This is a genomic window from Gordonia sp. (in: high G+C Gram-positive bacteria), from assembly GCF_047606305.1.
GTDB lineage: Bacteria > Actinomycetota > Actinomycetes > Mycobacteriales > Mycobacteriaceae > Gordonia.
Window position 1 is genome coordinate 1 of record NZ_JASGER010000057.1, and the last position, 42,080, is coordinate 42,080.

The 42,080-nt window shown below is 69.7% G+C and carries 34 protein-coding genes and 1 pseudogene; 17 read left to right on the plus strand and 18 right to left on the minus strand.

The genetic code is table 11. From position 1 onward, the window contains the following. From QM634_RS08875 to QM634_RS08895, 5 genes are all read right to left on the minus strand, one after another. Nucleotides 1-2,368, minus strand: a 2,368-nt coding sequence (locus tag QM634_RS08875) for an AAA family ATPase (RefSeq protein ID WP_415042417.1), incomplete at its 3' end; no start/stop codon positions are given. A gap of 90 nt (nucleotides 2,369-2,458) precedes the next feature. Continuing rightward, complete coding sequence (locus QM634_RS08880; RefSeq protein WP_415042418.1) at nucleotides 2,459-4,111, minus strand: ABC transporter family substrate-binding protein; 1,653 nt, start codon at nucleotides 4,109-4,111, stop codon at nucleotides 2,459-2,461. Continuing rightward, complete coding sequence (locus tag QM634_RS08885) at nucleotides 4,108-5,766, minus strand: ABC transporter ATP-binding protein (RefSeq protein ID WP_415042419.1); 1,659 nt, start codon at nucleotides 5,764-5,766, stop codon at nucleotides 4,108-4,110. Before QM634_RS08885 ends, QM634_RS08880 begins: the two co-directional genes overlap by 4 nt. Continuing rightward, complete coding sequence (locus tag QM634_RS08890) at nucleotides 5,763-6,638, minus strand: ABC transporter permease (RefSeq protein WP_415042420.1); 876 nt, start codon at nucleotides 6,636-6,638, stop codon at nucleotides 5,763-5,765. Before QM634_RS08890 ends, QM634_RS08885 begins: the two co-directional genes overlap by 4 nt. Then, the gene (locus QM634_RS08895; protein ID WP_415042421.1) at nucleotides 6,635-7,621 is read right to left on the minus strand and encodes an ABC transporter permease; all 987 of its coding nucleotides are present in this window, start codon (nucleotides 7,619-7,621) and stop codon (nucleotides 6,635-6,637) included. The genes QM634_RS08890 and QM634_RS08895 overlap by 4 nt, the downstream gene beginning before the upstream one ends. Before the next feature lie 142 nt (nucleotides 7,622-7,763). Here QM634_RS08895 and QM634_RS08900 point away from each other — a divergent pair, with 142 nt between their 5' ends. Then, complete coding sequence (locus tag QM634_RS08900; protein ID WP_415042422.1) at nucleotides 7,764-8,474, plus strand: Clp protease N-terminal domain-containing protein; 711 nt, start codon at nucleotides 7,764-7,766, stop codon at nucleotides 8,472-8,474. 14 nt (nucleotides 8,475-8,488) lie between these two features. On the opposite strand, the gene QM634_RS08905 is transcribed toward QM634_RS08900, so the two are convergent. Then, entirely contained in the window at nucleotides 8,489-9,388 is a 900-nt protein-coding gene (locus QM634_RS08905) for a cation diffusion facilitator family transporter (RefSeq protein ID WP_415042423.1), read from the minus strand. A gap of 65 nt (nucleotides 9,389-9,453) precedes the next feature. Between QM634_RS08905 and QM634_RS08910 the strand changes: the two genes are divergently transcribed. Next, on the plus strand, nucleotides 9,454-9,993 hold the full coding sequence (locus QM634_RS08910) for a hypothetical protein (RefSeq protein WP_415042424.1): 540 nt from the start codon (nucleotides 9,454-9,456) through the stop codon (nucleotides 9,991-9,993). Nucleotides 9,994-10,022: 29 nt separating this feature from the next. Here QM634_RS08910 and QM634_RS08915 read toward each other — a convergent pair whose 3' ends face one another. Then, the gene (locus QM634_RS08915) at nucleotides 10,023-10,598 is read right to left on the minus strand and encodes an HdeD family acid-resistance protein (RefSeq protein WP_415042425.1); all 576 of its coding nucleotides are present in this window, start codon (nucleotides 10,596-10,598) and stop codon (nucleotides 10,023-10,025) included. Between the two features lie 132 nt (nucleotides 10,599-10,730). Between QM634_RS08915 and QM634_RS08920 the strand changes: the two genes are divergently transcribed. From QM634_RS08920 to QM634_RS08930, 3 genes are all read left to right on the plus strand, one after another. After that, nucleotides 10,731-11,594, plus strand: a complete 864-nt coding sequence (locus tag QM634_RS08920) for a PaaI family thioesterase (protein WP_415042426.1) — start codon at nucleotides 10,731-10,733, stop codon at nucleotides 11,592-11,594. Nucleotides 11,595-11,658: 64 nt separating this feature from the next. Continuing rightward, on the plus strand, nucleotides 11,659-12,723 hold the full coding sequence (locus QM634_RS08925; protein ID WP_415042427.1) for a DUF4185 domain-containing protein: 1,065 nt from the start codon (nucleotides 11,659-11,661) through the stop codon (nucleotides 12,721-12,723). Nucleotides 12,724-12,833: 110 nt separating this feature from the next. After that, nucleotides 12,834-13,064 carry a hypothetical protein gene (locus QM634_RS08930; protein WP_415042428.1) on the plus strand — a complete coding sequence of 77 codons (231 nt, stop codon included), beginning with the start codon at nucleotides 12,834-12,836 and terminating at the stop codon, nucleotides 13,062-13,064. Here QM634_RS08930 and QM634_RS08935 read toward each other — a convergent pair whose 3' ends face one another. Continuing rightward, complete coding sequence (locus tag QM634_RS08935; protein WP_415042429.1) at nucleotides 13,065-13,391, minus strand: YnfA family protein; 327 nt, start codon at nucleotides 13,389-13,391, stop codon at nucleotides 13,065-13,067. Nucleotides 13,392-13,409: 18 nt separating this feature from the next. On the opposite strand from QM634_RS08935, the gene QM634_RS08940 reads away from it, so the two are divergent. The 4 genes from QM634_RS08940 to QM634_RS08955 all read left to right on the plus strand — a co-directional run bounded on the left by QM634_RS08940 (nucleotide 13,410) and on the right by QM634_RS08955 (nucleotide 19,313). Further along, nucleotides 13,410-14,180, plus strand: a complete 771-nt coding sequence (locus tag QM634_RS08940) for a deoxyribonuclease IV (RefSeq protein WP_415042430.1) — start codon at nucleotides 13,410-13,412, stop codon at nucleotides 14,178-14,180. A 190-nt stretch (nucleotides 14,181-14,370) separates the two neighbouring features. After that, entirely contained in the window at nucleotides 14,371-16,206 is a 1,836-nt protein-coding gene (locus QM634_RS08945; RefSeq protein WP_415042431.1) for an acyl-CoA dehydrogenase, read from the plus strand. A 95-nt stretch (nucleotides 16,207-16,301) separates the two neighbouring features. Further along, nucleotides 16,302-17,519 (plus strand): MFS transporter, encoded by a 1,218-nt coding sequence (locus QM634_RS08950; RefSeq protein ID WP_415042432.1) that lies wholly within the window; start codon nucleotides 16,302-16,304, stop codon nucleotides 17,517-17,519. Between the two features lie 66 nt (nucleotides 17,520-17,585). Then, on the plus strand, nucleotides 17,586-19,313 hold the full coding sequence (locus tag QM634_RS08955; protein ID WP_415042434.1) for a hypothetical protein: 1,728 nt from the start codon (nucleotides 17,586-17,588) through the stop codon (nucleotides 19,311-19,313). Nucleotides 19,314-19,406: 93 nt separating this feature from the next. Here the strand turns inward: QM634_RS08955 and QM634_RS08960 are convergent, their stop codons facing one another. The 3 genes from QM634_RS08960 to QM634_RS08970 all read right to left on the minus strand — a co-directional run bounded on the left by QM634_RS08960 (nucleotide 19,407) and on the right by QM634_RS08970 (nucleotide 23,491). Then, on the minus strand, nucleotides 19,407-20,183 hold the full coding sequence (locus tag QM634_RS08960; protein ID WP_415042435.1) for an SDR family NAD(P)-dependent oxidoreductase: 777 nt from the start codon (nucleotides 20,181-20,183) through the stop codon (nucleotides 19,407-19,409). 54 nt (nucleotides 20,184-20,237) lie between these two features. Continuing rightward, nucleotides 20,238-21,929, minus strand: coding sequence for a VanW family protein (locus tag QM634_RS08965; protein ID WP_415042436.1), 1,692 nt, complete (start codon nucleotides 21,927-21,929; stop codon nucleotides 20,238-20,240). Between the two features lie 173 nt (nucleotides 21,930-22,102). After that, nucleotides 22,103-23,491: an acetyl-CoA C-acetyltransferase gene (locus tag QM634_RS08970; protein ID WP_415042437.1), complete on the minus strand. Its 1,389-nt coding sequence runs from the start codon at nucleotides 23,489-23,491 to the stop codon at nucleotides 22,103-22,105. A 135-nt stretch (nucleotides 23,492-23,626) separates the two neighbouring features. Between QM634_RS08970 and QM634_RS08975 the strand changes: the two genes are divergently transcribed. Continuing rightward, nucleotides 23,627-24,994 (plus strand): 3-oxoacyl-ACP reductase, encoded by a 1,368-nt coding sequence (locus QM634_RS08975; protein WP_415042438.1) that lies wholly within the window; start codon nucleotides 23,627-23,629, stop codon nucleotides 24,992-24,994. Further along, complete coding sequence (locus QM634_RS08980; RefSeq protein WP_415042439.1) at nucleotides 24,994-25,884, plus strand: MaoC/PaaZ C-terminal domain-containing protein; 891 nt, start codon at nucleotides 24,994-24,996, stop codon at nucleotides 25,882-25,884. The genes QM634_RS08975 and QM634_RS08980 overlap by 1 nt, the downstream gene beginning before the upstream one ends. Nucleotides 25,885-26,076: 192 nt before the next feature. Here QM634_RS08980 and QM634_RS08985 read toward each other — a convergent pair whose 3' ends face one another. Both QM634_RS08985 and QM634_RS08990 read right to left on the minus strand, forming a co-directional pair. Then, a complete protein-coding gene (locus QM634_RS08985; RefSeq protein WP_415042440.1) occupies nucleotides 26,077-26,697 on the minus strand; it encodes a TetR/AcrR family transcriptional regulator in 621 nt (206 codons plus the stop codon). A 139-nt stretch (nucleotides 26,698-26,836) separates the two neighbouring features. Continuing rightward, complete coding sequence (locus QM634_RS08990; RefSeq protein WP_415042451.1) at nucleotides 26,837-28,006, minus strand: glycoside hydrolase family 3 N-terminal domain-containing protein; 1,170 nt, start codon at nucleotides 28,004-28,006, stop codon at nucleotides 26,837-26,839. A 45-nt stretch (nucleotides 28,007-28,051) separates the two neighbouring features. Here QM634_RS08990 and QM634_RS08995 point away from each other — a divergent pair, with 45 nt between their 5' ends. Together QM634_RS08995 and QM634_RS09000 are read left to right on the plus strand one after the other, a co-directional pair. Beyond that, nucleotides 28,052-28,252, plus strand: coding sequence for a DUF2613 family protein (locus QM634_RS08995; RefSeq protein ID WP_415042441.1), 201 nt, complete (start codon nucleotides 28,052-28,054; stop codon nucleotides 28,250-28,252). A gap of 113 nt (nucleotides 28,253-28,365) precedes the next feature. After that, the gene (locus QM634_RS09000; protein WP_415042442.1) at nucleotides 28,366-32,487 is read left to right on the plus strand and encodes an alpha-(1->3)-arabinofuranosyltransferase family protein; all 4,122 of its coding nucleotides are present in this window, start codon (nucleotides 28,366-28,368) and stop codon (nucleotides 32,485-32,487) included. On the opposite strand, the gene QM634_RS09005 is transcribed toward QM634_RS09000, so the two are convergent. Further along, the gene (locus tag QM634_RS09005) at nucleotides 32,417-33,574 is read right to left on the minus strand and encodes an acyltransferase family protein (RefSeq protein ID WP_415042443.1); all 1,158 of its coding nucleotides are present in this window, start codon (nucleotides 33,572-33,574) and stop codon (nucleotides 32,417-32,419) included. The genes QM634_RS09000 and QM634_RS09005 overlap by 71 nt on opposite strands. A 38-nt stretch (nucleotides 33,575-33,612) precedes the next feature. Between QM634_RS09005 and QM634_RS09010 the strand changes: the two genes are divergently transcribed. Continuing rightward, nucleotides 33,613-34,638 (plus strand): DUF3068 domain-containing protein, encoded by a 1,026-nt coding sequence (locus tag QM634_RS09010; protein WP_415042444.1) that lies wholly within the window; start codon nucleotides 33,613-33,615, stop codon nucleotides 34,636-34,638. On the opposite strand, the gene QM634_RS09015 is transcribed toward QM634_RS09010, so the two are convergent. Continuing rightward, nucleotides 34,635-36,635 carry a TPM domain-containing protein gene (locus tag QM634_RS09015; protein ID WP_415042445.1) on the minus strand — a complete coding sequence of 667 codons (2,001 nt, stop codon included), beginning with the start codon at nucleotides 36,633-36,635 and terminating at the stop codon, nucleotides 34,635-34,637. The two genes, QM634_RS09010 and QM634_RS09015, sit on opposite strands and share 4 nt — an antisense overlap. A 38-nt stretch (nucleotides 36,636-36,673) precedes the next feature. On the opposite strand from QM634_RS09015, the gene QM634_RS09020 reads away from it, so the two are divergent. After that, on the plus strand, nucleotides 36,674-38,119 hold the full coding sequence (locus QM634_RS09020; RefSeq protein ID WP_415042446.1) for a phytoene desaturase family protein: 1,446 nt from the start codon (nucleotides 36,674-36,676) through the stop codon (nucleotides 38,117-38,119). A gap of 28 nt (nucleotides 38,120-38,147) precedes the next feature. Here QM634_RS09020 and QM634_RS09025 read toward each other — a convergent pair whose 3' ends face one another. Together QM634_RS09025 and QM634_RS09030 are read right to left on the minus strand one after the other, a co-directional pair. Next, nucleotides 38,148-39,272: a DUF475 domain-containing protein gene (locus tag QM634_RS09025; RefSeq protein WP_415042447.1), complete on the minus strand. Its 1,125-nt coding sequence runs from the start codon at nucleotides 39,270-39,272 to the stop codon at nucleotides 38,148-38,150. A 111-nt stretch (nucleotides 39,273-39,383) separates the two neighbouring features. Continuing rightward, on the minus strand, nucleotides 39,384-39,923 hold the full coding sequence (locus QM634_RS09030; protein WP_415042448.1) for a T3SS (YopN, CesT) and YbjN peptide-binding chaperone 1: 540 nt from the start codon (nucleotides 39,921-39,923) through the stop codon (nucleotides 39,384-39,386). A 174-nt stretch (nucleotides 39,924-40,097) separates the two neighbouring features. Between QM634_RS09030 and QM634_RS09035 the strand changes: the two genes are divergently transcribed. Both QM634_RS09035 and QM634_RS09040 read left to right on the plus strand, forming a co-directional pair. Further along, complete coding sequence (locus QM634_RS09035) at nucleotides 40,098-40,499, plus strand: hypothetical protein (RefSeq protein ID WP_415042449.1); 402 nt, start codon at nucleotides 40,098-40,100, stop codon at nucleotides 40,497-40,499. A 115-nt stretch (nucleotides 40,500-40,614) separates the two neighbouring features. Continuing rightward, nucleotides 40,615-41,439, plus strand: a complete 825-nt coding sequence (locus tag QM634_RS09040) for a hypothetical protein (RefSeq protein ID WP_415042450.1) — start codon at nucleotides 40,615-40,617, stop codon at nucleotides 41,437-41,439. A 130-nt stretch (nucleotides 41,440-41,569) separates the two neighbouring features. Here the strand turns inward: QM634_RS09040 and QM634_RS09045 are convergent. Next, nucleotides 41,570-42,080 (minus strand): annotated as a pseudogene (locus QM634_RS09045) (inositol-3-phosphate synthase); the annotation flags it as partial.

Sequence of the window (42,080 nt, forward strand, 5' to 3'; positions counted from 1 at the left end):
ATTCGGCGGCCAACCGACTCGCCGCCGAGGACGACGCGACCGACGCCGTGCGCGCGCCGGCCGCCGCATGGGCGACGCTCGCCTGCGCGGCCGCGTCGGCGGCGGCCAGCTTGAAACCGAGCTCACCGAGAGCAGAGGCGGCCTCATCCAAGGCGGCGCCGTCGCCGTCGGACACCGCGGCGGCATAGCGCGCGTAGACACCGATCAACGGGCCGTCGAGCCGTGCGGCCAGCTCGGCCAGACGCGCGGCACCGCTCGGATCGCCGAACCGTGCGGCCAGCTGCCAGGCCTCTGCCTCGATGGCGATCTGCCCGCAGGCCGCGGCGTTCTCGGCCGCCTCGACGGCGAGCTGCGCCGCGCGTCCGTACCTCCCCTCCCCGGCGGCCTGCCAGGCGACGGCGAGGTCGAGGCTGGGTCCGAAGACCGCGACGTGGCGATGGAAGGCGCGCTGCGCGCGGGCGAGGGTGTCGGCAGCGGCCGCCCCCTGGCCCAAACCGGAGAGAGCCATGACCTGGAGGATGAAGGCCGGGTAGGCCCACGAGGCGGCCGAACCTTCCTCGCCGAGGGCCGCCAGTGTCTGCTCCATCCGCGTCACCGCGGCCGGCAGGTCGCCCCGCATGACCGCGACCTCACTCACCTGGATCCCCGACAGCGCCCAGCCGAGATAGTGGCCGGCAGAGGAGAAGTCGAGGTAGCGCCGCGCCGCCTGATCGGCCTCGTCGAGCCGACCGGGCAAGGTCAGCGCGAGGATCTCGCCGAATCCGGCGGGGAAGCGCAGCAGTCCGTCGGTGACCTTCTCCGCCTCACGGGCCTTCTCCGCCAGCGCGGCCACCTCGTCGCCCCGACCGGTCAGCGCGCGGGACAGGCTGCCGCCGAAAACCGCCCACTCCACCGCCCAGGGTGTCGCCAGCGGATCGGCGAGGACCTCGTCGGCGAGGGTGATCGCCTCGTCGAGCCGGTTGGTGAACAGGGCGATCGCCGAGGAGACGCCCTTGACGATCAGGGCCAGCGCCGGCTGGGTGACGCGCGCGGCGACGAGGTCGAGGACCTGCTGCGCGCGCGGGGCGTCGCCGACCGCCCAGAACAGGTTGCCGATCCGCAGCAGCCCCCACCGGATGAGTTCGGTCTGGTTGAACCGGTCGGGGTCGAAGACGGCCAGCGCGGCCTCTGCCTCGTCGGCGCGGCCCTGCCACATCAGTGCGCGCGCCAGCGGCTCGGACGCCTCCAGCCCGCCACCCGCGTCGACGGCCGCCTTCGCGAAGCGCTGCGCCATCGGGATGTTGGCGACCGTCAGGGCCTGGTTGGCCGCCGCGGCCAAGTCGTCGCTGGAGATCACGACGTCGCTGTCGAGGCCGAGGTCGGCGATGAGGATCCGGTCGGACACGACGTCCGACCGCTGCGCCTGCAGGACCGACACCAGTCGGCCGCGCAGGCGCCGCGCCGTCAACGACCCCATTCTGCTGCGGATCACCTCGCCGAAGAGCGGATGGGTGTACTGCACCCGCAGTCTGCCGCCCTGCTGGGCGATCCGGATGAGGTCGAGGGCCTCGGCGCGCTCGACCGCCGCGTCACCGGCCAGTTCGCTCAGCACGTCCAGGGTCGCCGGCTCGCACAGGCTCAGGTACTGCAGGACCGTCAGCACCTCGTCGTCGAGGCGGTCGATGCGACCCTCCAAGAGGGAGGCCAGTTCGGAGGTGATCGCGGTGCGCCCGCGCAGCTGCCAGACCCCGTTCGACTCCCGCAGGGTGCCCGCCTCGATCGCGCCGTCGACGAGGTGTCGCAGGAACAGGGCGTTGCCGCCGGACGCGTCCCACATGAGGTCCGCCGACAGTCCCTCCAGCCGCCCGCCCACAACCGACTCGACGAGGTCGACGCTCTGCGACTTGGTGAACGGCTGCAGCGTCATCCGCAGCAGGTGCCGGTCCTTCCACAGCGACGTCACCGCGTCGGGCACCGATTCGCCGCTGCGCACCGTGGCGATGATCTGCACGGCGCGGTCGATGGCGAGTTGGTGCAGCAGCGTCGCGGACAGCTCGTCGAGCAGGTGGGCGTCGTCGACGCCGATGATCGTCTTGCCCTCGGCCAGCAGGGAGGTGCGCGCGGCGGCCAGGTAGGCGACGGGGTCGCTGGTGGCCGACGGTCCGACGAGATGGGCGAAGACGCCGAGCGGGATCGAGCGCGCCGACTCGGTGCCGGCGATCCACCGCGCGCCCCCGAGCCTGCCGGTCACCAGGCGCGCCAACGTCGTCTTGCCGACGCCGGACTCCCCGGTCAGCACGACCCCACACTTGTCCGAGCCGCCCTCGAGAGCCTGCCGAATCTGGTCGAATTCGTTGGCGCGCTCGAGGATTGGCCATTCGGCGCGCATGGGGAGATGATAGGTCCCGCCGGCCGCGCGGGCGGGACAAAGCGCAGAATTCTGGACACTTGTCCCACTGCGTTCACCAGCGGATACCCGCTACTTCGCCCAGCCGATGTCCTCCACCGGTCCGATGTAGAACATCCCGGCGCCGTAGTTGGCCAACCCCTTCTTCACGGCGACCATCGTCGGCCCGTTGAACAGCGGCAGATTCGAGTACTGCCGGAAGGCCCGCGCCTCGACCTCGTTGCCGGCCTTGATCTGCGCGGTGGGATCGGGGATCTGTTGGACCCGCCTGATCTCCGCGTCGAGCTCGGGCGATCCCGCGCCCGATCGGTTCAGCTGGGAGTTCGAGCACCAGATCTGGCACAGGTAGGCCAGTCCGAACGGGTCCGACGAGCTGAACCCCATCTGGAAGACGTCGAACTCCTTGCCGACGATCACCTTGGAGAAGTCGGAGGTGGGCCGCACCGCGATGGCGAGGTCGATCCCCACCTGGCGCAGCATCGCCTGCATGGCCCGCGCGAGGTTGGCGGTCGTCGCGTCGTCGCCGAGGATGGGCATGGACAGCGTCAGCCGCTGTCCGCCCTTGTGCCGGATACCGGAGCCGTCGGTGGTCCAACCGGCCTCGTCGAGCAGGCGACGAGAGCGGTCCTGGTCATAGGTGACCGTCGACCCGACGTTGTCGCGGTAGCCGGGTTGGAAGGGATAGAGCAGGAAGGAGCCGGGCAGGTCCTCGGTGTAGCCGAGACCGGTGAACCGGATCCGGGCGAGGGTCTGGCGGTCGATGCCGCGCAGCAGCGCCTCGCGCACCCGGATGTCGCGCAGCACCGGGGTGTCGAGGTTGACCACGAGCAGTGCGTTGGCGGGCGTCGCCGACGCGCGGACGTCGATGCCGGTCATCGTGACCACCTGGGCGCGGTTGTCCTTGCTGCTCACGCCGGTGGCGTCCAGCTCGCCGTTGCGGAAGGCGTTGATCGCCGCCTGCGGCTCCATCTGCCGGAAGACGCGGCGCTCGAGCTTGCCCGGCTTGCCCCACCACTTGGGGTTGCGGCGGAACACGACGGTGCCGGCGTTCCGGTCGTAGGACTCGATCGTGTACGGCCCGGCACCGAGGTCGGCGCGCGGGTTCTGCACATAGGAGCGGTTGAAGTCGTCGGCGGTGACGATCTTCGGGTGCTGCAGCAGGTTGAACAGCCCGTCCGGCCACGCCCACACGCCCCGGAAGGTGACCACGGCCTGCTTGTCGTCGACGCCGCGGGTTACCGATTCGATCTGGTCGTAGCCGTCGGTGCTGCTGGCGGCATAGGCGGAATCGGCACCGCTGTTGACCCGCCACGTGTTCTCGAAGGACCGCCAGTCGATCGGCGTCCCGTCGTTGTAGGTGGCACGCGGGTTGATCGTGTAGGTGACGACCGTCTTCCCGTCGATGACGGCCTTGCGGACGTCGGTGAGGTAGTCGCGGTTGAAGGAGTACTCGCCGTCGGCCGAGAAGTAGGCGAGCACCGGGTTGTACCAGTGCCACAGGGACGACGTGTACGCCGTGCCGTCGGCCTGGAAGGTGTTCCACTGCGGCGTGACCTCGGTGAGCGCCGTCGTCAACGACCCCCCGTCGCGGATCTCCTCGCGCGGCTTGGCGTTGAGCTGCGCCTGCCCGGGTTCGAAGGTGCTGCTCGACGATAGGTCGACGCCGCATCCGCTGACGACGGCGAGCGCGACGGTCGCCGCGACGATGAACCTGGTCGCCCTCATGTCGCCGCCTCGATCCGGGCTCGTCGGGGATCCAGCGGCGGGACGGCCGCGATCAGCTCGCGCGTGTACGGGTGCTGCGGCCGCTCGAAGACGTCGGCGACCTCGCCCTGCTCGACGAATTCGCCGGCCTTCATCACAGCGACGCGGTGTGCGATCCGGCGCACCACCGCGAGGTCGTGCGCGACGATCACGTAGGCGACACCGGTCTGTTCCTGCACACGGACCAGCAGGTCGAGGATGTCGGCCTGGATGGACACGTCCAGCGCGGACAGCGGCTCGTCGAGGGCGATCACCGCCGGCTCGGTGGCCAGCGCCCGGGCGATCGCGAGCCGCTGGCGCTGACCGCCGGAGAACGCGCGGGGGAACCGGTCGCCCTGGTCGGGGTCCAGGCCCACCTGGCACAGCAGCTCGTCGACCCGCGCATGGGCCTCCTCGCGTGAACGGCCGGCGACCCGCAGCGGCTCGGCGACGACGTCGCGCGCGGTCATCCGCGGGTTCAGCGCGCCCGCCGGATCCTGGAACACCATCGAGATGTGTCGGCGCAGCGCGCGTTGGTCCCGTCCGCCGAGCGTCGCCGGGTCCTGCCCCGCGATGCGGACCACCCCGGCGGGCTGGGCGAAGCCCATGATCTCGTGCAGCGTCGTCGACTTGCCGCTGCCCGACTCCCCGACGATGGCGAGGGTCTGCCCGGGCACCAGGTCGAAGGAGACGCCCCTGACCGCCTGGACCTCACCCGTGCGCCGGCGCAGGAACCGCGAGGTGACGGCGAAGGTCTTGGTGAGGTCGTGCACGGACAGGACGCTGTGGTCGTCGGGCGGCTGCGGCGAAGGAGCGGGTGTATCGAGCCCCCCATCCGTCCGCATGGGCCCGTCGATCCGCGGCACGGCGTCGAGCAGCCGGACGGTGTACGGGTCCTTCGGGTCGTCGAAGAGGTCCAGGACCGGCGCCCGCTCGACGGCCTGCCCGCCGTGCATGACGATGACGTCGTCGGCGACACGGGCGACGACGCCGAAGTCGTGGGTGATCAGGACGAGCCCGGCGTCGGTCTCGCGCTGCAGGGTCGTGAGCAGTCGCAGGATCTGCGCGGCGACGGTGACGTCGAGGGCGGTCGTCGGCTCGTCGGCGATGATGAGGTCGGGTTCGTTGGCGATCGCCATGGCGATCATGACGCGCTGGCGCTGACCGCCCGACAGCTGGTGCGGGTAGGAGTGGAAGCGGGCGCGCGGATCCGGGATGCCGACCGCGTCGAGCAGTTCGACGGCCCGGTCGCGCGCGGCGGTCGAGCTCATCGAGCGGTGCACCTGGAGCGCTTCGACGATCTGGGCGCCGATCGTGAACACCGGCGTCAGCGAGGACAGCGGGTCCTGGAAGATCATCGCAACCTCGTTGCCGCGGATCCCCGACAGCTCGCCGTCGCCCAGGCCGATCAGCTCACGGCCGTTCAGCTTCGCCGAACCGGTGACGAGCGCGGAGTCCGGCAGCAGTCCCATGACGGCCAGCGCGGACGCGGACTTCCCCGACCCGGACTCCCCGACGATCGCCAGGGTCTTCCCGCGCTCGACCGTGTAACCCAGGCCCTGCACGGCGTCGACGCGACCGGCCTCGGAACCGAATGCGACTCGCAGGTCGTCGACCTGCAACAGCGGCCCGCTCACGACGCTCCCCCGGCGGTCTCGACCGGCTCGGCGACGGTCGGGTTGGCGGCATTGGGGTCCAGCGCGTCGCGCAGGCCGTCGGCCATCAGCGTCATCGACACCGTGAGGAGCGTCAGCACGCCGGCCGGGAAGTAGAACAGCCACGGCGACGCGACGATCGTGCCGACGCCCGACTGCAGCAACGAGCCGAGCGAGACGTCGGGGATCTTGACGCCCAGCCCCAGGAAGGACAGACCCGTCTCGGTGAGGACCGTGCCCACGACCGCGAGGGCGAAGTTGATGACGAGCAGCGAGGACAGGTTCGGGATGATGTGGCGCGCGATGATGCGCCACGGTCGCTCCCCCATGTAGCGGGCCGCGACCACGAACTCGCGCTCGCGCAGCGACACCGCCATCGAGTGCACGACGCGGGCGAGCATCATCCAGCCGAACACGATCAGGGCGGCGATGATCCACCGCCAGTCGCCGCCGGTCGCGTTGGCGGTCATCGCGAGGATGAGGAAGCTCGGCACCACCAGCAGCAGGTAGACGAAGCCGAGCACCGCCTTCTCCACCCAGCCGCCGAAGAACGCGGCCAGCGAACCGGTGACCGCGGCGATCAGCGTCGTGCCGACGGCGACGGCGAGCGCGATGATCAGCGAGCGTTGCAGACCGTGGACGACCTGCGCGTAGAGGTCGTTGCCGGCATCGTTCGTGCCGAACCAGTGGCCGCGACCCGGCGGGAAGCCGATGGCGAGGAAGTCGGTGTCGGTGTAGCCGTACCGGGTGAAGAGGCCGCCGACGATCGCGAAGACGACGAGCAGGACGAACAGGGCCAATCCCACGACGGCGGACCGTCGTCGGGAGAAGCGCTGCCACATCAGGGATGTCATCGGCTGCTCCGCACTCGCGGGTCGAGGAGGACGACGGCGACGTCGGCGAGGATCGCGCCGATGGCCGTTGCCAGGGCACCGAAGGCCGCGACGGCGACCGCCCCGTGGATGTCGTTGGTGTTGATCGACGTGACGAAGTAGCGGCCCATGCCCTCCCAGCCGAAGATCGTCTCGGTGATGACGGCGCCGGTGAAGATGCCCGGGATCGCGAAGGCGACGCCGACCGCCACCGGGATGATCGCGGTGCGCAGCGCGTGCTTGCGCACCGCGCGCCCCTTGGTCAGCCCCTTGGCGCGGGCGGTCCGCACATAGTCGGCGTCGATGGTGTCGAGCAGCAGCGAGCGCTGCAGGAAGTGCAGCCCGGCGTACTCGGCGAGGACGATGGTGATCGTCGGGAGGACCAGGTGCTTGAGCCGGTCGAGGATCGTCGGCCAGAAGCCGTGCACGTCGATGCTCTCCGCGCCGGACACCAGCACCACCGAGTGGCCGGTGGTCTGGTTGATCGAGATGCCGATGAGGACCACCGCGAGGCCGATGACGGCGACCGGCAGGTTGATGAAGAAGATCGAGACGGCCTGCAGCAGACGGTCGGGGACGCGGTATTGGCGCATGGCGGTGTACACGCCGAGGCCGACGCCGAGGAGGGTCGCGAGGACGGTCGCGCCGAAGACCAGCTGGGCGGACACGACTGCGCGGTAGGCGATCTGGCCGTTGACGCTGACGCCGGTCGGGCTCGAGCCCCAGTCCCAGTGCAGCAGGATGTTCGAGAGCCAGTGCCACCAGCGCTCGAGGATCGGCGTCTTGTCGTTGAGGTTGTAGCTGCTCAGCTGGGCGTCGACGACGGCCGGCGGCAGGGGAGGTTTGCGCGCGGCGTAGTTCGAGCGCGGGTCCAGGAACGCCGACGCGATGAAGTACGTCAGGTTGACGGCGACGAAGACGAGCACCGACCACGTGGCGATGCGCCGCGCGACGTACCCGATCAACTCCCGCCCCTTCCGACGATCCCCGCAACTCTAGCGTCGAGTGGACCCCGTTTCTCGCCGAGTGGGCGGTCAATCTCGCCGAGTGGACCCGGGGCGTCAACCCGTGGTTGACGAATTGCCGGCGTCAACCTAGGGTGGACGCATGACCGACGACGCAGCCTCCCTGTCCAATGTCCGCCTCGACGACTTGATCGACGCCGTCCGCAAATCGGCCGACGACCCACTGCGGCAACTCTCCACTGCGATGGTCGTCTCCGGGCACCTCGGGGACGTCGGCGATTCCCTGATCGGCCATTTCGTCGACCAGGCGCGTCGAGCGGGGCAGCCGTGGAGCGCCATCGGCGCCAGCATGGGGGTCACCAAGCAGGCCGCACAGAAGCGCTTCACCGCAAAGGCCGACGGCGACGCCTTCCAACGCTTCACGCCGCGCGCGCGAGCCGTACTCGTCAAGGCCCACGACGACGCCGTTCGTTCCCAAGCCGAGAGCATCGAGCCGGCGCTCTTGGCGCGACACCTTCTCCCCGACGATCAGACGCTGGCGGTCGCCGCCCTCAGGAAGACCGGTGCCGACGTCGACGGTCTGCGCTCTGCGTTCGGCGATCCGGCTCCGGTCGAGGCCACGCTCGCGCCCGGCGCACGCACGATGATCCCCTACTCCGATGCGTCCAGGAAGGTTCTCGACGAGACGCTGGCGGTCGCCCTCGGCAAAGGACACAACTACATCGGCACCGAGCATCTACTACTGGCCCTGTTCGATGACGACGAGGTTGCCGAGACGCTGGCCGCGCACGGCGCCGATCGCGACGCGCTCGACTCGGCGATCGGCGAACTGCTGTCCGCGGTCAAACCGTAGGAGTCCACTCGGCGTCAGGGGAGGCGGTCGGACTCGTAGGAGCGCGGGTCCTCGATGGGCTCGAGATGGACCGTGACGACCAGGTCCTCGACCTCCTCGTGGAGTCGCTGCTCGACCTCCTCCACGAGGTCGTGGCCGCGCTGCACCGACCATTCGCCGGGCACCAGCATGTGCAGCTGCAGGAAGCGCAGGTGCCCGCTCGTCCGGGTGCGCACGTCGTGGAACGCGACCTCCGGCGACCGGAACTCGTCCAACACGGAGAAGAACCGCGCGACGTCCTCGTCGGGCAGCGCGACATCCATCAGGCCCGACGTGGACTCGACGATCAGTCGGTAGCCGACGAACAGGATGTTCACCGCGACCGCGATCGCGATGATCGGATCCAGCCGCTCCCACCCGGTGAGCGCGACCAGAACGATGCCCGCGATCACGCCGATGGTCGTCATCAGGTCGGTCATCAGGTGCCGACCGTCGGCGGTCAGCGTGATCGACCGGTACCGGCGCCCCGCTCGTATCAGCACCACGGCGACGGCGCCGTTCAACGCCGCCGCCACGACCGAGACCGCGACACCGATCCCCAGGGACTCGAGCGGCTGCGGGTGCAGCAGCCGCTCAACGGCGGCATAGACGATGACGACCGCGGCGACGAAGATCATCGCGCCCTCGACGCCCGCGGAGAAGTACTCGGCCTTGGCGTGCCCGAAGTTGTGGTTGTCGTCGGCCGGTCGTGCCGCGACCCCCAGCGCGATCAGCGCGACGATCGCCGCCACGAGGTTCACCACCGACTCGGCGGCGTCGGACAGCAGGCCCACCGAACCGGTCATCAACCAGGCGCCCATTTTGAGGGCGATGGTGGCCACGGCGGTCGCGATCGACAGCCACGCGTATCGCTGCAGCCGGGCGCGTCTGGTCACCCCGACATTGTCCCGCATGGCCCCGATATGACGCAGATCACACCCCGATGCGGCACAATCGATCCATGCTCGAGGAAATGGAAGCCGAGGCGAGCGCCCTCTACGCCCACGGTGAATACATGTCGGCACTGGCGGAGTTCTCCGTGCTGGCCGAGATCCGCTCGCGGCGCGAAGGACCCTACTCGCCGCAATACCTCCACAATCTCCACGACTGCATCCGGTGCGCCTATGAGCTGAACCGGTGGCCCGATTGCGTCGGCTTCTGCACCGAATTGCACGGCAAGTACGTGCGCACCCACGGGCGCGCGGAGGACGACACCGTCGACGTCGCAAAGAAATGGGCGTGGGCGCTGCTCAACATGCGCGACTACCCGCGGGCCGTCGAACTGTATCTGCAGACGGCAGACGCGCTGTGGGAGTCGGATCCGACGTCGGCCCGACGCCTCCTGGGCGCACCGGCGACCTTCCGCACAGAGGTCGACCCCGCCGACTTCGCCGGAGCCCTGCGCCACCGCGTCAGCCTGCTCTCGACCATCTCGGAACTGAGCACAAAAGAAACCGACGCCAACCCGCTCACAGTGGACGGATTGGCGTCGGCTTCGTAAGTGACGCGCGTCGTGTCGACGCAGTCGTATTAAACCTTCTTGGGGAGGGTGAACAGCGAGGCGACGCTGACGATGATCAGCAGGATGCCTGCGATCCACACGAAGGTCAGCAGCGACGGGGCCGGCCACACCAGCATGATCACGCCGGCCGCGATGGCGACCAGACCCGACAGCACCAGCAGGACTCGCGAGGAGTGACCCGAGTTGGTGGTGGCGGCGAACAGCTCGGCGAGACCCTGGAAGATCCAGCCCACACCGATGAACACGGCGAGGAACCAGATGCGGTCGGCCTCGGCCCAGCCGTCGTTCGACGGGTGCCACAGCACCACGATGCCGGCCCAGAGGATCATCAGACCGATCAGGCCGTAGGCGAAGCGCAGACCGCCCGAGAGCAGGGTCGCGGAGAACGCCTGGTAGAGGCGGAAGAGGCCGGTCGCGATCAGCGAGATGCCCAGCAGGATCGCCAGGACGTTCAGGGTCTTGCCCGGCCAGACGAGCGCGGCAACGCCGATGACGATGCCAAGCAGAGCCGTGAAAAGGATGGTGCCCCGGACGGCGCCAACGGCCTTCTCCGGGATTTGACGTTCGATATCAGCAATTGTCATGCGATGAGATTAACCCACATCGGGCCTGTTGTCCGTACCAACTCCAATTTAATTCGCGATGCGCCCGACTTCGTCTTCCGCAGCGCCGGGGCCCGAGCCGAACGCGCCCACTGCCCCGTGTAATAAGGAGCAATGGGACAACCCAGTTTTTTCACCGAATCCAACGGTCGATTCGACCCGACGCGGTTCTCGCTGAGCCTCTGGGGACCGCGCACGCTCAACGGCCCGGCCGTGTGCGCCATCGCCGCGCGCACGGCGGAGATCACCGGCAGCGCCGACGGCTTCCGACCGGTCCGGTTCACCATCGACCTGTTCCGCGCCGCGCGCGAGGAGCCCACTGCCACCACCGCGACCGTCCTGCGCGACGGGGGCCGGGTCCGCGTCGTGGAGGTCGACGTCCTTCAGCACCTCGACGACGAGGAGCCGGTGCGCGTCGCCCGCTCGACGACCGTCTTCCTCAGGGAGTCGGTGAACCCCGACGGTGAGCGGTGGTCGCGGGAGTCCACCGACTTCGATCCGCCCAGCGTCCCCGAGGACGACTACTACCCGCGCTTCGCCGCCGACGCGACCACGGCCGCCGACGGCACGCCGGTCGACGCGATCGCGTGGACCAGCGACCTCGCCGCGCTGCAGGGCCCCGGCCGCAAGCGCCATTGGACACACCCGCTGCCCGTTGTCGCCGGCGAGCCCCCGTCGCCGTTCCTGCGCGCGGTCATCGCCGCCGAGTCCACCAGCCTGATGGGGAACTGGGGCACCACCGGCATCGCACTGATCAACTGCGACCTGACCGTCGCATTGTCGCGACTGCCGCGCGGCGTGCGCGTCGGCGTCGAGTCCGATTTCCACGTCGAGGACGACGGGATCTCGGTGAGCGAGTGCATCCTTTACGACGTCGACGGACCGGTCGGCACCGGCCTCGTGACCGCCGTCAACAACGCCAAGGCGGAGATCGATTTCACGAGCGTCAAGCCTGAAGACCGGATGAAACAAACGTGACCTGGGTCACCCGACCCCCTTCTCGAATCTCAACTTGGTAACGATGGCTGGTAGCCTGCCACTCATGCTTTCGCCATCGATTCGCGTGAAGACCGTCGCGCTGGCCGCCGCCGCGGCCGCCGCCGCCGGCCTCGCGACAGCCGTGAACACCGCCGACGCCGACGCCTTCGTCGCCGACCGTGCCCAGATGGTCGCCCGCATCACCGGCCCCGGCTCGATCAACGACACCGTCGGTCGGTACAATGTCGTCGGCACCGACCTGGGCATCCTGTGGGACAACGGCCACAACGAGGTCCTCGCCGCCTTCGGCGACACCCAGTCGTTCAACGGTTGGTCGCTGCTGCGCGGCAACCTCTTCGCCCTGCGCTCGAACATGCTGCTGCGCAGCAAGGACCGCAACCTGGCCGACGGCCTGCACTTCACCGGCCACTCCGGTCCCCCCGGATACGCCAAGCGCGTCGTGAAGGCCTCGCGCCGCGACGTCACCATCGTCCCGACCGGCGGCGTCTCGGTGAACGGCAAGCAGTACATGGGCATGCAGGCGGTCAACCTCTGGGGCGACCCGGGCCGCTGGCAGACCCGTTACGGCGCCATCGCGGTGTCCGGCAACAACGGTCGCACCTTCAAGCGGATCGTCGCGCGCCGCCCCAACTACAAGGGCAACCGCAAGTTCCAGCAGGTCGCGTTCATGAAGGACGGCGGCTTCGTCTACGTCTACGGCACCCCGAGCGGCCGCTTCGGCGCCGTTTACCTCGCGCGCGTGCCCGAGGGGAAGATCGAGAACCTCGGCGCCTACGAGTACTTCGCCGGCGGCCACTGGGTCAAGGGCCCGTCGCTCGCGACGCCGATCATGAGCGCCCCCACCGGCGAGATCTCGGTCGCGTACAACAAGTACATCGGCCGCTACGTGTCCCTCGCGACCCGCGACGGTGCCACCATGCGCACCGCGCCGCGCCCCGAGGGCCCGTGGACCCGCGGCCACAACATCGTGCCGGCCACGGACCCGATCGGCGGCTACGCCCCGTTCATCCACCCGTGGTCGCTGACCGGCCCGACGATGTACTTCACGTACTCGATCTGGCACGGCTACCAGGTCTACTTCATGAAGGTGAACCTGCGCCGCCCCTGATACAGCCACGACGACGGGCCCTGCACCGATTGGTGCGGGGCCCGTCGTCGTTTCGGCCCCGGTGCCGTACGATGGTGAGCCAGATCACATTTCGTGCTCGGAGGTGGGCGATGCCGAATCGGTTCCTGCACTACGGCGGCAGCAAGTACATCCTCAACCGCGAGGGCGAGGCCCGACTGCAACGCGTTCTGGAGACCGTGTACGGCAGCGACGTCAACCATCAGTGGTTCACGCTCTACCCCGACAGTCCGACGCCCTGCAGCCTGCTCATCGCCCCGGGCGTGCCGATCTCCGTCGAGACCGAGTACGAGATCGGCGACGACATCACCGCGCAGCGCTGATCAGCGCGCGTACATGATGACCGCGACGCCGACGAGGCAGATCAGCGCACCGATCACGTCGTAGCGGTCGGGCCGGAACCCGTCGGCGACCATCGCCCACAGCAGCGAACCGACGATGAACACCCCGCCGTAGGCGGCCAGCACGCGCCCGAAGTTGGCGTCGGGCTGCCCCGCGGCGACGACGCCGTACAGCCCCAGCGCGACGGCGCCGATCCCCACCCAGAGCCACCCGCGGTGCTCGCGCAGCCCCTGCCAGATCAGCCAGGCGCCGCCGATCTCGAGGACGGCCGCAGCGACGAACAGGAGCAGTGATCGCAACAGCGTCATGGCGCTTATCGTAGAGCCATGCGAATCGGAGCCCACCTGCGCGAAGACGAGAACCCCCTGGAGACCGCCGAGGGCCTCGGCATCGACGTCTTCCAGATGTTCGTGACCGATCCCCAGGGGTGGAAGAAGCCGGAGAAGCGCGACGACGCGGAGGCGATCGCCACCTCCCCCATCGACGTGGTCGTCCACTCGAGCTACCAGATCAACGTCGCGAGCCTGAACAACCGGCTGCGCATGCCGTCGCGCAAGGCGGTCGAGCAGCAGGCGACCGCGGCCGCCGATCTCGGCGCCATCGGCCTCGTCGTGCACGGCGGGCACCTGCGCGACGGGGAGGATGCCGCGCTGGGGTTCGAGAACTGGCGCAAGCTGTTCGAGCGGCAGGCCGACAAGGGTGGCTTCGGGGTGCCGATCCTCATCGAGAACACCGCCGGCGGCGATCACGCGATGGCCCGCACCCTCGAATCCATCGAGCGGCTGTGGGAGGCGGTCGGCGATTTCGAGCAGGCCGGGTTCTGCCTGGACACCTGCCACGCGTGGGCCGGCGGCGAGGACCTCGTCGGGTTGGTCGAGCGGATCCGGGCGATCACCGGGCGCATCGACCTGGTCCACCTGAACAACTCGCGCGACGAGTTCGACTCCGGGCGCGACCGGCACGCGAACCTCGCCGACGGCCACATCGATCCGGACGTCCTCGTCGGCGTCATCGCGGCCGCGGACGCCCCCGTCGTCTTGGAGACGCCGGCCCCCGGAATCCCCGATGACCTGGCCTATCTCCGGGCTAACCTGTAGTCGGCGGCCGGTTACGGAGGTCACAAACCCTCCAGTTGTCCCACCTGGTCCCACGGAGTATTCTGGCCTGGTTACCGACGAGTAACATAGCTCGTCGGGCCGCCGATTGCGACGGCGAAACAACCCCAACAGTGAACACCCATCGGGCCGCGTCAGACCCGACAGCCTAAGACAAAAGGAATGCATCACCATGGGCCACTACAAGTCCAACCTGCGTGACATCCAGTTCAACCTGTTCGAGGTCCTCGACCTGGAGAAGGTGCTCGGCCAGGGCGAGTACGCCGACCTCGACCGCGAGACGGCCGAGGACATGCTCCGCGAGGTCGCCGCGCTCGCCGAGGGGCCGCTCGCCGAGCCCTTCGCCGACACCGACCGCAACCCGCCGGTGTTCCACCCGGACACCCACAGCGTGACCATCCCCGAGGGGTTCAAGAAGGCCGTCAAGACCTACCAGGAAGCCGGCTGGGGATCCCTCGGCCTGCGCGAGGAGCTCGGCGGCGTCGTCGTGCCGCCCGCGCTGCAGTGGTCGCTGGCCGAGATGATCCTCGGCGCCCAGCCCGCCCTGTTCATGTACATGGCCGGCCCGTCCTTCGCCCAGGTCTTCTACAACAACGGCACCGACGAGCAGAAGAAGTGGGCCGAGATCATCGCCGAGCGCGGCTGGGGCGCCACCATGGTCCTCACCGAGCCCGACGCCGGTTCGGACGTCGGCGCGGGTCGCACCAAGGCGACCCAGCAGGAGGACGGCAGCTGGCACATCGACGGTGTGAAGCGCTTCATCACCTCGGCCGACTCGGACGACATGTTCGAGAACATCATGCACCTGGTGCTCGCCCGCCCCGAGGGCGCCGGCCCGGGCACCAAGGGCCTGTCGCTGTTCTACGTCCCGAAGACCCACTTCGACTTCGAGACCCAGGAGTTCGGCGAGCGCAACGGCGTCTTCGTCACCAACGTCGAGCACAAGATGGGTCTGAAGGCCTCGGCCACCTGTGAGCTGTCCTTCGGCCAGCACGGCGTCCCGGCCAAGGGCTGGCTCGTCGGCGAGGTCCACAACGGCATCGCCCAGATGTTCGACGTCATCGAGCACGCCCGCATGATGGTCGGCACCAAGGCCATCTCGACGCTGTCGACCGGCTACCTCAACGCGCTCGACTACGCCAAGAGCCGCGTCCAGGGCGCCGACCTGACCCAGATGACCGACAAGACCGCGCCGCGCGTGACCATCACGCACCACCCGGACGTGCGTCGCGCTCTGATGACCCAGAAGGCCTACGCCGAGGGTCTGCGCGCCGTGTACCTCTTCACCGCCGCGCACCAGAACGACGCCACCGCCCAGCTGGTGTCCGGTGCCGACAAGGAGATGGCGTTCAAGGTCAACGACCTCATGCTGCCGATCGTCAAGGGCGTCGGCTCCGAGCGCGCCTACGAGAAGCTGACCGAGTCGCTGCAGACCTTCGGCGGTTCGGGCTTCCTGCAGGACTACCCGATCGAGCAGTACATCCGCGACTCGAAGATCGACTCGCTGTACGAGGGAACCACGGCCATCCAGGCGCAGGACTTCTTCTTCCGCAAGATCATCCGCGACAAGGGCCAGGCGCTGGCCCACGTCGCCGGCCAGATCTCCGAGTTCATCAAGAACGACGAGGTCGACGGTCGCCTGAAGGGTGAGCGCGCGCTGCTGAACACGGCCCTGGAGGACACCCAGGCCATGGCCGCCACGCTCACCGGCTTCCTCATGTCGGCCCAGGAGGACCCGAAGCAGCTGTACAAGGTCGGCACCGGCTCGGTGCGCTTCCTCATGTCGGTCGGCGACCTGGTGATCGGCTGGCTGCTGCTGCGCCAGGCCGAGGTCGCCCTCGCCGCGCTCGACAAGGGCGCCGACGGTGCGGACAAGGCCTTCTACGAGGGCAAGGTCGCGGTGGCGACCTTCTTCGCGAAGAACATGCTGCCGCAGCTCACCGCGACCCGCGGCATCCTCGAGAACGTCGACAACGACATCATGGAGCTCGACGAAGCCGCCTTCTGATCGCAAACCCGACAGAACGGGACAAGCCCCACACCGTTTCGGTGTGGGGTTTGTCCTTATCTGTGGGGTTTGCCGGACACCGCTAGCCTCGACCCATGAGCTCGTACACGACCCATCCACAGCGATGGGTGTTCGCGTTCCTGCTCTCGCTGCTGGCCCTGGCGCTTGGGGTGTCGGGGCTGCCGTCGCCGCTGTACCCGCTGTACGCGCAGCAGTGGCACCTGAGCCCGTTGACGATCACCGTCGTGTTCGCCGTCTACGCGATCGGCGCCCTCTGCTCGGCGCTGACGGTCGGGCCGATCTCGGATTCGGTCGGGCGCAAGCCGGTGCTGCTCGCCGCCCTGCTCGCGATCCTCGCCGGACTGGGGTTGTTCCTGATAGCGACGTCGCCGTGGCAGCTGATCGTCGCGCGCTTCCTGCACGGCAGCGCGGTCGGAGCGATCACCGTCGTGTCCGGTGCCGCCCTGCTGGACGTGCGCCCGCGCGACGGCGCCCGCAACGGAATGGTCAGCGGCGTCGCGCTCAACGTCGGGATCGCGGTGACCGCACTCGGCGCGGCCGCCGCAGCACAGTGGTCGTCGAACCCGCTGCGCCTGCCGTTCGCGATCGTCGCCGCGATCGTCACGGTCATGCTCGTCGCGCTGATCCTGCTGGTCGAACCGCACGTCGGGCGGACCGGTGAGCCGATCACCATCGCACGACCGTCGGTGCCGGCCGAGATCCGCGCCGACTTCTGGTTCTCCGGCATCGGGATCTTCACGTCGTGGTCGACGCTCGGGGTGTTCCTGAGTCTCTACCCGGCGCTGACCCAAGAGGCGACTGGACACCACTCGGTGCTGTTCGTCGGCGTCGTCATCTCCTCGATGGCCGCCGCCTCGGCCGCCGCGCAGTGGCTCGGCGGCCACACCAATCCGCGCAAGGCGGCCGTGGCCGGCAACATCGGCATGATCGTCACGATGCTGGGCGCCGTGTGGGCCCTGCACATCGGCTCCACCGCCTTCGTCATCGCCGACGCCGTCGCCCTCGGCGCCGCCTTCGGCCTCGCGTTCGGCGGCTCGCTGCGCCACCTGAACGAAGTGACCCCCGCCGACGCGCGCGGGCGCGTGATGAGCGCCTACTACCTGCTCGGATACCTGGCCATGGCGATCCCCACGGTGCTGGCCGGTGCCCTCGCGTCGCACTTCGGGACGTCGGCGATCTTCCCGTGGTTCGTCGGCGCGGTCGCGCTCGCGTGCCTGGCCGCAGCGGTCCTCGGAATCCGGGGTGTGCGCGACCGCCCGATCGTGATCACCGACGTCCCCCTGGACCGGTGACCGAAAGACGCAATCGCACCTCACCCGCTGTCGTAGGCTGAGGAAGTTTACGACGAGGGGGTATGCGTGTCGCGCACTGCATCGGGTGGACGCCTCACGCGCGCAGCCGTCGCCCTGGGCCTCGCCCTCCTGGTGACTCTCGGACTCCCCGCCCCCGCCGGGGCCGCGCCGAAGAAGGTCGACGAACGACTGCCGATCGGCATCCTCCCCAAACCGCTCAGCTGCATGTGGATGAGTTTTCCCGGCCGTGCCGGGATGTGGCCGGTGCCGATGCACGCCCCGAGCGAGGGCATCGGCATGTTCACCATGCCGCGCGCCCCCGAGCACGTCCAACGGCTGCTGCCGCCGAAGATCACCATCCGCACGCAGAAGTCGGGCTACAACTCCGTCTGGCAGTTCGCCCTACTGGGCGGGCACCTGTTCGTGAAATCGGCCAAGACGCTGGGCGACTGGCGGTTCGCGCCGACCCCGCAGTGTCTGCAGGGCGAGATGACCGGACTGTCCGTCGACGGCAGCCGCCTGGTCGTCCTCGCCTACAGCGGACGGATCTTCACACTCGAATCGGCCGACTGGACACCGGAACTGTGGTGGTGGACGTCGCGCTTCGGTCATCCGATCTGGCTCGACCCGGCGGGCTCGCGCGTCCGCACCAACGAACGCGCCTGGAGTTTCTCCTGGTTGGACCCGATCTACACCTCGGTCCTGCCCTTCGAGCAGCGCGGCACCTGGACCGATTCGGCCGGTGCCCGCCACCCGGTCGGCGGCGCCGGCGTCACCACCGTCTACACCCTGTCGCCCCGCGGGAACCGCATCACCATCCTCGATCCGTGGCTGCCCGGCGCCGACCCCCTGCGGCCCGGCGACAAGAACTTCGCCGACGACTACAGCTACGAGATGCAGGGTCCGCTCGACGGCCGCTTCGTGGCCCGCAACCTGTCCGCCGCCGGATCGACGACCTTCCTCATCAACGACTACGGCGACATGTACACGCGCGTGTGGGACTTCGACATCTCCGGCGCCGACACGATGTTCTTCTCCTACACCCCCGAGGACCAGGACGGCCGCAAAGGGGCGCCGAACAACTTCGAGGGCTTCTTCGCCCAGTTCCCGTTCCTGCGCAACCTGTTCCCGCAGCAATTCGCCAAGTTCCAGCTACCGCCTCCGGCATGGGTCAAGCAGCCGAAGGTGCCCGGGGAGATCACCTCCCTGATCAGCATCGAGCAGACCGGCTTCCACTCGCGACACCGAGAGCTGCGCGTCGAGGGCCGCAAGGACGGCAAGCTCGGCTACTGGCGCAAACGGATCGACCCGAAGGCGTCGTGGCGGTTTGTCCCGGTCCGCTGGCAGAAGCGGCTTTCCCGCAAGCCGCTCGACAACCGGTCCGGCGACACGTCGACGCTCACCATGGTCGGGCCGACCGGGGTGAACTACCGGGGCCGCTACAAGGACGGGTGGACCATCGAGCTGCGCGACTTCGACTACGCCGCCGACACCGTCGGCTATCGCGTGTGCGCCGGCGGCGAGTGCACGACGGTGAAGGGCTTCATCGCACCGACTCCCCGGCCTAATTGGAACCCGCGGGGGTTGACCACCAACCCGCGCCTCTACCAGGGGTTCCTCGTCCTGGATCCGGCCGATCGAGCCCGGTTCGCCGGGAACTCCCCGCTCGGGAGGGCACTGCGCACGCTCGTGCCCAACGGCAAGACCGAGCGCATCCTGGCCACCGCGACGACCAAGCGCATGCTCATCGGCACGATGGGCAAGAAGGTCGTCGAGCTGCCGCGGTTCCGCTGATCTCCACGTCGGCCGACGCAAACCCCACAGAACGGGACAAACCCCACACCATTTCGGTGTGGGGTTTGTCCTGAACAGTTGGGTTTGCGCGAGCTACTTCGGTGGCATCCGGATGCCGCCGTCGACGCGGACGACCTCGGCGTTCATGTAGGAGTTGGTGATCAGCTCCTCGACCATGGAGGCCAGCTCGTCGGGAACGCCCAGGCGCTTGGGGAAGAGCACGCTCTCGCCGAGCTTGGCCTTGAAGGCCTCCGAGTCGGGGCCCTCGCCGTAGATCGGGGTGTCGATCAGGCCGGGGGCGATGCAGTTGACGCGGACGCCGACCGCCGACAGGTCGCGCGCGACCGGCAGGGTCATGCCGACGACGCCGCCCTTGGACGACGAGTAGGCGGCCTGGCCGATCTGGCCGTCGAAGGCCGCGACGCTGGCGAGGTTGACGATCGCGCCGCGCTCGCCGCTCTCGTTGGGCTCGTTCTTGCTCATCGCGGTGGCCGCGAGGCGCACGACGTCGAAGGTGCCCACGAGGTTGATCGCGATGACCTTCTTGTACAGGTCCAGGTTGTGCGCCGAGGCGAACTCGCCGTCCTTGCCGATGGTGCGCTGGGCCCAGCCGATACCGGCCGAGTTGACCACCGCGCGCAGCGGGCCGAGCTCGACGGCGGCGTTGACCGCGGCCTCGATCTGCTCGGTGTTGGTGACGTCGACCTCGACGAACTTGCCGCCGATCTCCTGGGCGATCTTCTCGCCGTCCTCAGCCTTGAGGTCGGCGATGACGACCTTGGCGCCCTGCTTGGCCAGACGGCGGGCAGAAGCCGCGCCGATGCCGGAGGCACCACCGGTGACGATTGCACTTGCTCCCTTGATATCCATACGCCCGAGGATACGGATGGGTGTGATCCAGGGCACCGGCGGGTCGGGGCTGGCCTACTTGCAGGTGACGTTCGGCTCGGGGTCGTACTTGACGGTGCGCGTGTGGCGGGAGATCTCCCGGCCCGTCTTGGCGTCGGTGATGACCCGCGTGTTCGACGTGGTGAAGCCCTTGCTGCCGTTGGACGGGACGCATTCGTCCCCCTTGGGGAGCACGAGCTTCTGCGGGTCGGTGTAGGCGTACCGCTGGCCGGTGATCGACTGGACGTTGACCGTGCGGGTGCTCCAGAACTTCACGGTGATCGCCGACGGCGACCAGTCGGCCTCGATGTAGATGCCGTACGGGGTGTTGTTGCGGAAGACGAGGTCGATGGCGCCCTCGAACACGGTCGCCTCGCGCGCCTCGGGATACCGCGAGATGTAGTAGCTGTGCTCGGTGTGGGTGACGTCCTCGAGGCCGGCGAAGTAGGCCGCGTTGTACAGCGTCGTCGCGAACTGGGAGATGCCGCCGCCGACGGCCTTGGCGGCGTGCCCGTGGTCGATGATCGTCGACGACACGTAGCCCTGCGCCTCGCCGCGCGGCCCGGTGAAGTTGTTCAGCGAGAACTTGTTGCCCGGGCGCACGATCGCGCCGTCGACCTGCTCGGCGACGCGGCGGATGTTCTCGCCGGACAGCTGGTTGAAGCCGCCGGTGGAGAAGTCGCTGACGACCGTCCGGATGCCGAGTTTGCGGGCCTGGTCGGTGCTGAGGCCTGGTTTGATCTCCCGGTAGGCGACCTCGGCCGTGCGGTTCGGGGTCCCCACCGCCGCGGCGATCGCGCCGGCGGTACCCGCCCAGTTGACGACGAAACCCGACTGGCCGGGGACCACGGTCGGCTTGCCGGTCTTCATGGTGAAGCTCGCGTTCTTGGGCTTCGCCTGCGTGGCCTTCAGATCGGGGAACTGGGCCTTCAGCTTGGTCTTGTCGACGGTCGGCGCGAGCCCGCCCTTGCCGTCGGGGGCGTAGAACAGCACACCGGCCAGCGCCTTGGGGTGGACGGTGTCGGTCTTGCCGCGCCCCTTGAGGGTGATCGGTCCCGATACCGCGCGCGTCGCCGGTCCGCGCACGGTGTCGCGCACCGTGTCGGCCGAGACGGTGGGCTGGAACGGCTCCATCGGCAGCGTGATCTGTTTGCCGTCGAGCCAATGGGCGGCCGTCACCCGTGCGGCGACGTCGCGGTTGATCCGCAGACCGCCCGACGGCATGTCGCCCTTGGGCACGACCTTGTCACCCTCGGCCTCGAAGTGGACCCCGCCCTCCACGGCGGCCTTCTCCAGCTTGGTCCGCTCCCCGTCGAGTGCGGCGTCGAACTTGTCCCGGTCCACCCCGACGACCGCGCGCACCTTGCGCTTGAATCCCAACACCGCCAGGAACCGGCGGAACGGGTTGCGGGGCTGCTCCATCGCCTTCTTGACCGTCTGCGCCTCGTCGAAGGTCAGGCCGAGCTGATCGGCGGTGAAGGTCGCCTCACCGGATTCGGTGCGCACGTGCACGGGCTCGCCGACGACCTTCGTCAGCTGGTCCAGGCTCTTGTCGACCTCGACCTCGGTCTTGTTGCTCACCGAGACCTGCGCGACGGTCGTGCCGCGCGCGGTACGACCGTGGGTGGCCACGGCGTCACCGGCGGTGACCGCGCTGAAGACCAGCAGGGCCGCCGCTGCTACCCGGCCCCCCAGGGCCAAGCGTCGGGACGTGGTGGACGCACTCATCGAACCAAATCTACTTGGTGGCGGCACCTGTTGCCGCGTTGCGCCTCGCGGGCGCGCAGAAGTGAACGGCCCGATTGAACTGCCGGGTCGGGGGTCAGGCAGTTCAATCGGGCCCACAGTCGTTATCGACGCGGGTGTGGCGGGCGTTACACCCGGCTACCCGCGCACCGCCGTCACCCCTCGATGATGGCGGTGACGCCCTGGCCACCGGCGGCGCAGATCGAGATCAGCGCGCGACCGCCGCCGTTCTCCTTGATCTGCTTGGCGGCCTGGGCGACGATGCGCCCGCCGGTCGCCGCGAACGGGTGCCCGGCGGCCAACGACGAGCCGTTGACGTTGAGCTTGCTGCGGTCGATCTTGCCCAGGGCCTTCTTCAGGCCGAGGCGCTCGACGCAGTACTCCTCGGACTCCCACGCGGCCAGCGTCGCCAGCACCACCGAGGCGAAGGCCTCGTGGATCTCGTAGAAGTCGAAGTCCTGCAGGGTCAGGCCGTTGCGCTCGAGCAGGCGCGGCACCGCGTAAGTGGGAGCCATCAGCAGGCCGTCGGGACCGTTCACGTAGTCCACGGCGGCGGTCTCGCTGTCGACGAAGTACGCCAGGACCGGCAGACCCTTCTCCGCGGCCCACTCGTCGGTGGAGAGCAGGACGGCCGACGCACCGTCGGTCAGCGGGGTCGAGTTGCCGGCGGTCATCGTCGCGTCGCCGAGCGAGACGCCGAAGACGGGCTTGAGGGTGGCGAGCTTGTCGACCGAGGAGTTCGGGCGCAGGTTCTCGTCCCGGGTCAGCCCGCGGTACGGGGTGATCAGGTCGTCGAAGAAGCCGCGGTCGTAGGCCTTGCCCATGTTCTGGTGGCTGGCGGCGGCCAGGGCGTCCTGGTCCTCGCGCTTGATGCCGAACTCCTTGGCGGTGATGGCCGCGTGCTCGCCCATCGACAGGCCGGTGCGCGGCTCGCCGTTGCGCGGGATCTCGATACCGAGCTTGGTCGCCAGCGCGAGGGCCGCCTTGATGCGGTCGGGGGTGCTCTTGGCGCGGTTCACCTCGAGCATCTGGCGGCGCATGGCCTCCGAGACGCCGATCGGCGCATCCGACGTGGTGTCGACACCGCCGCCGATGGCGACGTCGTAGCGGCCCGAGGCGATGCCGTCGGACACAGCGGTGATGGCCTGCAGGCCGGTGCCGCACGCCTGCTGGACGTCGAAGGCGGGGGTGTAGGGGGAGAGCTCGGAGCCCAGCACCGACTCGCGGATCAGGTTGAAGTCGCGCGAGTGCTTGAGGACCGCGCCGCCGGCGACCATGCCGAGGCGCTCGCCCTGCAGGTTGAAGCGGCTGACCAGGCCGGACAGGGCGGCGGTGAACATCTCCTGGTTGCTGGCCGTCGCGTAGGTCTTGTCCTGGCGGGCGAAGGGGATGCGGTTGCCGCCCAGGATCGCGACCTTGCGCTTGGGCCGGGTGGCGAACGAGCTGATCGCGCCGGCGGTGGCCTTGGTCGCGGGGGCCTTCTTGGCGGGGGCCTTCTTCGCAGCGGTCTTCTTGGCGGGGGCCTTCTTGGGGGTGGTGGCCATTGGCTTCCTACTCCTGAAAGATTGAACGTGCTTCTCGTAGAGTATTCTTACTCTCGAGTAAGTTGCTTGTCGAACTCGGGTCGAGTCGACAGCGACCCAACGCCGCGAAAATCACACTCTGAAGGAGTACGTCTCGTGTCCGGTAAAGCAAACAAGGACCTCTACTCGACCTTCGTCACGTCGGGGCCCGGCTCGTTCATCGCCAGCCGCGTCGGCCTGCCGCAGCCTCCCGCGCTGCGCCGCTACTCGCCGTCGCAGGCCCCGCTGTCCGGCCCGGTCCTGCTCGGCGGCGAGGGTCGCCTCGTCGAGCCGCTGCGCGAAATCCTGACCGCCGCCGACGGCTACGACCTGATCAGCAACAACACCGGTGCCCGTGGCGCCGACAAGCTCGGCGCCGCCGTCTTCGACGCGACCGGCATCAGCAAGCCCGAGGAGCTCGAGGCGCTGTACGAGTTCTTCGGCCCGACGATGCGCCAGCACGGCAACTCGGCGCGCTTCGTCGTCTTCGGCACGCACCCCGAGCTGTGCCGCAAGGCCGACGAGCAGATCGCCCAGCGCGCGCTGGAGGGATTCACCCGCTCGCTCGGCAAGGAGCTGCGCAACGGCGCGACCGTCCAGCTGGTCTACGTGCACCCGAAGGCCAAGACCGGCCTGTCCGGCGTCGAGTCGACGCTGCGCTTCCTGCTGTCGGGCAAGTCGGCCTACGTCGACGCCCAGGTGATCCGCATCGGCGAGGACGACGCCACCGCCCCCGCCGACTGGGACAAGCCGCTCGCCGGCCGCGTGGCCCTGGTGACCGGTGCCGCCCGCGGCATCGGTGCGACCATCGCCGAGGTCCTGGCCCGCGACGGCGCCCACGTCATCGCCGCCGACATCCCGGCCGCCGGTGAGGCGCTCAGCGAGACCGCGAACAAGGTCAAGGGCACGGCCCTGCCGCTCGACGTCACCGATCCCGACGCCGGCAAGACCATCGCCGAGCACGTCCTCGAGCGCCACGGCGGTCTGGACATCATCGTCAACAACGCCGGCATCACCCGCGACAAGCTGCTCGCGAACATGGACGACGCCCGCTGGAACGCGGTGATCAACGTCAACCTGATCGCCCCGCAGCGCCTCGTCGACGATCTGGTGAAGGCCAAGGCCCTCAAGTCCGGCGGCGCCGTCATCGACGTGTCGTCGATCGCCGGCATCGCGGGCAACCGCGGCCAGACCAACTACGGCGCCTCCAAGGCCGGTGTCATCGGCCTGGTCAACGCCTACGCGCCGATCCTGGCCAAGAGCGGCATCACCATCAACGCCGTCGCCCCCGGCTTCATCGAGACCGCGATGACCGCCGCCATCCCGCTGGCCACCCGCGAGGTCGGCCGACGGATGAACTCGCTGCAGCAGGGCGGACAGACCGTCGACGTCGCCGAGACCGTCGCCTGGTACGCCAACCCGGCGTCGAGCTCGGTGACCGGCAACATCGTCCGCGTCTGCGGCCAGAGCCTGCTGGGTGCCTGATGGGCAAGGTCATCACGCTCGACGCACTGCCGTCGACGCTGGACGTGTACTCGCGGGCCGTCACCGCGATGCTGCCCGGGATCGGCAAGTCCGGCCCGGTGCGGCCGGACGCGACGGTGCCCGACACGGTGTACCGGTTCACCACCGGTCCGACGGACCTGAACCGCCTGCAGGAGTACTGCCGGACGACGGGTCTGCAGCTGGGCACCACCCTTCCGCTGACCTACCCGTTCGTGCTGCAGTTCCCGCTCGTCATGAAGCTCATGACGAGCAAGGAGTTCCCGTTCAGCGCGGTCGGGTCGGTGCACGTGGAGAACCGGATCCGCCGCTACCGGCAGATCTCGCCCACCGAGCACCTGACGATCAGCACCCAGGCGGGCAACCTGCGCGAGCACCGCAAGGGCCTGCTGATCGACGTCACTTCGCGGTTCGAGGTCGGCGGCGACCTGGTGTGCGAGCAGGTCGGCACGTTCCTGTCGCAGCAGCGCACCAGCCTGTCCGACGAGGAGCGCGGCCCGGCGCCCAAGGAGCAGACCCCGCCCCCGCCGGATGCGGTGCTGTCGGTGAACCTCGGCCAGATCCGCAACTACGCGCAGGCCTCCGGGGACCGCAACCCGATCCACATGGGCAACCTGCCGGCCAAGGCGTTCGGCTTCCCGCGCGCCATCGCGCACGGCATGTGGAGCGCGGCGGCGGCGATCGCGAACGTCAGCAGCAAGCTGCCCGACGCGGTCGACTACCAGGTGCGCTTCGGCAAGCCGATCCTATTGCCGGCGAAGGTCAACCTGTACACGACGCCGGCGGGCGCCCCCGGTGACTACGACATCTCGATCCTGGACCGCAAGAAGGGCTTCCCGCACCTGACGGCGACCACCCGCGCGATCACGTAGTCCGACCGCCGGTCAGACCGATCCGAGCCCCCGCACCGGCAACGGTGTGGGGGCTCGATCCTTCCCACCGCCCCGCCGACCGTGCCCAGAATCTCGCCGACCGTGCCCAGATTTTCGTCGAGTGGGCCCAAATTCTCGTCGAGTGGGCGATGAACTTCGCCGAGTGGGCGATGAACTTCGCCGAGTGGGCGATCAGGCGCCGGCCGGAGCGTCGTCGTGCACGCCGACGCCGCGCAGACCGCGCCAGACGATGCCGACGAGGAGGTCGGTCGCCGTCTCCAACGAGATGTCGCCCTCACTGATGCGGTCACCGACCGCCTCCGCAGCGCCGACGAGCGCGACCGCGGTGATCTCGAAGTCGACGTCGGTCGCGCCTTCGACGGTGGTGCCCTGCTTGATCAGGTCGGCGACCATCTCGATGACGCGGCGCCGGCTCTGTCGCACCAGATCCGAGAAGCTCGCGGTGCCGACCGCGACGCGATAAAGCACCCGCCACGACTCGGCGTTCTCGTGGACGAACCGCAGGAACTCCCGCACGACCGTCCGCGCCTGCTCGCGCTGGTGCAGCGCCGGGTTGAACCCCACCGACATGGCGTCGATGAACTTGGCCGACTCACGCGCGATGCAGGCGCTGAACAGCTCCTCCTTGGAGCCGTAGTACAGGTACAGCATCGGCTTGCTGATCTTCGCCTCGGCGGCGATCGCATCCATCGACGTCTCGGGGAAACCGTTGGCGGCGAACACCTTCACCGCGGCGTCGAGCATCTGCTGCTCGCGCACCGCGCGCGGTAACCGCTTGGTCCCACCGGCCAACGTCGTCAACTCCTCGAATAACTTAGGGTTGACTCTACCGCACTTATTACCGGCCAGTAAGTTCGGCTCGCCTGGGCACGCTCGGCGAGATTCTGGGCACGCTCGGCGAAAATCTGGGCACGCTCGGCGAAAACTCTGGTCAGCAGCGCTTGAGCCGCTTCGCGGCCAGGATGCGGTTCACCGAGGCGTTCACGTTGTCCATCGACAGCTTGTTGGTCGCGACGGCCTTCTCGAGGGCGTCGAGGACCGCACTCACCTTGTCGGTGGTCAGCCACAGCGCGATATCGGCACCGGCGGCGAGAGCCATCGGCGCGGCCTGCTCGATCGGGTACTTCTCGGTGATCGCGGCCATCCCCGACAGGTCGTCGGTGAAGATGACGCCGTTGAACTCCGGGCCGTTGTAACCGACACCGGTGCGCAGCATCTCGATCGCCTTGGGGCTGATGCTGGCCGGGGTCTCCGGACCGGTGAGGCCGGGGACGATGAGGTGCCCGACCATCGCGGCCGTGCCCTTCATCGGCAGCAGCGTGCGGAACGGCACCAGGTCGTTCTCGACCAGGTCGGACAGCGGCGGCGTCTTCACGGTGCCGGTGTGCGAGTCGCCCGACCCGTGGCCGTGGCCGGGGAAGTGCTTGAACACCGGGAGGATTCCCGCGTCGCGCAGCCCGGCGGCAAACGCACGACCGTACTGCGCGACGGTCGTCGGGTCGTCGGAGAACGACCGGTCGCCGATCACCGAGTCGGCCGGCTGGTCGCTGACGTCGATGTCCGGCGCGAAGTCGACGTTGATGCCGAGGTCGCGCAGCTTCTTGCCGATCTCGAAGGCCTTCTGGCGCACCTGCGCCGGGGTGTTCGACTTGGCCAGGTCGCGCGCCGCCGGCAGGTCGATGCCGATCGACTTGAGCCGCGACACCCGACCACCCTCCTGGTCCACCGACACCATCACGGGCAGCTTGCGGTTCGACAGTGTCTGCGCGGCACCGGAGGTGAGGATCGACTTGTCGGTCCAGCTGCCGACGAAGATCCCGCCGACCCGCTCCTTCGCGACGATGGCCTTCGCGTCGGCGGCGTCCTTCACACCGACCATCAGCATCTGCGCAAGCTTCTGGCGCGTCGACAGCTTCGACGCCTCGACGCTGATGCAACCCGCGGCCACGGCCGGGACCGAGGAGGACGGGGCCGACGACGACGGCGAGTAGGCGGGGGCGGACGAGTAACCGGGAACCGTCGGCGCCTGGGTGTTGGAACAGCCGGCGGCGACCATCGCGCCCGCCGCCACAACCGATACGACGCCAAGTGTTTTACGCATGTGCATGACGTCGAGTCTCCCACGCCGGATGGTAGTTTCGAGGCCATGCTCAACAACCGCCTGGTCGCCGGTGCTGTCGCCGCAGCCATCGGCATCCTCGTCGGAGTCTTGGGCATCTTCGCGGCGGCGTGGATCGCCACCAGCTCCAGCCCGGCCACCGACGCCAACAAGTTCAACCCGAACGACGGGTTCGTGCCCGGCAGCGTCGACTACGGTTCGCGCGGCGACGGCGGGGCGGCCAACTGAGTGCGCCCGTCACCGGCCACCCTCTGACCCGACGCGGGATCGCGGGCATCTGCGTCGCGGCCCTGGTCCTCGCCTTCGCCCAGTCACCGGGCCGCATCGCCGCCGACACCAAGTTGGACCTGACGGCCAATCCGTGGGGATTCCTCTCGCGCGCGGCGCACCTCTGGTCCCCGACCGCCCCGCTCGGCCAGGTGCAGAACCAGGCCTACGGCTACTTCTTCCCGCACGGCGCCTTCTTCGCGCTCGGCGACCTGCTGCGCATCCCGCCGTGGATCACCCAGCGCCTGTGGTGGGCGGTGCTGTTGGCGGTCGGCGTCATCGGGATCGTGAAACTGGCGCAGGCGCTGACCATCGGATCCCCCGGCTCGCGCCTGCTGGCCGGCGCGGTCTTCGCGCTGAGCCCCCGCGTGCTCACGACCATTGGCTCCATCTCGTCGGAGACGCTGCCGATGATGCTCGCCCCCTGGGTGGTGCTCGGCGTGGTCACCGGCCTCACCGCGACCGGTGTTCCGCTGTGGCGCCTGGGCCTGCGCGCCGCGATCCCCATCGCCCTGATGGGCGCGGTCAACGCCGTCGCCACCGGTGCCGCCGCCGGGGTGGGCGTCATGTGGTGGCTCCTCGCCGCCGGTGACACCGACCGTCGACGGTGGGCACGGTTCGGCGCCTGGTGGGCACTGGGCACCGCGGCGGTGTGCGCATGGTGGCTGATCCCCCTGCTCCTGCTGTCCCGGGTGAGCCCGCCGTTCCTGGACTTCATCGAGTCGTCGCGGGTGACGACCCAGTGGTCCTCGCTCACCGAGGTGCTGCGCGGCACCAGCGCCTGGACGCCGTTCGTCTCCCCCGAGCGCGTCGCCGGCGCCATCCTGGTGACGCAACCGGCGGCCGTCCTGGCAACGGGGGTCCTCGCCGCGGCCGGGCTGGCCGGACTCACGATGGGCGCGCTGCCGTATCGGCGACGGCTCGTCGCGATCCTGGGCGTCGGCCTGCTGCTGATGTGCCTCGGCTATGTCGGCGGGTGGGGGTCGCCGATCGCCGAGCCGGTGCGCACCTTCCTCGACGGAGCAGGTGCGCCGCTGCGCAACCTGCACAAATTCGACCCCTTCCTGCGCCTACCCCTCGTCCTCGGCATCGCCCACCTCGTCGCGCGCGTGCCACTGCCGCCGGCGGTGACCTTCCGCAGGGCACTCTCGGCCTTCGCCCACCCGCAGCGCTCGCGCCCGATCGCCACGACCATCGTGCTGCTCGTGGCCCTCCTCGGCGCCGGGACGCTCGCCTGGACCGGCGGGCTGGCCGGCGACGCCACGTACCGGTCGCTGCCGCAGCACTGGCGCGACACCGCCGCCTGGCTCGACCGGCAACACGACGACGCGCACCCCTCGCGCGCCCTCGTCGTCCCCGGTTCCCCCTTCGCCCAACAGCTCTGGGGCACCACCCGCGACGAACCGATGCAGGCCCTCGCGACGGCGCCGTGGGCGGTCCGCGACGCCATCCCACTGGTCCCGCCGACGGCCATCCGCGCCCTCGACGCGGTGCAGCGCGACGTCGCGCAGGGCAACGGCTCCCCCCTGCTCGCCCCGATGCTCGCGCAGATGGGCGTGCGGTACGTCGTGCTGCGCGCCGACCTCGACCCCCGGGAATCGCGCTCGGCGCGGCCGCTCCTCGCACAGCAAGCCCTGACATCGTCGCCGGGCCTGCACAAGGTCGCGCAGTTCGGCGACCCGGTCGCGCCCGCGGTCGTGCGCGGCGTCGTCGTCGACGACGGGTTGCGCCCGCCCCTGCCGGCCATCCAGATCTTCGCCGTCGACGACCGGCTCTTCCCCGGCACCGGGCCGGTCCTGGCCGACGTCGAGGCGCTGCCGCAGGTGGTCGGCGGGCCCGAGGGGGTGCCGCCCGGTCGACTCGCACTCCTGCAGGCCGACGCCCGGCGGGCCGGGCTGCCGCCCACCGCCCTCTGGGTGACCGACACCCCCACCGACCGCGAGACGGACTTCGGCCGCGTCGACGACAACCGGTCGGCGATCCGCTCCCCCGACGACCCGCGTCGCACCAAGAACGCCGTCGACGACTACCCCGCCGGTGCGGACACCCCGCGCGTCGTCGGGCAGTGGCTCCTGGACAACGAGCCCGGTGCCGTGCGCGTCAGCGCCTCCTCATCGGCGTCGGACGCCACCCAGCCCGGACAGACCGCTCCCGCGCAGTCCACCGCCGCCGCCTTCGACGACGACACCTCCACGTCGTGGCTCTCCGCCGGGCTCGACCGTGCCGTCGGTCAGTGGCTCGCCCTCGACTTCACCCGACCGCGGACCAATCTGGCCGTCACCCTGACCACCGCCAAGGCGCTCGGACCCGACGTGACGAGCGTGCTCATCACCACCGACGACGGCACCGCGGTCGCGCAGGGCGTCAAGCCCGGTGAACCGATCACCGTCACGCTGCCGCCGGGTCCGACCCGGCGGGTCCAACTGCGCGCCACCGGCACCAAGGACGGCACGGTCGGCACCCAGTTCGCCCTCGCCGAGGTGGCGCTCACCGACCTGTCCACCGGCCAACCCCTACGCATCCGCCACCGCGTCGTGCTGCCGCCGCTGCCCGCCGGGGCGACCGTCGCCGGGTGGTCGTTGCGCCAGGAGCAGACCGGTCGCGGCGACTGCCTCGCCGATCGGGACCGCGTCCGCTGCTCCCCCGGCCTCGGGTTGGCGCCGGAGACCGTCGGCGCCTTCTCCCGCGTGCTCTCGGTGCCGACGCCCGGGCCGGTCGACGCGACCGTCACGCTGCGCCCGCGCACCGGTGACGAAATCGACCGCCTGCTGCAGCAGCCCGCGGTGGTGACCGCCCTCGGCGACGCCTCGGTCGCCGATCCCCGCGGATCGGCCGCGGCCGCGGTGGACGGTGATCCGGCGACGACGTGGACGGCTCCGGAGGCCAGTGCCGACACCACCGCCCCGCCGCCGCGGGGCGCCAAGCGTCGCAAGCCGGCCAAGGATGCGAAGCAGGCGCGGTTGACGCTGCACCTGCCCGCGCCGCAGCGGGTGGAGAAGCTGGTGCTCGGCAAGCCCGCCGGCTACCCGGCTGCGCCTGTCGAGGTCGCGGTCGATCTGGGCACCGGCGAGCAGATCCGGCGCGTCGGACCCGACGGCACCGTCGCGCTGGACCCGGCGGTGACCGATCGGATCGTGCTGACCGTGCGCCGCGCCTCGGACCTGATCAACGTGAACAACCTCGGCTTCGCCCGGCCGGCGCCGGTCGGCATCACCGACATCCGGATCGTCCCCGACGCCCCGATGGCGGTGCGCACCGACCGCCCGGTCCACCTCGGGTGCGACGCCGGGCTGTCGGTCAGCGTGTCGGGCCAGGTCGTCCCGCTGCGGGTCGACACGACGACCGGTGCGCTGCGGTCGGGCACGCCGGTGACCGCCGTGCCGTGCGGCCCGGTCCAGTTGGGCGGCGGCGAGCAGGAACTGACCGTGAACCCCGGCAAGGGGTTCTCCGTCGACGCCGTCGAGCTGCGCGACCGTCGGTGGTCGAGTGAATTCGAGCGCAGCGAGAATTTGTATCAAGACCCCGCAACGACCCGCTGGGACGCGACCACCCGCCAGGTCACGATCAGCCCGCACCCAAAGGAACAGGTCCTCGTCGTCCCGGAGAGCGCCAACCCGGGCTGGCGGGCGCGGCTGAACGGCACCGACCTGCGCGCGCTGACGGTCGACGGTTGGCAGCAGGGCTGGATCGTCCCGGCGAACACCGTCGGCACCGTCGAGCTGACCTATCCGCTCGACCGCCCGTATCGCTGGGCCCTCGGAGTGGGGTTGGCGGTGATGGCGCTCGTGCTCGCGCTGGCGGCCTTCGGCCCGCGCTCAACGGCGGTCGAGTGTCGACGAGGCACCGGCCGACGGTGGTCGGGCGCCCACGTCGCCACCGCGACCACGACCCTCGCGGCCTCCTGGCTGCTCGCCGGTTGGCCGGGGTTGGTGCTGTCGGCGGCCGTCGGCGCCGCGATGTACCGCTGGTCGAGTCAGGACCGCTATCGCGGCGCGCCCGTCGTCGTGGCGTTCACCCTGTTCTTCGCCGCGACGTGCGGGTTGGCGGCCGGACCGTGGAAGTCGCCGACCGGGTATCACGGCTACGACTGGTGGGTGCAGGGTCTGGCCCTTGCCGCGGTGGCGGTCACCGTGTGGCGATCGGTGCTCGATCGCGGTCCCGGCGAACCGCCCACCGTCGCACCGGATCCTCGATGAACGCGTAGCCGGCCGCCGCGATGCCGATCGACAGGGCCGCGGTGATCGCCCACACGAGGACGAAGGAGCCGCTGAACGGGATGATCCCGAACAACCCGAAGACCACCGACAGCACGGCGACGTGCCAGATGAAGATCCCGTACGACCAGCGGCCGAGCGTCGTCATCACCGGCGACGCCAGCAGGCGGAACCGGCCGTCGGTCAGCGCGAGCGGCGCGAGCACCGCATAGGCGCCGATCGCGCCGAACAGAATCTTCGTCGCGAAGCCCAGGGCGCTCAGCGCGCCGAGCCCGACCGGTCCCGCCAGCGGCGTGCACGCCAGCCCGTAGGACACCGCGAACACGGCCACCATCAGCACCCGGTTGGAACTGTGCGCGCAGACCCGCGACAGCCACGCCGGCATCGCCGCCCCCGACGACCGCCACGCCACCAGTTCGGCGAGCACCAATCCGGCGACGAACCACGGCAGGTGGCCGATCAGCCAGTTCTGCGGCTCGACGCCGTCGCGCTTGGGGATCAGCGCCGCGATCGGACCCCACGCCAACCCGACGGCGCCGATGGCCAGCACCCCGATCGGTCGCCAGCGGGCCCGCGGTCCCCGCAGGGAGACCAGCAGCCACGCCAGCACCGGCAGCAGCGCGTAGAACAGGACCTCCACCGACAGGCTCCACATCTGGGTCAGCCCGGCGGTCAGCGACAGTGGTACGAACACCTGGGTGAGCGTGAGGTTCGCCAGCCAGACGACCGGGTCCGACGTCCGCGCCTGCGGCAGCAGTGTCAGCACCACCACGACGACCACGACGTACGCCGGCCAGATCCGCCAGAAGCGGTGCCGGGCGTAGCGCACCAGGCCGGGCTCTGGCGCCAACCCTCGCGCTGCCGCTGCGTGCGGCTGCCACAGCAGGAATCCGGAGAGGGCGAAGAACAGTGCGACGGCCAGGTCGAGGCGGCCCAGGATCGGTCCGACGACCGGCCAGGTGACGGCACCGGTCTGGAAGGCGACGTGGGTGGTGAGCACCCCCAGCGCCGCGACCGCCCGCATCCCCTCCATCTGGGGGTAGAAGCGGCGCGCGGTCGTTGCTGTCATGACCCGGGCCAATCTACGCGACAGGTACGCTCGCGACCGTGCCCGACGCCCAGACCAGCCGCTGGTCGACCCGCCAGCTCCTCCCACCGACTCTGGTCTTCCTCGCCGCCTTGTTGCTGACCGTCGCGGTGGCCTCGCCGGTGTTCCTGGCGCCGCAGTTGGAGCGGGTCTCGCTGGACACGAACCTGGTCGCGATCGCCCCGTCGACGACGGCGGTGCCCACCCTCGACCGGTGTTCCCTCGACCGCCCCGCGGCCGCCGCGCTCGGGCCGCGCAAACTCGTCCGCAGTCAGCGTGTCGTGGCCGTCCGTCCGGCCGACCGTCGCATCGCGACCCTCCAGGCGGGCACCGTCATCCGGCGCGACGAGGAGTCCGCCGGCTGCGGCGACCCGGTCCTGCTCGCCGCCGTCGACCGGGTGACCGTCAGCCGGACCACCGCGCAGCCCGCCGGCGACTCGAGCATCCAGACCGACTCGAACCGGCCGGCCGTCGTGCTGCCCGATCGCTCCGGGATCACCTATCTGTTCGCGCCGCGCCTGCACGCGTCGAGCGGCCTGGAGTTCTTCGACCCGATCACCCGACGACGCGTCCCGCTGACGAACCTCGGCCGCGACCACTCGAACGACCTGCGCGTCGTCAAGCTGCGCGCCGAGATCCCCGACACGGACCTGGCCGCGCTCCCCGACGCCGACCCGCGCACGCGGATCACCAAGCCGGGCTCGTGGTTCGGCTGGCCGGGCGGCGAGGTCACCGCCCGTGCACACCAGGGTGGGCGGTACACGCTGTGGGTCGACGAGCGCTCGGGGCTGATCGTCGACGCCGAGATCACCGTGCACCGCGACTACCGGGCCGCCGACCGCCGTCTCGCCGACTTCGACGCGACCTTCCGCTACGACGAGAAGACGCGCACCGAGCTGGCCCGCGCGGCGCGCTCCCAGTCCCGCCCGGCCCGGCTCGCCGAGCGCACGGTGCCGTTCGTCGCGGTCCTCGGCGCCCTCGGCGCGATAGCCGGGGCGTGGGCCGTTCGGCGGCGGCACGCCTTTGCCGACGAGATGCGCTCCTAGAACCGACCGCCCGTGCCGATCCGGCCCGAGCTGGAGGAGCCGCCGTAGGACCCCGGCGACCGACCGTCGTAGGTGTAGCCACCGCCGGACCGACCGCCGTCGGTCAACCCACCGCGCAGGAAGCTGTCGACGAGCACACCGCTGAGGACCGCGCCGATCGCGGAGGCGTCGCCGCCGTGCTCGGCCGGCTGCTCTGTCTGCTGCCATGCGACGACGTCGTCCTGCGCGTTCATCAGCGCCTCGTCGGCGAGGGCACCGGCGCGACGCGCGTCCTCCACCGCCTCGGCGGCCTCCTTCGCCGGTCGTGCGTGCGCCGACTCGACGAGCCGCTGCGCCTCGGTGAGCCGGGTGCGGGCCTCGGCCTGCACCGCTCCCCGTCGGGTGTCGATGAAATCGCGCGCGGCCGACACCTTCGACTCGGCGGCGGCGATGGTCTGCTCGCGCAGCTCGACGCCCCGCTTGCGCTTGGAGGTCGACTTGCGGGCCGCCGCGAGCTCGCGGTCGAGCACGGCGTCGGTCTCGGTGAGCGTGGTGAAGGAGCCGAGCGGGTCGCTGTCGGTGTTGGCCGCGGCGTAGTCGAGCGCGGCCTGCGCGTCGGCGACGGCATCGGCGAGCGTCGGCGAGGAGTCGAGCTTGCCGGCGGCGGCGATCTCGGCGGTGACCTCGTCGATCAGCACCGGCAGCCGGGTGGCCGCCTCGGCGATCGCGGTGTCGGCGTTGGCCACGGCGTCGAGCAGTTTGCCGGCCTGGGCGACCGCACCCTCGGCGGCGCGGATCGCCGCGACGACGGCCCCCTGCTTGCCGGCCGGTGCCGCGGTCGCGTCCCGCCCGTCGTCGACGTTCTCCTCGGCGAAGTCGATCTGCTTCTCGGCCAGCTCCACGTTGTGTGAGACGGCTTTGACCCGGTCCTCGCCGTGCTTGGCGATGAGCGAGGCGAGCATCCCCTCGGCCGCGGTGGCGCGCGTCTTGAGGTCGACGATGCTGCGGGTCAGACCGTCGAGGCGCTCGGGCGCACCCAGGAGCAGGTTGCGCATCTCGTCGAACTGCTGGACCTGGTCGTCGAGCGAGGCGTCGATGTCGTGGCAGGTGGTGATGATCTGCACCAGCATCGACCGCTGCTCGTCCGGGTTCTCCTCGATCGCGTCGTCGAGCCGCTGGCGCAGGACGAAGGAGTCGGCGATGCCCTTCTGCGCGGACTCGACGGCGTCGCGGAAGGGCTTGGTCTGCGCCTCGCCGAATTCGTCGACGGCCAGTGACAGTTCCTCGGCGCTGGTGCGCACGGCGTTGTCGGTGTCGGTGAGGATCTCGCGCGACCAGTCGTCGAGGTCGTCGATGGACTGGCTGGCGAGTTGGTCGACGGTGAGTTCGTCGGAGACGCTGCGCAGCGATTCCAGCCGTTCCTTGGCCTCCTGTTCGCGGCGTCGACGCGTGTAGAGGTAGGCGCCGCCGCCGGCCAACGCGGCCGTGCCGCCGACCCCCGCCGCGGTGTAGGCCAGCACGTGCGAGGAGGACAGCGCCTTGTCGATGCCGCGGACGGCGCCGATTCCGGCGGCCGACCACTCGCCCTTCTTCAGGCGCGGCTCGACGTCCTTCTTGGCGATGTCGTCGATCTTGTCCTTGTCCAGCACCTCCGGCGTCGACAGGTAGTAGCGGCGACTGTCGGTGGCGACGGCGAGCAGCACGTCGCGGTCGGTGAGGTCGCTCTGGTTGCGCACGACGTCGGCCCACTTCTCGGCGGGCATGTCGTCGAAGCTCTTGACGTAGACGACCCACATGCTGACGCCGTGATCGGCGTAGAGCTTGTCGATCTCGGCCTGGAGTTTGGCCCGATCTCCGTCGGAGAGGACCTGCGCGGGATCGTGGATCTGCATCTGCTCGGGCAGGTTCATCGGCGGTTCCGCGTGCGCGGTCGTGGCCGCGAGGGGACCGAGGAAAACCGACGCGAGCGCGATGGCGACGACGGCGAGCTGTCGAAGGATCAAACGCGCGAAGAGCATGGGACCAATCTAGCCGCTGGACGTGCGATAGTGACGCGATGCAGACCTCACGGCGGGCGCGTCGCGCGGCCGAGTGGGACGCCGTGGTCGTCGGTTCCGGGCCCAACGGGCTGACCGCGGCGGTCACGCTCGCGCGCGCCGGCCACGCGGTGCTGGTCGTCGAGGCCGCCGACACGATCGGCGGCGGCATGCGCAGCGCCGAGCTCTTCGAGTCCGGCGTGCGCCACGACGTGTGCTCGGCGGTCCACCCGCTGGGGCGCGTCTCCCCCGCCTTCACCGAATTCGACCTCGAGTCCCACGGCCTGCGCTGGCTCACGCCCGAGGTGTCGCTGGCCCACGTCTTCGACGGGCGGCGGGCCGCCGCCGTGTACCGCGACCCGGCGACCACGGTCGCCGGGTTGGGCGTCGACGGTCGGACGTGGGAGCGGTCGCTGGGCGTGGACGACGACCGGTTGCACCGACTGGTCGGCGAGGTGCTGCGGCCGTTGGGCGTGCCGCGGCACCCGCTGCTGATGGCCCGCTTCGGCGCACGGGCCCTGCACTCGGTGCAGCGGTTCACCCGCCGCTTCGAGGAGGAGACGACCCGCGCGCTGTTCGCCGGGGTCGCCGCGCACGCGATGGCCCCGCTGACCGCGCCCGCCTCGGCGGGACCGGGCCTGCTGTTGCTCGCGCCGGCGTCGGTGACCGGGTGGCCGATCGCCGAGGGTGGGTCACAGGCCATCGCCGACGCGTTGGTGTCGTGCCTGCGCGCGGCCGGCGGACGGGTGCAGACCGGGTGGCGGGTGCGGAGCCTCGACGAGTTGCCGCCCGCGCGCCAGTACTTCCTGGACACCTCCACGCGCGATGCCGTCGCGATCCTGGGCGAGCGGCTGCCCGCGCGGATGCGGCGCCGTTACGAGCGCTGGCGGTACGGGCCGGGCGTCTGCAAGATCGACTTCCTGCTGTCCGAGCCCATCCCGTGGCGCGTCGACGCCCCGACGCGCACCGCGACCGTGCACGTCGCGGAGGGCTATGACCACATCGCGGCGGTGGAAGCCTCCGTCGCCCGCGGCGATCACCCCGAGCGGCCCTGGCTGCTCGCCGGTGAACCCACGCGGCTCGATCCGTCGCGCGCCGGTGACACCGGGCGGCACGTCGCGTGGGCCTACTGCCACGTGCCGAACGGGTCGTCGCGGGACATGGGCGAGGCGATGATCGCCGAACTCGAGCGGTGTGCGCCCGGCTTCCGGGATGTGATCGTCGCGTCGCGGGTGGTGACGGCCGCCGAACTGGGCGAGTACGACCCGAACTTCATCGGCGGGGACATCGGATGCGGTGCGACGACGCTGCGCCAGCTCGTCGCGCGACCGCGACTGTCGGCCAACGTGGTGCACCCCGATCCGTACGCGACCGGGGTGCCCGGCGTCTACCTGTGCTCATCGGCGACCGCGCCCGGCGGTGGGGTGCACGGCATGAGCGGGTATTGGGCGGCGAGCCGACCCTGACGTCTGCGGACTCCGCCGCGCTCGAGGGCTAGGCGCCCTCGGCGGGCCCACCGTCGGCAGATGTCAGCGCGGCGGCCTTGCGCTTGCGGAACCGCACGCTCCACAGGAACGACGCGAAGATGATGACGACGCCGGTGAGTCCGGTGACGACCTCCGGGATGTGCACGCCGATGGAGACCAGGAGCATCACGGCGAGCGCACCGATCGCCCAGTGCGCCCCGTGCTCGAGGTACACGTAGTCGTCGAGGGTGCCGCGTCGGACCATGTAGACCGTCAGCGAGCGGACGAACATCGCACCGATGAGACCGAGGCCCAGGGCGATGATGATCGGATCGGCGGTGATCGCGAAGGCACCGATCACCCCGTCGAAGGAGAACGACGCATCGAGCACCTCGAGGTAGAGGAACAGCATGAACGCGGCGCGTCCGGTCTCCTTGAGGAGCGGTCCGGGGCCGTCGTGCGATTGGGCCGGCTCCTCGTCGTCCTCGGGCGGCTCGACGTGGAAGTAGTTGGAGAGGCCGTTGACGACGAGATAGGTCAGCAGACCGAGGATGCCCGCGATCATCACCGGGTGCTCCTCGCGGGCGTCGGCGAAGACGAGTGCCGTGACGAGCAGGATGATCAGCGCGGCGATCACCGATGCCTGGTCGAGCCGTCCGGCACGTGCGAGCGGCTTCTCCAGCCAGCTGAGCCACGTGCGGTCGTTGCGGCTCAGGACGAAGTCGAGGAACAGCATCAGCAGGAACATGCCGCCGAAGGCCGCGATCTGAGGATGGGCAGCGGTGATGATCTGCTCGTAGGTGGGTCGGCCGTCGGTCGGCGGGTGCAGCGCGAGCCGCAGGGCCTCGACCGGCCCGAGGCGCGGGTTGGTGGTCGCCCACACGATCGCCAGCGGGAACACCAGCCGCATGCCGAAGACGGCGATCAGGATGCCGACGGTGAGGAAGATCCGCTGCCAGAAGATGCTCATCCGGCGCAGGATCGAGGCGTTGATGACCGCGTTGTCGAAGGACAGCGAGACCTCGAGGATGCCGAGCACCACGACCAGGAACAGCGCACGGCCCGCACCCATCGCCGACGAACCGCCGTAGAAGAAGGCGGCCACCAGGGCCGCGATCGTCACGGCCACCGACGGCCCGAAGATGCGGATCACGCCGCCATTGTCGCAGGGCCCGTCCCGCCGACTGCGCGCGGCGTGGCGACCCGGCCCGATCGTGCGACTGGACCGCCAACGGCCGGTCCGACAAGGAGGTCGTCGAGCGGACTACGCGTCGTCGGCGTCGTCATCCTTGTCGTCGGCGTCGTCGGTCTTCGCGTCGTCGGTCTTCTCGCCGTCGGTCTCGACCTCGGTGTACTCGTCCTCCGGGTCGTCGTCCTCGTGGAAGCGCAGACCGCCGAACGTCGCCTTCAGCTCGTCGTCGACGTCATCGGCGACGAAGGCCAGCCCGTAGACGGCCGACATGAGTTCCTCCTCGTCGAGGAAGTCGCCGAGCAGGTTGTGCTTGAGGCTGACCGTGGTCTTCTCGTCGTCGCCGGCCTTGTGCAGCGCGAGGGTGCCGAAGACGAAGGAGTCCGAGTGGTAGGCGACGTACTCGTTGAGCTCGGGCGAGCGCGGGACCTCGAACAGGACCGGCACCCGCAGGCTCACCAGCGTCTTGTCCTTCCACTCCTGCACCTCGATGAACAACCGGCTCGACCCGTTGCGGATGGTGAAGCCACCGTCCTTGGTCAGCTGGACCTTGTCCTGCAGGTTGGCGGCGAGTATCTGCTGCACCTTGCCCTGCACGGCTTCGGTGTTGCCCATGGGAGCTCCTGGCGGTCGATGGTTGATCGGTCCCCTGGAAGGTACCGGTCACGAAGCGGGACCCTGTCGCGGTGGTCGTACACACAGCTACCCCACAGCTAATCCCCTGGTTCTGGACACGTCTTTGCGTCATTCTGTATGCGATCCGATCACGACGAGCCCAGGAGAATTTCGGTGAAGAAGACCCCTGCCGCAGTAGCCCTCAGCGCGGCAGCCATCGCAGCCCTGACGACGATGACCGCCCCCGCCTCCGAGGCGACCGTGGTCACACCCGTCACCCTTTCCTCGCCGGGGTCGTTCTCGAACTTCACCGTCGGATGCGCCTACGAGGCCCGTGTGCGGGTCAACGACGGCTCCAACATGATCCGCCTCGTCGAAGGCCGCGAGGGATCGCGCCAGGCGCGGACCGTCGCGCGCACCATCCCCGCCGCCGACAAGGGCATCTTCGTGTGGCGCCCCACCGAGCCAGGTCGCCGCGTGCTGCGTGCCGTGCAGACGACCCGCGGACGCTCGATCTACAGCCGGCCGATCGTCGTCACCGTGTCGCCGGGCCTCGTCGGCTGCTTCTCCGTCTGACCAATTTCGTCCGGTATGACTGGCGCCGAGGGAACATTGCCATCCGCGGCAGCCATATCGACCGAAGTTGACCATCCCTCGGAGCCGCTCGGGGCGCTGGTGCGTCTAAGTGGGTATGGATCATGGAGTACGACGGCGCCGCGACCTGCTGCGGCGCGGGTTCACCCCCTATGAGATCAAGAAGGCGCTCCGCTCCGGAGCGCTGACCACGTTGCGCGACGGTTGGTATGCCCGCACCGATGCGGACCCCGACGTGGCGCGCGCAGTGCGCCTCGGCGGTGCGCTGAGTTGCGTGTCAGCCCTGCAGAAGCACGGTCTCTGGACCCCGCCCGGCTACGGTTCGCTGCACGTCCGCGGGGACAAGCACCACCGGGGACCGCACTCCTGCCGCGGATATGGCGGCCACTTCCCCGTCACCCAGGCGCTCGACGACATCCCGCTGGCGCTCCTGTGCGCGGCCCGATGCTGCACGCGCGAGGACTGGATCGTGCTCGCCGACTCCGCGATGAACAAGAACCACTGGCAGATCGACGACCTGCGCCGACTGCTTCCGCGGGTTCCCTGGGTGGTCGAGGAGATGCTGCGGCACTGCGACCCCGGCTCCCAGTCGGGCACCGAGACGATCGCGCGGGTTCGGCTGCGCGCGGCGGGTTACAAGGTCGTGGTCCAGCCCCCGGTCGCCGCGTTTCGCGGGCATTCGGACCTGCGCATCGGCAACCTGCTCATCGAGTGCGACAGCCGCGAGTTCCACGACGGCCAGCGGGACTACGAATACGACCGGTACCGCGACCGCAAGGCGCTGGTGGACGAGTGGCTGACGATCCGACTGACCTACGCCAACATCCTCTTCGACTGGATCGACGTGCTCAGCGACATCCAGGCGATCACCCGCGCCGACCGGCACCGCGTTCGCAAGGCCGGGTTCGCCGACCGGAAGTGACCAATTCTGTCCGGTATGACCCGCGCCGAGGGAACATTGCCATCCGCGGCAGCCATATCGACCGAAGTTGGCCATCCCGAGACGACAAGAGCCCCCACCCATCGGGCGGGGGCTCTTGTGCTGAGCGTGGCTACTCGGCGCCGATGATGAACGCCTCGAGCTGCGCACGAGCGATGTCGTCGGCGATCTGCTCGGGCGGGCTCTTCATCAGGTAGGCCGAGGCCGGCAGGATCGGGCCGCCCAGGCCACGGTCCTTGGCGATCTTCGCGGCGCGCACCGCGTCGATGATGATGCCGGCCGAGTTCGGCGAGTCCCACACCTCGAGCTTGTACTCCAGGTTCAGCGGGGCGTCACCGAAGGCACGACCCTCCAGGCGGACGTACGCCCACTTGCGGTCGTCGAGCCACGCGACGTAGTCCGACGGGCCGATGTGCACGTTCTTGTCGTAGACCTTGCCGGCCAGCGGGCCGTTCAGGTTGCTGGTGACGGCCTGGGTCTTGGAGACCTTCTTGGACTCCAGGCGCTCGCGCTCGAGCATGTTCTTGAAGTCCATGTTGCCGCCGACGTTCAGCTGGTACGTGCGGTCCAGGGTGACGCCACGGTCCTCGAACAGCTTGGCCATCACGCGGTGGGTGATGGTG

Coding starts and splice junctions, on each gene's coding strand:
- QM634_RS08980 (WP_415042439.1), top strand. CDS start 24,994: ATGGGCAAGGTCATCACGCTCGACGCACTGCCGTCGACGCTGGACGTG.
- QM634_RS09005 (WP_415042443.1), bottom strand. CDS start 33,574: ATGACAGCAACGACCGCGCGCCGCTTCTACCCCCAGATGGAGGGGATG.
- QM634_RS09015 (WP_415042445.1), bottom strand. CDS start 36,635: ATGCTCTTCGCGCGTTTGATCCTTCGACAGCTCGCCGTCGTCGCCATC.
- QM634_RS08965 (WP_415042436.1), bottom strand. CDS start 21,929: ATGAGTGCGTCCACCACGTCCCGACGCTTGGCCCTGGGGGGCCGGGTA.
- QM634_RS08920 (WP_415042426.1), top strand. CDS start 10,731: ATGGGACAACCCAGTTTTTTCACCGAATCCAACGGTCGATTCGACCCG.
- QM634_RS08880 (WP_415042418.1), bottom strand. CDS start 4,111: ATGAGGGCGACCAGGTTCATCGTCGCGGCGACCGTCGCGCTCGCCGTC.
- QM634_RS08900 (WP_415042422.1), top strand. CDS start 7,764: ATGACCGACGACGCAGCCTCCCTGTCCAATGTCCGCCTCGACGACTTG.
- QM634_RS09040 (WP_415042450.1), top strand. CDS start 40,615: ATGGATCATGGAGTACGACGGCGCCGCGACCTGCTGCGGCGCGGGTTC.
- QM634_RS08935 (WP_415042429.1), bottom strand. CDS start 13,391: ATGACGCTGTTGCGATCACTGCTCCTGTTCGTCGCTGCGGCCGTCCTC.
- QM634_RS08950 (WP_415042432.1), top strand. CDS start 16,302: ATGAGCTCGTACACGACCCATCCACAGCGATGGGTGTTCGCGTTCCTG.
- QM634_RS08940 (WP_415042430.1), top strand. CDS start 13,410: ATGCGAATCGGAGCCCACCTGCGCGAAGACGAGAACCCCCTGGAGACC.
- QM634_RS08925 (WP_415042427.1), top strand. CDS start 11,659: ATGCTTTCGCCATCGATTCGCGTGAAGACCGTCGCGCTGGCCGCCGCC.
- QM634_RS09020 (WP_415042446.1), top strand. CDS start 36,674: ATGCAGACCTCACGGCGGGCGCGTCGCGCGGCCGAGTGGGACGCCGTG.
- QM634_RS08910 (WP_415042424.1), top strand. CDS start 9,454: ATGCTCGAGGAAATGGAAGCCGAGGCGAGCGCCCTCTACGCCCACGGT.
- QM634_RS08990 (WP_415042451.1), bottom strand. CDS start 28,006: ATGCGTAAAACACTTGGCGTCGTATCGGTTGTGGCGGCGGGCGCGATG.
- QM634_RS09030 (WP_415042448.1), bottom strand. CDS start 39,923: ATGGGCAACACCGAAGCCGTGCAGGGCAAGGTGCAGCAGATACTCGCC.
- QM634_RS08930 (WP_415042428.1), top strand. CDS start 12,834: ATGCCGAATCGGTTCCTGCACTACGGCGGCAGCAAGTACATCCTCAAC.
- QM634_RS08915 (WP_415042425.1), bottom strand. CDS start 10,598: ATGACAATTGCTGATATCGAACGTCAAATCCCGGAGAAGGCCGTTGGC.
- QM634_RS08995 (WP_415042441.1), top strand. CDS start 28,052: ATGCTCAACAACCGCCTGGTCGCCGGTGCTGTCGCCGCAGCCATCGGC.
- QM634_RS08960 (WP_415042435.1), bottom strand. CDS start 20,183: ATGGATATCAAGGGAGCAAGTGCAATCGTCACCGGTGGTGCCTCCGGC.
- QM634_RS08945 (WP_415042431.1), top strand. CDS start 14,371: ATGGGCCACTACAAGTCCAACCTGCGTGACATCCAGTTCAACCTGTTC.
- QM634_RS08890 (WP_415042420.1), bottom strand. CDS start 6,638: ATGACATCCCTGATGTGGCAGCGCTTCTCCCGACGACGGTCCGCCGTC.
- QM634_RS08970 (WP_415042437.1), bottom strand. CDS start 23,491: ATGGCCACCACCCCCAAGAAGGCCCCCGCCAAGAAGACCGCTGCGAAG.